The sequence below is a fragment of the Pseudomonas sp. CCI1.1 genome (assembly GCF_034348165.1).
GTDB classification, from domain to species: domain Bacteria; phylum Pseudomonadota; class Gammaproteobacteria; order Pseudomonadales; family Pseudomonadaceae; genus Aquipseudomonas; species Aquipseudomonas paracarnis.
Genome location: NZ_CP133780.1, coordinates 5,957,286 through 6,013,312, shown reverse-complemented (window position 1 = coordinate 6,013,312; position 56,027 = coordinate 5,957,286). Strand labels below are relative to the sequence as shown.

The 56,027-nt window shown below is 60.7% G+C and carries 56 protein-coding genes (1 of these 56 only partly in view); 24 read left to right on the top strand and 32 right to left on the bottom strand.

Features of this window, described 5'->3' with window-relative positions; genetic code table 11:
* From era to lptF, 6 genes are all read right to left on the bottom strand, one after another.
* A protein-coding gene (era, locus tag RHM69_RS27245; protein WP_005785147.1) for a GTPase Era crosses the window boundary here: on the bottom strand, positions 1-533 show its 5' portion. It extends 370 nt beyond the left edge of the window; the window shows 533 of its 903 coding nt (coding positions 1-533); it begins with the start codon at positions 531-533; its stop codon lies beyond the left edge, outside the window.
* Positions 526-1,215 (bottom strand): ribonuclease III, encoded by a 690-nt coding sequence (gene rnc, locus RHM69_RS27240; protein ID WP_003188856.1) that lies wholly within the window; start codon positions 1,213-1,215, stop codon positions 526-528. Before rnc ends, era begins: the two co-directional genes overlap by 8 nt.
* A 144-nt stretch (positions 1,216-1,359) precedes the next feature.
* Complete coding sequence (gene lepB / locus RHM69_RS27235) at positions 1,360-2,214, bottom strand: signal peptidase I (protein WP_003188855.1); 855 nt, start codon at positions 2,212-2,214, stop codon at positions 1,360-1,362.
* 5 nt (positions 2,215-2,219) lie between these two features.
* Positions 2,220-4,019: a translation elongation factor 4 gene (gene lepA, locus RHM69_RS27230; RefSeq protein ID WP_003188853.1), complete on the bottom strand. Its 1,800-nt coding sequence runs from the start codon at positions 4,017-4,019 to the stop codon at positions 2,220-2,222.
* A 222-nt stretch (positions 4,020-4,241) separates the two neighbouring features.
* Positions 4,242-5,321: an LPS export ABC transporter permease LptG gene (gene lptG / locus RHM69_RS27225; protein ID WP_003188851.1), complete on the bottom strand. Its 1,080-nt coding sequence runs from the start codon at positions 5,319-5,321 to the stop codon at positions 4,242-4,244.
* Positions 5,314-6,432 (bottom strand): LPS export ABC transporter permease LptF, encoded by a 1,119-nt coding sequence (gene lptF, locus RHM69_RS27220; protein WP_003188848.1) that lies wholly within the window; start codon positions 6,430-6,432, stop codon positions 5,314-5,316. The genes lptG and lptF overlap by 8 nt, the downstream gene beginning before the upstream one ends.
* Before the next feature lie 284 nt (positions 6,433-6,716).
* Here lptF and RHM69_RS27215 point away from each other — a divergent pair, with 284 nt between their 5' ends.
* The 5 genes from RHM69_RS27215 to rlmF all read left to right on the top strand — a co-directional run bounded on the left by RHM69_RS27215 (position 6,717) and on the right by rlmF (position 13,405).
* Positions 6,717-8,207, top strand: a complete 1,491-nt coding sequence (locus tag RHM69_RS27215; protein ID WP_038449029.1) for a leucyl aminopeptidase — start codon at positions 6,717-6,719, stop codon at positions 8,205-8,207.
* A 74-nt stretch (positions 8,208-8,281) separates the two neighbouring features.
* On the top strand, positions 8,282-8,710 hold the full coding sequence (locus RHM69_RS27210) for a DNA polymerase III subunit chi (protein WP_014717072.1): 429 nt from the start codon (positions 8,282-8,284) through the stop codon (positions 8,708-8,710).
* Positions 8,711-8,717: 7 nt separating this feature from the next.
* The gene (locus tag RHM69_RS27205; protein WP_003188844.1) at positions 8,718-9,092 is read left to right on the top strand and encodes a hypothetical protein; all 375 of its coding nucleotides are present in this window, start codon (positions 8,718-8,720) and stop codon (positions 9,090-9,092) included.
* Positions 9,093-9,303: 211 nt separating this feature from the next.
* Positions 9,304-12,150, top strand: a complete 2,847-nt coding sequence (locus RHM69_RS27200) for a valine--tRNA ligase (RefSeq protein WP_005785134.1) — start codon at positions 9,304-9,306, stop codon at positions 12,148-12,150.
* 238 nt (positions 12,151-12,388) lie between these two features.
* On the top strand, positions 12,389-13,405 hold the full coding sequence (gene rlmF / locus RHM69_RS27195) for a 23S rRNA (adenine(1618)-N(6))-methyltransferase RlmF (RefSeq protein WP_014717070.1): 1,017 nt from the start codon (positions 12,389-12,391) through the stop codon (positions 13,403-13,405).
* 77 nt (positions 13,406-13,482) lie between these two features.
* On the opposite strand, the gene RHM69_RS27190 is transcribed toward rlmF, so the two are convergent.
* Complete coding sequence (locus tag RHM69_RS27190) at positions 13,483-13,764, bottom strand: HU family DNA-binding protein (protein WP_003188840.1); 282 nt, start codon at positions 13,762-13,764, stop codon at positions 13,483-13,485.
* A gap of 397 nt (positions 13,765-14,161) precedes the next feature.
* Between RHM69_RS27190 and yejK the strand changes: the two genes are divergently transcribed.
* On the top strand, positions 14,162-15,166 hold the full coding sequence (gene yejK, locus RHM69_RS27185; protein ID WP_014717069.1) for a nucleoid-associated protein YejK: 1,005 nt from the start codon (positions 14,162-14,164) through the stop codon (positions 15,164-15,166).
* Entirely contained in the window at positions 15,166-15,516 is a 351-nt protein-coding gene (locus RHM69_RS27180; RefSeq protein WP_200599140.1) for a glutaredoxin family protein, read from the top strand. Before yejK ends, RHM69_RS27180 begins: the two co-directional genes overlap by 1 nt.
* A gap of 136 nt (positions 15,517-15,652) precedes the next feature.
* On the opposite strand, the gene RHM69_RS27175 is transcribed toward RHM69_RS27180, so the two are convergent.
* The 6 genes from RHM69_RS27175 to RHM69_RS27150 form a co-directional block, all read right to left on the bottom strand.
* The gene (locus RHM69_RS27175; protein ID WP_020301211.1) at positions 15,653-17,893 is read right to left on the bottom strand and encodes a TonB-dependent receptor; all 2,241 of its coding nucleotides are present in this window, start codon (positions 17,891-17,893) and stop codon (positions 15,653-15,655) included.
* A gap of 155 nt (positions 17,894-18,048) precedes the next feature.
* On the bottom strand, positions 18,049-19,026 hold the full coding sequence (locus tag RHM69_RS27170) for a FecR family protein (RefSeq protein ID WP_168223665.1): 978 nt from the start codon (positions 19,024-19,026) through the stop codon (positions 18,049-18,051).
* Positions 19,023-19,601: an RNA polymerase sigma factor gene (locus RHM69_RS27165; RefSeq protein WP_014717065.1), complete on the bottom strand. Its 579-nt coding sequence runs from the start codon at positions 19,599-19,601 to the stop codon at positions 19,023-19,025. The genes RHM69_RS27170 and RHM69_RS27165 overlap by 4 nt, the downstream gene beginning before the upstream one ends.
* A gap of 7 nt (positions 19,602-19,608) precedes the next feature.
* The gene (locus tag RHM69_RS27160; RefSeq protein ID WP_019817655.1) at positions 19,609-19,935 is read right to left on the bottom strand and encodes a DUF3325 domain-containing protein; all 327 of its coding nucleotides are present in this window, start codon (positions 19,933-19,935) and stop codon (positions 19,609-19,611) included.
* Positions 19,935-21,509 (bottom strand): PepSY-associated TM helix domain-containing protein, encoded by a 1,575-nt coding sequence (locus RHM69_RS27155; RefSeq protein ID WP_200599139.1) that lies wholly within the window; start codon positions 21,507-21,509, stop codon positions 19,935-19,937. The genes RHM69_RS27160 and RHM69_RS27155 overlap by 1 nt, the downstream gene beginning before the upstream one ends.
* The gene (locus tag RHM69_RS27150; protein WP_014717062.1) at positions 21,506-21,808 is read right to left on the bottom strand and encodes a DUF3649 domain-containing protein; all 303 of its coding nucleotides are present in this window, start codon (positions 21,806-21,808) and stop codon (positions 21,506-21,508) included. The genes RHM69_RS27155 and RHM69_RS27150 overlap by 4 nt, the downstream gene beginning before the upstream one ends.
* Before the next feature lie 171 nt (positions 21,809-21,979).
* On the opposite strand from RHM69_RS27150, the gene RHM69_RS27145 reads away from it, so the two are divergent.
* From RHM69_RS27145 to fecA, 3 genes are all read left to right on the top strand, one after another.
* A complete protein-coding gene (locus RHM69_RS27145; RefSeq protein ID WP_014717061.1) occupies positions 21,980-22,468 on the top strand; it encodes a sigma-70 family RNA polymerase sigma factor in 489 nt (162 codons plus the stop codon).
* A complete protein-coding gene (locus RHM69_RS27140; protein ID WP_014717060.1) occupies positions 22,465-23,406 on the top strand; it encodes a FecR domain-containing protein in 942 nt (313 codons plus the stop codon). The genes RHM69_RS27145 and RHM69_RS27140 overlap by 4 nt, the downstream gene beginning before the upstream one ends.
* A 91-nt stretch (positions 23,407-23,497) precedes the next feature.
* Positions 23,498-25,834 (top strand): TonB-dependent Fe(3+) dicitrate receptor FecA, encoded by a 2,337-nt coding sequence (gene fecA, locus RHM69_RS27135; protein ID WP_191949108.1) that lies wholly within the window; start codon positions 23,498-23,500, stop codon positions 25,832-25,834.
* A gap of 64 nt (positions 25,835-25,898) precedes the next feature.
* Here the strand turns inward: fecA and RHM69_RS27130 are convergent, their stop codons facing one another.
* Positions 25,899-26,771 carry a LysR family transcriptional regulator gene (locus tag RHM69_RS27130; RefSeq protein WP_014717058.1) on the bottom strand — a complete coding sequence of 291 codons (873 nt, stop codon included), beginning with the start codon at positions 26,769-26,771 and terminating at the stop codon, positions 25,899-25,901.
* Between the two features lie 104 nt (positions 26,772-26,875).
* Here RHM69_RS27130 and RHM69_RS27125 point away from each other — a divergent pair, with 104 nt between their 5' ends.
* Positions 26,876-28,387 (top strand): MFS transporter, encoded by a 1,512-nt coding sequence (locus tag RHM69_RS27125; RefSeq protein WP_014717057.1) that lies wholly within the window; start codon positions 26,876-26,878, stop codon positions 28,385-28,387.
* Between the two features lie 57 nt (positions 28,388-28,444).
* Here the strand turns inward: RHM69_RS27125 and RHM69_RS27120 are convergent, their stop codons facing one another.
* Positions 28,445-28,855 carry an HPF/RaiA family ribosome-associated protein gene (locus RHM69_RS27120; RefSeq protein WP_003188815.1) on the bottom strand — a complete coding sequence of 137 codons (411 nt, stop codon included), beginning with the start codon at positions 28,853-28,855 and terminating at the stop codon, positions 28,445-28,447.
* Between the two features lie 213 nt (positions 28,856-29,068).
* A complete protein-coding gene (locus tag RHM69_RS27115; protein WP_014717056.1) occupies positions 29,069-30,016 on the bottom strand; it encodes a LysR substrate-binding domain-containing protein in 948 nt (315 codons plus the stop codon).
* Positions 30,017-30,153: 137 nt separating this feature from the next.
* On the opposite strand from RHM69_RS27115, the gene RHM69_RS27110 reads away from it, so the two are divergent.
* The 3 genes from RHM69_RS27110 to RHM69_RS27100 all read left to right on the top strand — a co-directional run bounded on the left by RHM69_RS27110 (position 30,154) and on the right by RHM69_RS27100 (position 33,464).
* Positions 30,154-31,530: an L-serine ammonia-lyase gene (locus RHM69_RS27110; protein WP_014717055.1), complete on the top strand. Its 1,377-nt coding sequence runs from the start codon at positions 30,154-30,156 to the stop codon at positions 31,528-31,530.
* Between the two features lie 61 nt (positions 31,531-31,591).
* On the top strand, positions 31,592-32,881 hold the full coding sequence (locus RHM69_RS27105; RefSeq protein WP_014717054.1) for a serine/threonine transporter: 1,290 nt from the start codon (positions 31,592-31,594) through the stop codon (positions 32,879-32,881).
* A 265-nt stretch (positions 32,882-33,146) separates the two neighbouring features.
* On the top strand, positions 33,147-33,464 hold the full coding sequence (locus RHM69_RS27100) for a DUF3509 domain-containing protein (protein WP_014717053.1): 318 nt from the start codon (positions 33,147-33,149) through the stop codon (positions 33,462-33,464).
* On the opposite strand, the gene RHM69_RS27095 is transcribed toward RHM69_RS27100, so the two are convergent.
* From RHM69_RS27095 to RHM69_RS27080, 4 genes are all read right to left on the bottom strand, one after another.
* Complete coding sequence (locus tag RHM69_RS27095; RefSeq protein ID WP_014717052.1) at positions 33,461-33,949, bottom strand: phosphate-starvation-inducible protein PsiE; 489 nt, start codon at positions 33,947-33,949, stop codon at positions 33,461-33,463. The genes RHM69_RS27100 and RHM69_RS27095 overlap by 4 nt on opposite strands.
* Positions 33,950-34,118: 169 nt before the next feature.
* The gene (locus tag RHM69_RS27090) at positions 34,119-34,388 is read right to left on the bottom strand and encodes a type II toxin-antitoxin system RelE/ParE family toxin (protein WP_081088256.1); all 270 of its coding nucleotides are present in this window, start codon (positions 34,386-34,388) and stop codon (positions 34,119-34,121) included.
* Positions 34,378-34,566, bottom strand: coding sequence for a hypothetical protein (locus tag RHM69_RS27085; RefSeq protein ID WP_014717050.1), 189 nt, complete (start codon positions 34,564-34,566; stop codon positions 34,378-34,380). Before RHM69_RS27085 ends, RHM69_RS27090 begins: the two co-directional genes overlap by 11 nt.
* 151 nt (positions 34,567-34,717) lie before the next feature.
* On the bottom strand, positions 34,718-34,963 hold the full coding sequence (locus RHM69_RS27080) for a DUF6124 family protein (RefSeq protein WP_014717049.1): 246 nt from the start codon (positions 34,961-34,963) through the stop codon (positions 34,718-34,720).
* Positions 34,964-35,383: 420 nt separating this feature from the next.
* Between RHM69_RS27080 and RHM69_RS27075 the strand changes: the two genes are divergently transcribed.
* Entirely contained in the window at positions 35,384-35,644 is a 261-nt protein-coding gene (locus RHM69_RS27075; RefSeq protein ID WP_003188807.1) for a YebG family protein, read from the top strand.
* 55 nt (positions 35,645-35,699) lie between these two features.
* Here the strand turns inward: RHM69_RS27075 and RHM69_RS27070 are convergent, their stop codons facing one another.
* Positions 35,700-36,719 (bottom strand): Glu/Leu/Phe/Val dehydrogenase family protein, encoded by a 1,020-nt coding sequence (locus RHM69_RS27070; protein ID WP_014717048.1) that lies wholly within the window; start codon positions 36,717-36,719, stop codon positions 35,700-35,702.
* Positions 36,720-36,906: 187 nt separating this feature from the next.
* Here RHM69_RS27070 and RHM69_RS27065 point away from each other — a divergent pair, with 187 nt between their 5' ends.
* Positions 36,907-37,710 carry a SirB1 family protein gene (locus RHM69_RS27065; RefSeq protein ID WP_020301219.1) on the top strand — a complete coding sequence of 268 codons (804 nt, stop codon included), beginning with the start codon at positions 36,907-36,909 and terminating at the stop codon, positions 37,708-37,710.
* On the opposite strand, the gene RHM69_RS27060 is transcribed toward RHM69_RS27065, so the two are convergent.
* From RHM69_RS27060 to hmgA, 4 genes are all read right to left on the bottom strand, one after another.
* Positions 37,696-39,027 (bottom strand): MFS transporter, encoded by a 1,332-nt coding sequence (locus RHM69_RS27060; protein ID WP_014717046.1) that lies wholly within the window; start codon positions 39,025-39,027, stop codon positions 37,696-37,698. The two genes, RHM69_RS27065 and RHM69_RS27060, sit on opposite strands and share 15 nt — an antisense overlap.
* A 253-nt stretch (positions 39,028-39,280) precedes the next feature.
* The gene (gene maiA, locus RHM69_RS27055) at positions 39,281-39,916 is read right to left on the bottom strand and encodes a maleylacetoacetate isomerase (protein ID WP_032903326.1); all 636 of its coding nucleotides are present in this window, start codon (positions 39,914-39,916) and stop codon (positions 39,281-39,283) included.
* Positions 39,917-39,928: 12 nt separating this feature from the next.
* The gene (gene fahA, locus RHM69_RS27050; protein ID WP_102666716.1) at positions 39,929-41,215 is read right to left on the bottom strand and encodes a fumarylacetoacetase; all 1,287 of its coding nucleotides are present in this window, start codon (positions 41,213-41,215) and stop codon (positions 39,929-39,931) included.
* A 3-nt stretch (positions 41,216-41,218) separates the two neighbouring features.
* Positions 41,219-42,502 carry a homogentisate 1,2-dioxygenase gene (hmgA, locus tag RHM69_RS27045; protein WP_020301221.1) on the bottom strand — a complete coding sequence of 428 codons (1,284 nt, stop codon included), beginning with the start codon at positions 42,500-42,502 and terminating at the stop codon, positions 41,219-41,221.
* Between the two features lie 120 nt (positions 42,503-42,622).
* On the opposite strand from hmgA, the gene RHM69_RS27040 reads away from it, so the two are divergent.
* Positions 42,623-43,402: an IclR family transcriptional regulator gene (locus RHM69_RS27040; protein WP_014717042.1), complete on the top strand. Its 780-nt coding sequence runs from the start codon at positions 42,623-42,625 to the stop codon at positions 43,400-43,402.
* A 1-nt stretch (position 43,403) separates the two neighbouring features.
* Here RHM69_RS27040 and dacB read toward each other — a convergent pair whose 3' ends face one another.
* The 5 genes from dacB to RHM69_RS27015 all read right to left on the bottom strand — a co-directional run bounded on the left by dacB (position 43,404) and on the right by RHM69_RS27015 (position 49,045).
* Positions 43,404-44,861: a D-alanyl-D-alanine carboxypeptidase/D-alanyl-D-alanine-endopeptidase gene (gene dacB / locus RHM69_RS27035; RefSeq protein WP_200599138.1), complete on the bottom strand. Its 1,458-nt coding sequence runs from the start codon at positions 44,859-44,861 to the stop codon at positions 43,404-43,406.
* A gap of 169 nt (positions 44,862-45,030) precedes the next feature.
* Positions 45,031-47,445 (bottom strand): TonB-dependent siderophore receptor, encoded by a 2,415-nt coding sequence (locus RHM69_RS27030; RefSeq protein WP_200599137.1) that lies wholly within the window; start codon positions 47,443-47,445, stop codon positions 45,031-45,033.
* 126 nt (positions 47,446-47,571) lie between these two features.
* Positions 47,572-47,853, bottom strand: coding sequence for a GIY-YIG nuclease family protein (locus tag RHM69_RS27025; RefSeq protein ID WP_168426362.1), 282 nt, complete (start codon positions 47,851-47,853; stop codon positions 47,572-47,574).
* 37 nt (positions 47,854-47,890) lie between these two features.
* Positions 47,891-48,361, bottom strand: coding sequence for a nuclear transport factor 2 family protein (locus tag RHM69_RS27020; protein ID WP_014717038.1), 471 nt, complete (start codon positions 48,359-48,361; stop codon positions 47,891-47,893).
* A 99-nt stretch (positions 48,362-48,460) separates the two neighbouring features.
* Positions 48,461-49,045 carry a DUF1120 domain-containing protein gene (locus RHM69_RS27015; RefSeq protein WP_268939643.1) on the bottom strand — a complete coding sequence of 195 codons (585 nt, stop codon included), beginning with the start codon at positions 49,043-49,045 and terminating at the stop codon, positions 48,461-48,463.
* A gap of 102 nt (positions 49,046-49,147) precedes the next feature.
* Between RHM69_RS27015 and RHM69_RS27010 the strand changes: the two genes are divergently transcribed.
* Positions 49,148-50,110, top strand: coding sequence for an IS30-like element ISPpu17 family transposase (locus RHM69_RS27010; RefSeq protein WP_004577240.1), 963 nt, complete (start codon positions 49,148-49,150; stop codon positions 50,108-50,110).
* A gap of 296 nt (positions 50,111-50,406) precedes the next feature.
* On the opposite strand, the gene RHM69_RS27005 is transcribed toward RHM69_RS27010, so the two are convergent.
* Together RHM69_RS27005 and RHM69_RS27000 are read right to left on the bottom strand one after the other, a co-directional pair.
* A complete protein-coding gene (locus RHM69_RS27005; RefSeq protein ID WP_200599136.1) occupies positions 50,407-51,042 on the bottom strand; it encodes a response regulator transcription factor in 636 nt (211 codons plus the stop codon).
* A 199-nt stretch (positions 51,043-51,241) separates the two neighbouring features.
* Complete coding sequence (locus RHM69_RS27000; protein WP_200599135.1) at positions 51,242-52,060, bottom strand: response regulator; 819 nt, start codon at positions 52,058-52,060, stop codon at positions 51,242-51,244.
* Positions 52,061-52,449: 389 nt separating this feature from the next.
* Here RHM69_RS27000 and RHM69_RS26995 point away from each other — a divergent pair, with 389 nt between their 5' ends.
* The 6 genes from RHM69_RS26995 to RHM69_RS26970 are packed head-to-tail and all read left to right on the top strand — an operon-like array spanning position 52,450 to position 55,919.
* On the top strand, positions 52,450-53,070 hold the full coding sequence (locus RHM69_RS26995; protein ID WP_014717034.1) for a DUF1120 domain-containing protein: 621 nt from the start codon (positions 52,450-52,452) through the stop codon (positions 53,068-53,070).
* A gap of 13 nt (positions 53,071-53,083) precedes the next feature.
* Positions 53,084-53,206: a hypothetical protein gene (locus RHM69_RS26990; RefSeq protein WP_256203223.1), complete on the top strand. Its 123-nt coding sequence runs from the start codon at positions 53,084-53,086 to the stop codon at positions 53,204-53,206.
* 45 nt (positions 53,207-53,251) lie between these two features.
* Positions 53,252-53,866: a DUF1120 domain-containing protein gene (locus tag RHM69_RS26985; protein WP_014717033.1), complete on the top strand. Its 615-nt coding sequence runs from the start codon at positions 53,252-53,254 to the stop codon at positions 53,864-53,866.
* 12 nt (positions 53,867-53,878) lie between these two features.
* Positions 53,879-54,499 carry a DUF1120 domain-containing protein gene (locus RHM69_RS26980; protein ID WP_014717032.1) on the top strand — a complete coding sequence of 207 codons (621 nt, stop codon included), beginning with the start codon at positions 53,879-53,881 and terminating at the stop codon, positions 54,497-54,499.
* A gap of 3 nt (positions 54,500-54,502) precedes the next feature.
* Complete coding sequence (locus RHM69_RS26975; protein WP_032903334.1) at positions 54,503-55,186, top strand: DUF1120 domain-containing protein; 684 nt, start codon at positions 54,503-54,505, stop codon at positions 55,184-55,186.
* 28 nt (positions 55,187-55,214) lie between these two features.
* Complete coding sequence (locus RHM69_RS26970) at positions 55,215-55,919, top strand: fimbria/pilus chaperone family protein (RefSeq protein WP_014717030.1); 705 nt, start codon at positions 55,215-55,217, stop codon at positions 55,917-55,919.
* Positions 55,920-56,027 lie beyond the last annotated feature (108 nt).

Genomic DNA, 56,027 nt, shown 5'->3' with positions numbered 1-56,027 from the left:
TCGTTTTCTGGCAGGTAACCGGCGATCACGCGCTCCAGGGCTTCGAGGTTGTGGCCGTGCTGGGCCGAGATCGGCATGATCTGGGCGTTCGGCAGTTGCTCCTGCAACCAGGTCAGGTGCGGCATCAGCTCGGCTTTGTCTTCGATACGGTCGGTCTTGTTCAGCGCGACGATCAACGGGCCGGTCACGTATTGCACACGCTCGAGGACCATCTGGTCTTCGTCGGTCCACTTGGTGCGGTCAACCACGAAGATCACCACGTCGACGTCTTTCAACGCGGCCGAGGCGGTCTTGTTCATGTAGCGGTTCAGGGCTTTCTCGCCGCCTTTGTGCATGCCAGGGGTATCGACATACACCGCTTGCACGTTGCCTTCGGTCTTGATGCCCAGCATGTTGTGGCGGGTGGTCTGGGGCTTGCGCGAGGTGATCGCGAGCTTCTGGCCGAGGATGTGGTTGAGCAGCGTGGACTTGCCCACGTTCGGGCGGCCGACGATGGCAACATAGCCACAGCGTGTTGCGGTTGAATCAGTCATGGCCATTCTCCACGCCCAGGGCAATCAGTGCTGCAGCGGCCGCTACCTGTTCGGCAATACGACGGCTCACACCCTGACCTCGGCTTTTTTCGTTCAATAAAGTGATTTCACATTCCACGAAGAACACCCGGCAATGGGGCTCGCCCTGGATATCCACCACTTCGTAGCGTGGCAGTTCGCAACCGCGGGACTGCAGGTACTCTTGCAGGCGGGTCTTGGGATCCTTGTTGGTGTCTACCAGCGTCAGGCTTTCGATTTCCGAGGCCAGCCAGGCGACAACGCGTTCCTTGGCCGTCTCCATCCCGGCATCGAGGTAGATCGCACCGATCAAGGCTTCCAGGGCATCAGCCAGGATTGACTCGCGACGGAAACCGCCGCTTTTCAACTCACCGGAACCCAGCCGCAGGTACTCGCCCAGGCCAAAGCCTCGAGCCAGCACAGCCAGGGTCTCGCCTTTCACAAGGCGTGCGCGCAGGCGCGACAGCTGGCCTTCTCGCGCTTGGGGGAAGCGCTCGAACAGCGCCTCGCCGGCGGCGAAATTGAGGATAGCGTCACCGAGGAATTCCAGGCGCTCGTTATTGCGCCCTGCAAAGCTGCGGTGTGTGAGGGCAAGGACCATCAATTCCTGGTCCTTGAAGGTGTAGCCGAGCTGACGCTCGAGACGACTTAGAGAAACGGTCACGGTTTATCCATATCTAGTTGATGGCACCGGCGGCCATCGACGATTGACGCAGTGTTCAAATTCAAATCCTGATGGGTACCGGGCATCGGAAAATGTCCAAGCCCCAGAAAAGCATTCGGCGCTGTGTTCACAGCGCCGCTTGTATTACTTGATCAGCCCGACCCGCGAGAAGTTCGGCAGGTGGCTGAGCTTGGGTTCCGGCCAACTCATCCAGACCGCGAAGGCTTTGCCGACAATGTTCTCGTCGGGCACCATGCCCAGCAGGTCCTTGGGAATGTTGGGGTCATCCCAGTAGCGGCTGTCGTTGGAGTTATCGCGGTTGTCGCCCATCATGAAGTAATGCCCGGCAGGCACTTTCCACTGGCCATCCGGCATCGCGCGGTAGCGGCTCATTTCCTTGCGGATTTGGTGCTCCACCGCGCCGAGTTTTTCCTGGTACAGCTCGGCGCTGCCCAGGGTATTCGGCTCGGCGCCCAGCAGCTTCTCGGCCACCGACTCACCGTTGATGAACAGGCGCTTGTCGCTGGTGTAGCGCACCACGTCGCCCGGCAGGCCGACCACACGTTTGATGTAGTTGACGTTCGGGTCGCTTGGGTAGCGGAACACCATCACATCGCCGCGCTGCGGGTCACCCACGGGGATGACTTTCTTGTCGATCACCGGTAGGCGAATGCCGTAGGAAAACTTGTTCACCAGGATGAAGTCGCCCACATCCAGGGTCGGTTTCATCGACCCCGAAGGGATCTGGAACGGCTCTACCAGAAACGAGCGCAACACCAGCACGATGAACAACACCGGGAAGAACGACTTGCCGTACTCAACCAGCAAGGGCTCTTTGTTCAGCTTCTCGACCACCACCGCATCGGGCTGGCTGACGCTGCCCTGATAGGAAGCAATGGCCGCCCGACGACGCGGGGCGAAGAACACCAGATCGAGCAACGCCAGGAGACCACAGACGGCAACGGCAATGACCAGCAACAGCGGGAAATTTAGTGACATAGGACCTAACTATCCAACCTGAGCACCGCAAGGAAGGCTTCTTGTGGAACTTCCACGTTGCCTACTTGCTTCATGCGTTTTTTACCGGCCTTTTGCTTCTCAAGCAGTTTGCGCTTACGGCTTACGTCACCGCCGTAGCATTTGGCCAGTACGTTCTTTCTGAGAGCCTTGACGGAAGTCCGTGCAATGATCTGCCCGCCGATGGCGGCCTGGATCGCGACGTCGAACATCTGGCGCGGAATCAGTTCTTTCATCTTCTCGGTCAGTTGGCGACCTTTGTAATGCGCGTTGTCCTTGTGCACGATCAGTGCCAGGGCATCTACCTTGTCGCCGTTGATCAGCACATCCAGTTTCACCAGATTAGCCGATTGGTAACGATCGAAATGGTAGTCCAGCGAAGCATAGCCGCGACTGGTGGACTTGAGACGGTCGAAGAAGTCCAGGACCACTTCGTTCATCGGCATATCGTAGGTCACTTGTACCTGAGTACCGAGGAACAGCATGTCGCGCTGCACGCCACGCTTTTCGATACACAGTGTAATGACGTTGCCCAAGTGTTCCTGCGGTACCAGGATATTGGCCCGCACGATCGGCTCGCGCATGTCTTCGATGGCCGACAGGTCCGGAAGCTTGGAGGGGTTGTCGACGTAAATCGTTTCACCGGTTTTGAGCAGCAACTCAAAAATAACGGTTGGCGCGGTGGTGATCAGGTCCAGGTCGTATTCGCGCTCAAGGCGCTCCTGGATGATCTCCATGTGCAGCATGCCCAGGAACCCGCAACGGAAGCCGAAGCCCAGGGCGTCGGAGCTTTCCGGGGTGTACTGCAACGACGAGTCGTTGAGGGTCAGTTTTTGCAGGGCTTCGCGGAAATCTTCGAAGTCATCGGAGCTGACCGGGAACAGGCCGGCGTAGACCTGTGGCTGGATGCGCTTGAAGCCGGGCAGCACGTCGACGTCTGGCGTGGAGCTCAAGGTCAGGGTGTCACCTACTGGCGCACCATGAATGTCCTTGATGCCGGCGATAATGAAGCCTACTTCACCGGCTTTCAGATCAACGGTAGCGGTGTGCTTGGGGTTGAATACACCGACGCTGTCCACCAGGTGGATCTTGCCGGTGGACTTGACCAGGATCTTGTCGCCCTTCTTCACACGGCCATGGCGCACGCGCACCAGGGACACAACGCCCAGGTAGTTGTCGAACCAGGAGTCGATGATCAACGCTTGCAGCGGATCTTCGTAGTTGCCGGTCGGCGCGGGAATGGTGTGCACCAGGCGTTCGAGCACTTCGTCGACACCCAGGCCGGTCTTGGCGCTGCAGGTGACGGCGTCGGTGGCATCGATGCCGATGATCTTCTCGATCTCTTCCTTGACGCGCTCAGGCTCGGCCTGGGGCAGGTCGATCTTGTTGAGCACGGGCATGACTTCCAGGCCCTGCTCGATCGCGGTGTAGCAGTTGGCAACCGACTGCGCCTCGACGCCCTGGCCGGCATCGACCACCAGCAACGCACCTTCACAGGCCGCCAGCGAACGGCTGACTTCGTAGGTGAAGTCAACGTGGCCAGGGGTGTCAATGAAGTTCAGTTGGTAAGTGATGCCGTCTTTGGCCTTGTAGTACAGCGTGACGCTGTGGGCCTTGATGGTGATCCCGCGCTCGCGTTCGAGGTCCATGGAGTCCAGTACCTGGGCTTCCATTTCACGCTCGGCAAGGCCGCCGCACATCTGGATAAATCGATCGGCCAGCGTCGACTTGCCATGGTCAATGTGGGCGATGATGGAGAAATTGCGGATATGACTCAAATCACTCACGGATCAACACTCAAAAAGGCTGCAGGCAGATTGCCCGCTGAAAAATAGCCGGGAATTGTACCTGATGCTCAGGCCAGACGTCATCTTTGCTGACCAATACAAAAAAGCCCCACTTTAATGGGGCTTAAAACTGTAGGAGCGAGCTTGCTCGCGAAAATCGCCAACGATAACGCGCTTATTCTGGATAAACGCGGCGTTTCGCAGACTTTCGCGAGCGCGGCTTCAACCCGCCCGGCGCAGCAGCCAGAACCCAGCCACGGCACAGATGGCCGTAGGCACCAGCACCGCAAACAGCGGCGAGAAGCCGAATACCAGGCTCGACGGCCCAAGCAAATCCTGGGCGATGCGGAAGGTGAAGCCCACCAGCACGCCGGTAAATACCCGTTGGCCCAGGGTCACGGAGCGTAATGGCCCGAAAATGAAGGAAATCGCCATCAACACCAAGGCGGCGGTAACCACCGGCTGCAAGACTTTCACCCAGAACGCCAGCCAGTAGCGGCCATTGTTCAAACCCTGCTCCTTGAGGTAGTGGATATAGCTCCACAAACCGGAGATCGGCAGGGCTTCCGGCACCATGACCACGGTATTGAGCAATTCCGGCTTGAGGGCGATATCCCACTGTTCGGTCGGCACGTTGACCACTTCGGTGCTGGACTGGGTGCCCTGGCCCACGTTACGGAAGTGCGTGGTGGTGACGTCGCTCAGTTGCCATTGCTCGCCACTGTACTGCGCGCGCTTGGCGAAGCTGGACGACAGCATGTGCCGTTCTTTGTCGAAGGTGTAGCGGGTCACCCCGATCAACAGGCCACCCGGCTGCACGGCATTGATGTGGATGAACTCGTCACCTTGGCGGTGCCACAGGCCATGCTTGGCGCTTTGCGCATCGCCCGAACCCTGGGCCAGGGCGCGATTGGCCTGGGCGGTGGCTTCGGCCGGTGGCGCGACGTACTCACCGATCAGCACGCTGCACGCCATCAGCAGCAGCATCGGCTTCATCACCGCCCAGACGATACGGCCGATAGACACCCCGGCGGCGCGCATGATGGTCAGCTCGCTGTTGCTGGCCAGGGTACCCAGGCCGATCAGGCAACCAATCAGCGCGGCCATTGGCATCATGTCGTAGAGACGACGCGGCGCGGTCAGTGCGACGTAGCTCAGCACGTCCGTGACTGTGTAAGTGTCAGTAACGTTGCCCACTTCATCAATGAAGGCGAACAACAAGGCCAGGCCGAGGATGATGCCCAGTACCGCGAGGATGGCGATCAGTACGCTAATGCCGATGTAGCGATCAAGCTTAGCCACGGGCCAACTCCTTCAGGCCACGACGGCTCTTCATTTTCAAACGGATAGGTTCCCAGTAGAGCAGCCCCAGGCCGATCATCAGGAAAACCCCGTGCACCCACCACAGGCCCAGCGCTGGCGGCAACTTGCCCTTTTCCAGGGAACCACGGGCAGAAATCAGGATGGTCAGGTAGGCCATATACAGCAGGATCGCCGGCAGCAACTTGAGGAAACGCCCTTGGCGCGGGTTGACGCGCGACAGCGGCACGGCCATCAAGGTCACGATAAACACCAGCAGCGGCAGGGACAGGCGCCATTGCAACTCGGCGATGGAGCGCAACTCCGGGCTGCCGAACAGCGATGAGGTGGGCAGTGCGTCGCGGTCGGTGACCTCGTCACTGATCTCGGCCTTGGGCAGCATGACGCCGTAGGTGTCGTACTTGATCGCCCGATAATCCGCCAGGCCAGGGCTGCCGTCGTAGCGGTAGCCGTTTTCCAGGATCAGGTAGCGGTTGCCATCGGGGCGGATTTCCTGGCGACCGCTGTCGGCCACCAGGATGGTAATGCCACGGTCTTTCTGGTTCTGGCCGAGGTTCTTCTGGGAAATGAACACGCCGCCGAGGTTGGAACGGTCGTCGGTCATGGTTTCGGTGTAGGTCACCCGCGAGCCGTCGCTGAGCGCCTGGAAGCGACCGGGCTCGAGGGTGTCGAACTCCGTCATCGCATCCTGCTTGTTCAGCAGCAGCTGGAATTGCATGGCCCCCTGGGGCGCCAGGCTCATGCTCAACCAGGCCACCACCAGGGCAACACCGGCGGCAGGCACCATGGTCATGGCCAGCAGGCGCTGCTGGCTCATGCCGGTGGCCGACAGCACGGTCATCTCGCTTTCCAGGTACAGCCGGCCATAGGCCAGCAATATGCCGAGAAACAGGCCAAGCGGCAGGATCAACTGCAGCATGCCGGGCATCCGGTAGCCCATGATCAGGAACAGTGAGCCCGGATCCAGGGCGCCAGCGGCGGCTTGGGCCAGGAACTTGACGAAACGACCACTCATGATGATGACCAGCAACACCGCACTCACGGCACTCAGGGTCAACAGGACTTCGCGGGACAGATAACGGAAGACAATCAAACCAGACACTCCAGGGTTGTCAGGCTAAGGCGGCCAAACAAGCAAGCATACCGAGTCGACCCGTTTACCACGGGCCGGCTAAAAAGATGGCGCATTATCCTGTGATTGACCGCGCCTGTCACGGAGCTTACTCATGCGCACGCACAAAGCGTGCGCCAAGGGTTGTCAGGCTCCGCTGGCGAGGTTCAAACTGCGGCCTTTGTCGCTGGCGGTTTACAACGCTGCCGAGCTTTAAAGCCGGAGTACAAGCTCCCGGCTCACAGACCTTGATAAGGGACCCGAAAATGGAATTGGTTGTAAAAAGCGTTAGCCCCGAAACGTTGAAAACCGCCACCCTCGTGGTCGCTGTCGGCGAAGGCCGCACACTCGGCGTCGCCGCCAAGCAACTGGACGAACTGAGCGGCGGCGCTATCAGCGCAGTGCTCAAGCGCGGTGACCTGGCCGGCAAGGTCGGCCAGAGCCTGCTGCTGCAGAGCCTGCCCAACCTTAAAGCCGAGCGCGTTTTGCTGGTGGGCGTGGGCAAGGATGCCGAACTGGGCGACCGTCCGTTTCGCAAGATCGTCAGCGGTCTCCTCACCACCCTCAAGGGCCTGGGCGGCAGCGATGCGGTGCTGGCACTCGATGAAATCGTGGTCAAGGGCCGCGACAGCTACGGCAAGACCCGACTGCTGGCTGAGTCGCTGGTGGACGGCGGCTATATTTTCGACCAGTTCAAGAGCCAGAAAGCCGAACCCCGCGCCCTGAAGAAAATCACCCTGCTGACCATCAAGGCTGCCCAGGCTGAAGTCCAGCGCGCCGTCACCCACGCCCAGGCCATCGCCAACGGCATGTCGTTCACTCGCGACCTGGGCAACCTGCCGCCGAACATCTGCCACCCGACGTTCCTGGGCGAACAGGCCAAGGCACTGGGCAAAGAGTTCAAGGGCTTGAAGGTTGACGTGCTGGACGAGAAGAAGATCAAGGACCTGGGCATGGGCTCGTTCTATGCCGTGGGCCAGGGCAGCGACCAGCCGCCACGCCTGATCGTGATGCAATACAACGGCGGCAAGAAGTCCGAGAAACCTTACGCCCTGGTAGGTAAAGGCATCACCTTCGATACCGGCGGCATCAGCCTCAAGCCGGGCGCCGGCATGGACGAGATGAAGTACGACATGGGCGGCGCCGCCAGCGTGTTCGGCACCCTGCGTGCCGTGCTGGAACTCAAGCTGCCGATCAACCTGGTGTGCATCCTGGCCTGCGCCGAGAACATGCCGAGCGGCGGCGCGGCTCGCCCGGGCGATATCGTCACCACCATGAGCGGCCAGACCGTGGAGATCCTCAACACCGACGCCGAAGGCCGTCTGGTGCTGTGCGACGCCCTGACCTACGCCGAGCGCTTCAAGCCCCAGGCCGTGATCGACATCGCTACCTTGACCGGTGCCTGCGTGGTTGCCCTGGGCGCCCACACTTCGGGCCTGCTGGGCAACAACGACGAACTGATCGAGCAACTGCTCAGCGCCGGCAAGGCCGCCGACGACCGCGCCTGGCAACTGCCGCTATTCGATGAGTACCAGGAACAGCTCGACAGCCCGTTCGCCGACATCGCCAACATCGGTGGCCCGAAAGCCGGCACCATCACGGCGGCCTGCTTCCTGTCGCGCTTTGCCAAGAACTTCAACTGGGCTCACCTGGACATCGCCGGCACGGCCTGGACCAGCGGCGGCAAGGACAAGGGCGCCACTGGCCGTCCGGTGCCCCTGTTGACCCAATACCTGCTGGATCGCGCCAAGGCTTAAGCGGCCCCTGCGCCTCTTTGTAGGAGCGAGCTTGCTCCTACAGAGGGGCCATCAGGCCAACCCCAGGATTTTCAATGCCCCAAGTCGACTTCTATATATTGCCCAGCGCCGATCCCCTCGCGCGCCTGGACTTTGCCTGCAAACTCACCGAAAAAGCCTGGCGTATGGGCCATCGCATCTACCTGCACTGCAGCGATGCCGCCCAACGTGACGAACTTGATGCCCGTCTGTGGCGCTTCAAGGGCGAAAGCTTCGTGCCCCACGGCCACGCCGAGTCCGAACCTGAAAGCCTGGTTGTGCTGGGCTTGGGAGACAACTGCGGCGATCACCATGACTTGCTGGTCAACCTCGACCTGAAAGTACCGGCCTTTGCCCAAGCGTTCGCCCGTGTGGCGGAAGTGGTGGTGGAAGACCCGGCTATTCGTCAGGCTGCGCGGGAGAGTTTCCGTTTCTACCGTGAACAGGGCTATCCTCTGCAAGATCACCGGCTACAACGACTTTGAGTACATGATGGACACTCCAAACCCGCTGAAAAAAGACGACCACCTGCTGGATGACCTGGAGTCGATCCGTCAGTTGCTGGGTGATGACAACCTGCAACCGCCGCTGCTGACCGAGACGGCCGATGGCGAGGTACAGATCCCGCTGCTGTTCGACATGGTCGGCGGCAAGCCTGCCGCGCCGGCACCTGTGGTTGCTGAACCCGCCCCAGCCGCCGAAAAAGCCCCCGATGCCCTGCTGCTGCACCTGGACAACGAACTGCGCGCCGCCGCGCAATTGATCATGCAGGATGTGATCGACGACTTTGCGCCGCATATCGAAGCCGAGATCAAGCGTCGGATGGATGCGCGGATGGAGCGGTTGCTCAGCCAATACCAGAACTGAAAGTCCCCCCCATCCTTGTGGGAGCTGGCTTGCCTGCGATGGCGGCGCATCAGTCGCCGACGATGCTGACTGAAACACCGCCATCGCAGGCAAGCCAGCTCCCACATTAATTCTGCATCGGTCTTAAACCGTCTTCACCTCGCCCTCGCCCCTATCCCCCGTTATACTTGCCGGCTTTCCTGAATAAATGCCAACTAGGGTCCCGCCGCGCATGGATAAGACCTACCAGCCCCACGCTATCGAAACTTCCTGGTACAACACCTGGGAGTCCGAGAACTATTTCGCCCCACAAGGTGCGGGCGACTCGTACACCATCATGATTCCGCCACCGAACGTCACTGGCAGCCTGCACATGGGCCACGGCTTCAACAATGCGATCATGGATGCGTTGATCCGCTTCCGCCGCATGCAGGGTCGCGACACCCTGTGGCAACCGGGCACCGACCACGCCGGCATCGCCACCCAGATGCTGGTGGAACGCCAACTGGAAGCCACCGGCCAGAACCGTCACGACCTGGGTCGCGAGAAATTCCTGGAGAAAGTCTGGGAATGGAAAGACCAGTCCGGCGGCAATATCAGCCGTCAGATCCGTCGCCTGGGTTCGTCCGTAGACTGGAGCCGCGAGCGCTTCACCATGGACGACGGCCTGTCCGAAGCCGTAAAGGAAGCCTTCGTGCGCCTGCACGAAGACGGCCTGATCTACCGCGGCAAGCGCCTGGTCAACTGGGACACCAAGTTGCACACGGCGATTTCCGACCTTGAAGTGGAAAACCACGACGAGAAAGGCTTCCTGTGGAACCTCAAGTACCCGCTGGCCGACGGCGCCAAGACCGCTGAAGGCAATGATTACCTGATCGTCGCCACTACCCGTCCGGAAACCATGCTCGGCGATGCCGCCGTCGCTGTTAACCCGAACGACGAGCGCTACCAGGCGCTGATCGGCAAGTTTGTCGAACTGCCGCTGGTTGGCCGCCGCATCCCGATCATCGCGGATGACTATTGCGACCCTGAGTTCGGCACCGGCTGCGTGAAAATCACCCCGGCCCACGATTTCAACGACTACGAAGTCGGCAAGCGCCACAACCTGCCGCTGCTGAACATCTTCGACAAAAATGCCGCCGTATTGCCGGCCTGCCAGGTGTTCAACCTGGACGGCTCGCTGAACGACAGCATCGACGGCAAGATCCCCGCCGAATACGCAGGTCTGGACCGTTTTGAAGCGCGCAAGCAGATCGTAGCTGCCTTCGACGCCGCCGGTTTGCTGGTCAGCGTCGACGACCACGGCCTGAAAGTGCCGAAGGGCGACCGCTCCGGCACCGTGATCGAGCCGTGGCTGACCGACCAGTGGTACGTGTCCACCAAGCCGCTGGCAGAACCTGCGATTGCCGCCGTGGAAGATGGCCGCATCCAGTTCGTGCCCAAACAGTACGAAAACATGTACTTCTCGTGGATGCGCGACATCCAGGACTGGTGCATCAGCCGTCAGCTGTGGTGGGGCCACCGTATTCCGGCCTGGTATGACGAATCGGGCAAGGTTTATGTAGGCCGCGACGAAGCCGAAGTGCGTGCCAAGCACAACCTCGGCGCCGACATCGCGCTGCAACAGGACAACGACGTACTGGACACCTGGTTCAGTTCGGGCCTGTGGACCTTCTCTACCCTGGGCTGGCCGCAGCAGACCGAGTTCCTGAAGAAATTCCACTCCACCGACGTGCTGGTCACCGGCTTCGACATCATTTTCTTCTGGGTTGCCCGGATGATCATGCTCACCATGCACCTGGTGAAGAACGAAGACGGCACCCCGCAGGTACCGTTCAAGACCGTGTACGTACACGGCCTGGTACGCGACGGCCAGGGCCAGAAGATGTCCAAGTCCAAGGGCAACGTCCTGGACCCGCTGGACATCATCGACGGCATCGACCTGGAAACCCTGGTGCAGAAACGCACCTCGGGCCTGATGCAGCCGAAACTGGCGAAAAAGATCGAGAAGCAGACCCGCGACGAATTCGCCGACGGCATCGCCAGCTACGGCACCGACGCCCTGCGCTTCACCTTCTGCTCGCTGGCCTCCACCGGTCGCGACATCAAGTTCGACATGGGCCGCGTCGAAGGCTATCGCAACTTCTGCAACAAGATCTGGAACGCGGCGCGCTACGTGCTGGACAAAGGCGAAGACTGCGGCCAGAACGGCGAAGCCTATGAGCTGAGCCTGGCGGATCGCTGGATCATCTCGCAGCTGCAGCGCACCGAAGCCGAAGTGACCCGCCAGCTCGACCAGTTCCGTTTCGACCTGGCCGCACAGGCCCTGTACGAGTTCATCTGGAACCAGTATTGCGACTGGTACCTGGAACTGTCCAAGCCGGTACTGTGGGACGAGAACGCCCCGGTCGAACGCCAGCGCGGCACCCGTCGCACCCTGGTGCGCGTGCTCGAAGTGGCGCTGCGCCTGGCGCATCCGTTCATGCCGTTCATCACCGAAGAAATCTGGCAGCGCCTGGCGCCGCTGGCCGGTATCGAAGGCAAGACCATCATGCTGCAACCTTGGCCGGTGGCCAACGAAGCGCGCATCGATGAGGCCGCCGAAAGCGATATCGAATGGCTCAAGACCCTGATGCTCGGCACACGCAACATCCGCGCCGAGATGAACATCGGGCCGGGCAAGCCGCTGGCCGTGTTCGTCAAGAACGCCAGTGCCGAAGACCAGCGTCGCCTCAGCGAGAACGATGCGCTGCTCAAGAAACTGGCCAAGCTGGAGTCGATCACCGTATTGGCTGCCGATGCCGAAGCACCGTTGTCTGCCACCGCGTTGGTCGGTGATATGGAAGTGCTGGTGCCGATGGCCGGCCTGATCGACAAGGGCGCGGAACTTGCCCGCCTCGACAAGGAAATTGCGCGCCTGCAAGGCGAAGTGCAGCGAGTGGGCGGCAAGCTGTCCAACGCGGCGTTCGTTGACAAAGCGCCAGCTGAAGTGATCGAGAAAGAACGCGCCAAGTTGGCCGAGGCTGAACAGGCCTTGGGCAAGCTGGCGGAGCAACACGCGCGGATTTCCAGCCTGTAAGGGGAAACCATGTAGAGAAAGAGGCCTTCGGGCCTCTTTTTTTGTCCAGGAAAACGACACCATTTCCCAATCAAAACCCTATCCCTGTGGGAGCTGGCTTGCCAGCGATAGCATCACCTCAGTCTGCCTGATACACCCAGTCGCCTGCATCGCAGGCAAGCCAGCTCCCACATTTGACCGAGTTGTCCCCGGGAATGTGTGACAATGACCGCCACTTTGAGCCAAACCCAGAATCATCATGACCGCCCCCACTACGCCCAAACCTCCGCGCAAGAAGCCTAAAACCGCCGCCACGGCCAAACCCGTCGCGCCACGCAAAGAGGCCACCCTGCACCCGCGCAACCGCCACACGGGCCGTTACGACTTCCCGGCGCTGATCAAGACCACGCCTGAACTGGCCAAATTCGTGATCATCAACCCCTACGGCAAAGAGAGCATCGACTTCGCCAGCCCGGATGCAGTGCGGGTGTTCAACCGGGCGCTGCTCAAGTCGTTCTATGGCATCCAGCATTGGGATATCCCGGCGGACTACCTGTGCCCGCCAGTGCCGGGGCGTGCTGACTATGTGCATTTCCTCGCCGACCTGCTGGCCAGCGTCAACGACGGCAAGATCCCGCGAGGCTCGATCGTCAAGGTGCTGGACATCGGTATGGGCGCCAACTGCGTGTACCCGCTGATTGGCTATATGGAGTACCGCTGGAACTTCCTGGGCTCGGAGGTCGACCCGACCGCCGTGGCCGCCGCCAAGGCCATCGTGCAGTCCAACGACCTGAGCAAGGTCATCCAGCTGCGCCAGCAACCCAACCCCAAGCAGATCCTGTTGGGCCTGCTGGAGCCGGGTGAGCGCTTTGACCTTACGATGTGCAATCCGCCCTTCCATGCATCCATGGACGAAGCCACCAAAGGCAGCGAGCGTAAATGGCGCGCCTTGGGCAAGGCCGACCCGAAACGCAAGTTGCCGGTGCTTAACTTCGGTGGTCAATCGGCCGAACTGTGGTGTGAAGGTGGCGAAGCGCGGTTTGTGACGCAGTTGATCGCCGAAAGCGCTCACTTTGCGCATAAAGTGCTGTGGTTCAGCACCCTGGTGTCCAAAGCCTCCAACTTGCCGGCGATCGAAACGGCGCTGAAAAAAGCTGGCGTGCTGGAAAGCCAGGTAGTAGAGATGTCCCAGGGGCAGAAGCAGAGCCGCTTTGTGGCCTGGACGTTCCAGACCAAGAACGAGCAGCAGATCTGGCGCCAGCGCTGGGTTCGATAAGCCCGCCACACAATAAAAACGCAGGCAATAAAAAACCGTGCCCGGATCACTCCGAAGCACGGTTTTTTTGCTGCGTCTTACTTGTTAACAGCGTCGGTCAGGCCTTTAGCCACAACCAGCTTGATAACTTTCTTGGCAGCGATTTCGATGGCAGCGCCAGTCGAAGGGTTACGGCCAGTACGGGCAGGACGCTCGGTCACTTTCAGTTTGCCAACGCCTGGCAGAGTGATTTCGCCGCCATTTTCCAGCTGATCAGCAACAACTTGGCTCAGTTGGTCCAGCAGAGCACGCACGGTAGTTTTCGGTGCGTCTACTGCTTCAGCCAGGTCAGCGATCAGTTGGTCTTTAGTAATAGCCATTGTGGTGTTCCTTCCCTATCAAATTCATATGGATTGCAGAGTGCAGTGTCAGCCGTCGAGCCCGACCGTCATGGCCTGGCATCCCCGGCCATAACCACGGAGATCGGGGTTATAGATGCTTGAAACGGGGATTGGTTCGACCTGACAAATGCTGAATGCACGCTTAACGCCGAGACTTGGCGTAAGACGGGGCAAAACTAGCACAGAGACGGGGAAATATCCGCCTCAACATACCCATTTGGTCAGCTTTATCGCTCTAAACCGTGAAAAAAAGGCATATGGCCAGTCACAGGGCGTGCAAAATGCCGTTCGGGGCACGTCTTGACCAATGGGTGCGGTACACTGGGCGACTTTTCGGGGAGGCCAACCGCTCCCCCTTCAACCAGCCGAGAAGCCTATGCCGATCCGTCATTGCATCGTCCACCTGATCGACAAAAAACCCGACGGCACACCCGCAGTTCTTCACGCCCGCGACACGGAACTGGCCGAGTCCGCCGCCATCGAGAACATGCTTGCCGACCTCAACGAGAGCTACAACGCCAAACAAGGCAAGGCCTGGGGTTTCTTCCATGCCGAGTCCGGCGCGCACCCGTTCAGCGGTTGGTTGAAGGAGTACTTTGACGGTGGCCAGGACTTCACCAGCTTCAGCCGCACGGCGGTAGAGCACCTGCAGAAGCTGATGGAGGAATCCAACCTCTCCACCGGCGGCCATGTGCTGTTTGCCCATTACCAGCAAGGCATGACCGACTACCTGGCCATTGCCCTGCTGCACCACAGCGAAGGCGTGGCGGTGACCGACGAGCTGGACGTGACGCCCTCGCGCCACCTGGACCTGGGCCAGTTGCACCTGGCGGCGCGTATCAACGTCTCCGAGTGGCAGAACAACAAGCAGTCCAAGCAGTACATCTCGTTCATCAAAGGCAAGAACGGCAAGAAGGTCTCGGAGTACTTCCGCGACTTTATCGGCTGCCAGGAAGGCGTGGATGGCCCGGGCGAAACCCGCACCCTGCTCAAGGCGTTCAGTGACTTCGTCGAAAGCGAAGACTTGCCCGACGAGTCCGCCCGCGAGAAAACCAAGACCCTGGTGGACTACGCCAGCAGCCAGGCGAAGCTCGGCGAACCCATGGGCCTGGAAGAGCTCTCGGGCCTGATCGATGAAGACCGGCCAAAAGCCTTCTACGACCACATCCGCAACAAGGATTACGGCCTGTCGCCGGAAATTCCGGCCGACAAACGCACCCTCAACCAGTTCCGCCGCTTCACCGGGCGCGCCGAGGGCCTGTCCATCAGCTTTGAAGCGCACCTGCTGGGCGACAAGATCGAGTACGACGAAGCCGCCGGCACCTTGATCATCAAGGGCCTGCCGACCCAACTGACCGACCAGCTCAAGCGCCGTAACTGATGCTGGGCGGGGTACTCAAGAAAGTCCTGCTGGTGTTGCTGGTGGTGGTTGCGATCCAGAACTGGGGCAAGGTGGAACGGCTGTTCAACCCGTCCCAGGTGGCGCCCGAGCACGTACGCGCCTCTGCGCGGGTGGTGCTCTATGCCACCGAGTGGTGTGGGTACTGCAAGCAGATCCGGCGTTTTCTCGACCAGAAGGGTATCCCGTACCGGGCCGTCGATATAGAGAAGGATGCCGAGGCGCGCAAGGCGTACGAGGCACTGGGCGGTGGCGGGATTCCGTTTGTGGATGTAAACGGGACCTTGATTCGCGACTACAACCCTGAAGCGATCATGGCCGCCCTGAAGTAACACCCAATCAAATGTGGGAGCTGGCTTGCCTGCGATGGCGGTGTAATAGGTTCAATACCTGTGACTGACACACCGCTATCGCAGGCAAGCCAGCTCCCACACAAGTCAGCTCTGCACATTGGGCTTGCGGGTGGGCTTAGAAGTTGGCTTCCAGCGACACCATCGCCGTGCGCTCCTCACCCACGTTGTAATACGCCGTGCTCGCCCCCAACCCGTTCACCGGCGCCGAGTTGAACGCCACCGTACGCGCCGAACTCAAGTACTCCTTGTCGAACACGTTGAGCATCGAAAACCGCAGTGCCGCCGACTTGATGACCTTCTTATCCACCGGCAAATAAATACCCGCGTTCAGGTCAAACACCGTACGGCCTTCAATCTTCTCCTTGTTGGTCAAATCGCCATAGAAACTGCCGACATATTTGCCTGCAATGTTGCCGTAGAACCGCGAATCGTCATACCCGAACACCAGGTTGAACATGTTTTCCGGCACGTTGGCCAATTGCTTGCCCGAGGTTGGTAGCAGCACGTTCTTGCTGAGCAGGTCGTCCTTCTGCTCAGACTGGGTGTAGGTATAGGACGCGTAGTAATTGAAGTTGTGCGGCAACAGGCCGCTCCATTCCAGCTCCAGGCCTTTGTTATCGACAGTGCCGACGTTGAGCACCATGTAGTCACCGCTGGCGTCGGTGGTCGAGACCTGGCGATCCTTGAAGCTGATGTAGAACAGGGTCGCACTCAAGGCCATGTCGTCTTCGGTGTAGCGCCAGCCCAGTTCCTGGTTCCAGCTCAATTCGGACTTGAGGCTGACGGAGTCGCCCTTGTTGTACAGCACGTAGTTGGGCGGCGTGCGCATATTGCGGGTGACGTTGTAGAACGCCTGGTTGCTTTCATCGACCTGGTACTTGGCGCTGAAGTTGGGCAGGAACTGGTGGTAGCGGGTGTTACGCTTCTCCGGTGTGTCGTACAGGCTGCCGAGGTTGTTGCCGTCACGCTCGACATATTGGTAGGCCACGCCGCCAACAAAACTCAGGTCCGGTGTGGCTTGCCAGTTGTCCTGTACCCAGAGCTTCTGCGCGGGAGTGACGGTGTAGTAGTGACGGCCCTGGACCGTAGCGCCGTTTTTGTCGACCACCTGGCCGCCGCTGTTGTAGTCGCCCCACACATCGTCGGGGGCACCTTCGTTGTTAATGCCGATAAAGGGCTGGGTCTGGCGCTGGCGTGCGCGTTCGTACCAGTAGCCATAGTCCAGGCTGTGTTCTTCGTTGATGTCCCACTTCATTTTCGCCGTGAAGCCAGGGCGCCAGGTTTCGGTCCACGAAGGGCGGTAATAGTTGGCCGATTGCAGGTTACTCAGGTCGTAGTTGCCGGCCTTGTCGGACTTTGGCCCCAGGTTGGAAGCCGTCTGGCCGCTGAAGCTGCCACCGTTGGCCCAGTAGTAATACGGCGTGAGCGTCAGCGACAAATTGTCCTGCAGTTGCCAGCGCTGGGTCAGCGTAGCGTTGACGCTTTCGAACGGGTTGCGGTTGAGCTTGTAGGACGCCGACAGCAAACCAGCCTTGTACACCGGGCTTTGCGCGTAATCCTTACGCCGTCCTTCGGTGTCGAACTGCGCCTTGCTAAGGCTGTTGTAGTTGTAGTTTTCCTGCTTGTTGTACTTGATCGTGGCCAATGTGGAGTTGCCGTTATCCCCTTCGAACAGGCTGCTCCACTCGATCTTGTCGCTGCGCAGAGTGCCCTTGCCGCGCCATTTGTCACCTTCCAGGTGGGATGCCGACACCCAGGTTTTCAGGCCACCCACATCCCCGGTGTTCGCTCGCACGAAGGTCTTGCGCAGGGCGTTGGCACCGACGATCTGTTTGGCGAAAACCCCGGCGTCCTTGGTCGGGCGAATGGTGATCATGCCAATGTTGCCGCCGCTGGAGCCGATGTGCGGGCCGTCGGCCTCGGAGGAACCTTGGGTGGCGAACACTTCGGCCAGGTTTTCCGGGTCGCCCAACTGGTTGGAGTACACACTGTAGTTGCCCGAATCGTTGATCGGCACGCCGTCCACCGAGACGCCGACCTGGTCGGAACTCATGCCCCGCATGGTAAAACTGGTGCCACTGGTGCCGCTGGCGTCATCACTGGAAACGTTGATGCCCGGCGTGTACTTGAGCTTGTCGATGGCGTTGGCGGTGGCCGACATTTCGTCCATGGCTTGCTTGGTCACCGTCGAGCGTGCCTTGGCACTTTCTTCGAGAATCATGTGGCCGCTGCCAAGGGTTTGCTTGCCGGCGATGTTCACCGAGCCTACATCCTGGGCATCATCGGCCAAAACCAGCGGCGCAAAGCCGCCCAGGCCCGATGCGAGGAGCAGGGCATAAAGAGTGTTGTGGTTCACGTGTAGATCCCTTACTGACATTGTTGTGTTGTATGGGGCAGATGCGAGCTTCCTGACCACTTGTTCAGGAACCCAGGGATGATCCACGGCACGTGTAACCGTTTGGTGACAGGTTGTGGCGATTGCGATGAAGGTTCGATGAAGGCGCTGCGGGCCTAGCGCACCACAATCATGCGGCCCAACAGGCTGTGCTGTTCAAAGCCCAACACCGCTTGCAAGGCGTTCAAGACCGCTACGGGGTCCTGGCTCGGAAAGCTGCCGCTGACGCGTTTGGCGGCCATGTTTTCGTTAAGCAGAAGAATTCGGCCGGGGTAATAACGCCTCAGGTCCTGGACCACATCGGCCAGGGGTGCCCTGTAGTAGTTGAGCCAACCTTCGCGCCAGGCCAGGCGTGAGGCGCTGTCGACCCCATGCAAAGGGTCGGCAATACCGTCGGCATAGGCCACTTGCTGGCCCGCTGTCAGCACCTGTTGCTGGCCCTGTTTGGAGGGCGTCACGCCCACACGGCCGGACAGCACAGTGACCTCGGCGCCGTCAGGTTGCAGGCGCACTTCAAACTGCGTTCCCAGTACTCGCGTTTCACCGCCGTTCGCCTCCACCACGAAGGGTTGGCCGGTGTGGGTCACATTGAAAAAACCTGCACCACGGCGCAGTTGGATGTGCCGTTCGCCCTGGCTGAAATCTACAGAGATGGCGCTGTCGGCGTCGAGGGTGACCTTGGATTGATCGGCCAGGGTGAAGGTCTTTACCTCACCCGGCGCCGTCACATAATCGGCGCCCCACTCATCGACCCAGCGTGACGGCTGCCAACCGGCGCCCATCGACACCATCAGCAGCAGGCAGGCGGCGACGGCCAAGGCACCAGACCAACGCGCTACCCGGGAGCGTTTGGAGGCGTTGATCGTATTGAGGTAGCGCTGCAAGGCGAGCGCGTCCTCATCGGCCAGTTGGCGCGCCGGTACTTCGCTTAATTCCCAGAGCACCTGGGCTTGGGAGTAGGCCTCGACGTGTGCGGGATCTGCACGTAACCAGCGGCTGAACGTGGCCTGGTCGCCGCTGCTGGGCTGGTCATGCAGCAGGCACAACCAATCGAGTGCGGCCTGTTCCTGGGCGGGCGTGGGCGTGACGTTCACGGGGCTTTCCCTGGCATGCGTGGAGGCGGTGGTTCGCGAAGGCTGGCCTTGCAGGCTTCGAGGGCGCGCATCATATGTTTTTCCACGGCGCTTTGGGACAGGCCCATGGCCTTGGCGATTTCGGCGTACTTGCGGCCGTGGATGCGGTTAAGCAGGAAAATCTGGCGGGTGCGCTCGGGCAAGCTGCGCAAGGCGGCTTCCACATGGCGCAGATCATTGCCCGCCTCCAACGCTGCCTGGGGTTCGCAGCCTTGGTGGTCAGATTGTTCCGGCAGCCAGCCTTCGCTGCTGCGTGCTCGCGCGCCTTCGCTGCGCAGGTGGTCGATGGCGATGTTGCCGGCGCAGCGCAGCAGGTAGGTGCTCAATTCTTCGACCTGCACCAGCGGGCGACGCCAGAAGCGCAGGAACAAATCCTGCACCAGGTCGGCTGCCGTGGCGCGGCAACCCACACGGCGGCTGACCAACGCCTCCATTTGCGAGCGCTGGGACAAAAACACCTGCAGGAAATGCGCGCGTCCCCCCGCTGCATCCGCGTGCGGAGTGTCCTGAGGAGATTGCGGTCGATGGCTCCTCATGGCCGGCTCAAGAGAGGGCGAACGCCGCAACAGGGCTGGCCAACAGGGCGAGCCCCGCCAGGATCAAGGCCAGCCTTGGCCGATACGGCAACAGCAACACCAGCAGCAAGGCGCTGAGCATCAACACTGCGCACCACTCCACCAGGCCCTGACTCCAACCGGCGCCCAGCACCGACGGCCAGATCGACACGCCCAGCAACAACCAACCGCCCACCCGCAACCCCAGGCGCCGAATGGCTGTGGGTTTGCTGTGCAGCAATTCGCCGTGGTGACGGTCGGTGGACAAGCACAGTGCCATGAACCCGGCGTAGCACATCAAAAGCGCCAGAAGCATCAGTTGGCCTGCTGCTTGAGTGTTAACCCGCGGGCACGCTCAGCCTTGGGTAGCGGCGCGCTGCGGTGGTGCATCTTCCAGGCTGCCCAGGCGAGGAACGCGCCACTGGCCAGGCAGGTGAGGTCGAAGCCGGCCATCGCCCAGTCGCCGCTTGGCACAGAGACACCCAAGTGATGCGAGGTGGTGATGGCGTTGAGCAATGGAATGGCGGCAAACAACAGCGCGCCGAAGCTCAGTTGCTCGACCCAGCCCTGGCGACCGCGCCGCAGCAAGGCGTGCAACAGGCTCAGGGCCCAGGCGATAAAGAACGCCTGCACTTCCCAGTCGGAACGCGCGGTGAAGCTCACCGGCAGCAGGCGGTTAGCCCAGAAAAACGCCGCGATGGCGATCATCAAGCCAGACATGCTGGCAATATTCAGCACTTCCACCAACCGCAGTTCAAAGGGCATCACCGAGGCCTTGGCATGCTTGAGCTGGCGCTTGCCCAGCCAGATCACCAAGCCTGTGCCGATCATCGCCGTACCCGCCAAGCCGCAGATAAAGTAAAGCCAGCGCAGCACCGGGCCGGCGAAATGGCCCATGTGCAAACCATAGAAACTGCCACCGATGGCCGTCGCCAATGACGGCTCGGCACTGCCTCGCAACAGCTCGCCGGTGGTGCCGTTGAACGACAACGTACTGCCGGAGGCATGCACCACGCTGTCGGAGCCAGCGCGCGACACGTTGACCGACGCGCTGACATCGCCGGGGTTGTTGACCGCCACACGCCCCACATGCCCGCCCTCCCACTGTTCCCGCGCCTGCTGGTACATCGGCATCAACGGCAGCAGTTTGCCCGGCTGGCCGAGGGCCGGCGCATTGTCGGTAGCGGGGAACAGCTCACTGAAAAACGCCCGGCTGTCGTCGCCGTAGGACGCCACGATGGGCGCAGGCATGACCATGCTCATGAAAATCACCAGGCTGCTGTAGGTGATCATCAGGTGAAACGGCAGCACCAACACACCCACCGCGTTGTGCCCGTCCAGCCAGGAGCGCTGGCCTTTGCGCGGGCGGAAGGTGAAGAAGTCCTTGAAGATTTTCTTGTGGGTGATGATGCCGGTGATCAGCGCGACGAACATCACCATGGCGGCGATGGTCGACAGCCAGCGGCCCCACGGGTAAGGCATTTGCAGTTGGAAGTGGAAACGATAGAAGAACTCGCCGCCCTTGCTTTCGCGGGCCTGCACCGGTTGGCCGGTGACGGGGTCGAGGACTTTCTGGATGAAGGTACCGCGCTTGCCGGGTTCGAGCTTGTCTTGCCACATCACCGACAAACCGGGGTCGCGGCGGTTCGGCAAGGTAATGAACCAGCGTGCGGCGGTAGGCGCCTGCTGTTGCAGGTAGTTTTGCGCGACGGCGAGGCTGCGCCCATCGTCCAGGGGATGGGCCTGCACTTCTGGCTGCATCCAATGGGTTATTTCATCTTTGAAATAGGCCAGGGTGCCGGTCAGGAAAATCGCGAACAGCAGCCAGCCGAAGATCAAGCCTGCCCAGGTGTGCAGCCAGGCCATGGCCTGGCGAAAGCCCTCTTTCATGTGCGAGCCATCCAGAAACCAATGCCGGCCAGGGTGGCCAAGAGTGCGCTCGGCACCATCACCCCTGCCCAGGCGCGCCATGCCGTGCGGCAGGCAAAACACCAGAGCACCGCCAGCAGGTAGAACACAAAGGAACTCATCATGCCGGTGACCACCGCATCGGCACGGGAGGTGGGCAGCCAGAGCGCCAGGCAGATGGCGGCCAGGGAGGCCATCAGATAACCGCCAATCACCGCCGCCAGCACGCGCGAGGTGACGGCGAGGCGGTAGGAAACGGGCAATGAGGTTTTGCTTTTCATGCGGCAGGCGCCTGGTTCATCAGCGCGCAATATTAATGATAAATATTCTCATAAGCAAAAGAGAACGGATGAATCACCTGCCTTGGCCGATTGCCGAACCTTGTCATGCGCCCTACAATGCGAACAATTCTTGTTCTCTAAAGCATGTCGAATGCTTGCGGAGTGATCGCGTTGCAGCCGTCCAACCCCGTCGAAGTGTTGTACAACGACCATCACCACTGGCTCACCGGCTGGTTGCGACGCAAGCTCGGCTGCCCGGAAAACGCCGCCGACCTGGCTCAGGACACCTTTATCCGCGTGCTCAGTGCCCGGGAAGCGCCAACGCTGATCGAGCCGCGCGCCTTCCTCACCACCGTGGCCAAGCGCGTGCTGTTCAACTTCTACCGCCGCCAGGACCTGGAGCGCGCCTACCTCGAGGCCTTGGCTCAGATGCCCGAACACGTGGCACCGTCGGAAGAAGACCGCGCAATCATCCTGCAAACCCTGCTGGAACTGGACCAACTGCTCGACGGCTTGCCCAAGCAGGTCAAACGCGCTTTCCTGCTGGCCCAACTCGACGGCCTGACCTACGCGCAAATCGGCGCGCAACTGGGCATCTCCATCGCCACCGTCAAACGCCACCTGACCAAAGCGGCCATGCGCTGCTACTTCGCCCTATGAATGTCTCCAGCCAAGTCGCCGAACAAGCCGTGCACTGGTTGCTGGAAATGCAGCAAGGCACGCTCAACCCACGCCAGCAGGCGGCCTGGCAGCAATGGTTGAATGCCCACAGCGAACACCAACGCGCGTGGGAGCAGATCCAGAGCGTCAACCAACGCCTGCGCGGCGTGCCCCCCCCCCTGGCCCACGCGGCGTTGAACGCGCCTACCTCCCGCAGCCGGCGTCAGGCGCTTAAATTACTGTTGATTGTGGGTGCCGGTTCGGCCGCCGCCTGGAGCCTGCGCCAGCAACATATCCTGCCGCCGCTGACGGCTGACTATCGCAGCCCGGTGGGCCAGCGCCGCACAGTACAACTGGCCGACGGCAGCCAGTTGCAGCTCAACACCGGCAGCGCGGTGGATGTGCATTTCGACGGCCAACAGCGCCTGGTGCGCTTGCTTGAAGGTGAAATCCTGCTCACCGCCCGTGCAGGCCAGACGCCGTTGCACGTGCTGACCGGCCAGGGCCTGCTCAGCAGCCAGGCGGCGCGCTTGACTGTGCGCCAGTTCAACGACCACACCCAACTGGCGGTACTGGCCGGCCAGGTCGAGGTGATGCCCAACCGCTACAACGGCTTGGCGCTGAGGGTCGATGCCGCGCAGCAGGTCAATTTCACCCGCAAAGGCTGGGACACCCCACGCCCCACCGACGCCAACAGCGGCGCCTGGGCCGACGGCATGCTGGTGGCCGCACACATGCGCCTCGAAGACTTCCTCAATGAACTGGGACGCTACCGTCGCGGCCAGCTCCAGTGCGATCCACACGTCGCCAACCTGCTGCTGTCCGGCAGCTACCCGCTGGACGACAGCGAACGCATCCTCGACCTACTGGAAATCAGCCTGCCGGTGAAAGTGCGGCGCTTTACGCGTTATTGGGTGACCGTGCAGGCACGGGTCTGAATTTATTTTACTTTTGTGTGAGCCGTTTTCCGCACCTGGCGTGACAGAGAAGGAAAGCCACCTTGATCCTTCCTTCTCAGGACCGCCCTTCATGCCCCAGCACCCGACGCTTCTCGCCCGTACACTGCGCCAACTCCTGCTCGGTGCCAGCCTCAGCCTGACCACACTGCCGGCGGTGATGGCAGCCGACGCCAAGGCGTACCACATCGCACCTACTACCCTGGAAGCGGCCCTGAATCAATTCGGTCGCGAAGCCGGCGTGTTGGTGTCCTTCGGTTCCGCCGTGACGGCCGGGATGCAAAGCGCTGGGTTGTCGGGCAGCTACAGCGCTGCCGAGGGCTTGCAAAAACTACTGGAAGGCACCGGCCTGCAAGCCCGCGCCGAGGGTGACAACGCCTACAGCCTGCAACCGGCTGGCGCCCCTGCGACCCTGGAGCTGCAGACCTCCAACGTGGTCGGCGACTGGCTCGGTGACGCGGCGCAAACCAACGTGTTCGAGCACCCCGGCGCCCGTGATGTGATCCGCCGCGAAGAATTCGAACGCCAGGGCGCCACTCAGGCTCGCGATGTGCTCAACCGCATCCCCGGCGTCAACGCCCCGGACAACAACGGCACCGGTAGCCACGACATGGCGCTGAACTTCGGCATTCGCGGGCTCAACCCGCGCCTGGCGTCGCGCTCCACCGTGCTGATGGATGGCATCCCGGTGCCCTTCGCGCCTTACGGCCAGCCGCAACTCTCCTTTGCGCCGATCAGCATGGGCAATATGGACGCGGTGGATGTGGTACGCGGCGGCGGTGCGGTGCGCTATGGCCCGCAAAACGTCGGTGGCATCGTCAACTTCGTCACCCGTGCCATCCCGGATGCGCCGACGGTCAAGGGCGGTTTGCAGACCGAGACCAGCCCCTCCTCCAGCCACGACGGCTTCAAGACCACCGGCAACTTGCTGGCCGGCGGCACTGCCGACAATGGCTTGGGGGGCGCGCTGCTGTACTCCGGCACCCGCGGCGGCGACTGGCGCGAAAACAGCAACACGCGCATCGATGACCTGATCCTCAAGGGCAAATACCAACTGGACGACGCCAACAGCTTCAACGCCATGGCACAGTACTACGAAGGCCAGGCCGACATGCCGGGCGGTTTGAACGTCAAGGACTACAAGGCTGATCCGTACCAGTCCACCCGCCCGTATGACAAGTTCTGGGGCCGCCGCACGATGTTCAACGTCGGCTACCGCTACGAGCAGGACCGCCGCGAATTCACGGTCAACAGTTTCTTCACCAAGACCCTGCGCAGCGGCTACCTGGACCAAGGCAGCTTCCTGTCGCTGTCGCCACGGGAATATTGGGTACGCGGCCTGGAAACGCGCTTCGCCCAGGGCTTCGATCTCGGCCCCACCAGCCATGAAGTGGGTGTGGGCTACCGCTACATCAATGAAGCCGGCCACGAACTGCGCTACCGCACGCCGATTGCCGCCAACCAGCAAATCCCCACCACCAACAGCCGCAACGACCGCGATACGCGCGGCGGCACCGAAGCCAATGCGTTCTTCATCGACGACCGCATCGACATCGGCAAGTGGACCCTCACCCCTGGCATTCGCTACGAGATGATCGAGTCCCAGCAGACCAACAACCTGAGCAACGTCAAATACAAGGGCGACTACAACACTGCCCTGCCGGCGCTGAATGTGCTTTACCACCTCACCGACGACTGGAACCTGTACGCCAACACCGAAGGCTCGTTCGGCAGCGTGCAGTACAGCCAGATGCCAAACCGTGTGAACAGTGGCGAAGTGAAACCGGAAAAAGCCCGCACCTGGGAACTCGGCACGCGCTATGACAATGGCAACCTGCGCGCGGAAATCGGTGCGTTCCTGATTAACTTCGACAACCAGTACGACAGCAACCAGACCAACGACACCGTGATCGCCCGCGGTGAAACTCGCCACCAAGGCATCGAGTCGAGCATCAACTACGCCCTCGACGGCCTGAGCCCGGCGCTGGCAGGGTTTGATGTGTACGCCACCTACGCCTATGTGGATGCGACCATCCGCGAAGACGGCCCGAACAAAGGCAACCGCGTGCCCTTCTCCTCCAAGCACAAAGGCACCCTGGGCGTGGGTTACACCGAAGGCCCGTGGAAGCTGAATGTGGACAGCAACTACCAGAGCAGCCAGTTCGCCGACAACGCCAACACCCAGGCCGAAAGCGCCGACGGTGCCAATGGACGCATCCCCGGCTACATGCTGTTCAGCAGCCGCGCAGCCTATGACTTCGGCCCGCAGTTGTCGGATCTGAATGTGGCGGTGGGGGTGAAGAACATCTTCAACAAGCAGTACTACACCCGCTCGTTCGACGACAACAACAAGGGCAAGTACGTGGGTGAGCCGCGCACGGTGTATGTGCAAACCTCTATCGCGTTCTGACTGCAATCTGCAGACTGCAACGCCTCCCACAGTTGATTGTCGGTGTGTTTAGGATTGAATGGGGCTAGCTACCCGCCAGGCAACTCGGGGTGGCGGCCACCAGCGCGTCAATGGCACACCGCGTCTTGGCCGGCATATGCGCCGCCGTCGGCCAGATCACATGGATCGGCGCAGGTTGCTCACGGTAGCTGGGCAGCACGGCCTGCAACTGCCCGCGCAGCGCATAGTGGGCAATCAACCAACTCGGCAACCAGGCCAGGCCTACGCCCGCGATAGCGGCATCGGCTACCGCCTGGAGGTCGTCCACGATCAAGGGCGAAGCCAGGCGCGAGCGCTGCGCGGTGTTGCTGCGGTAGGCAATGCCACGATGAGCGGCCAGGTCGTCGATACTGTCAATGGCACCCTTGCGCTGCAAATACGCCGGTGACGCCGCCAGCCCCATGGCCTGCTGACCCAGGCGGCGGGCACTCAGGCGGTCGGTGTCCGGCAACGGGCCGATGCGCACGGCCATATCGAAGCCTTCCTGCACCAAGTCGATCATGCGGTCGGAAAAACAAAGGTCGATTTCCAGTTCCGGATAACGATCCAGCAAAGCCCACAACGCTGGCGCGGCATAGTGATGACCAAACGCCAGGGGCACGCTCACTCGCAAACGCCCGCGGGGTTGCTGGCGGCCGCTTTCCAGCACGGACTCGGCGGCCTCCAGCTCTGCCAATGCGCGCAGGCAATGCTCGTAGTACGCCTGCCCGTCCTCGGTCAACCGCTGGCGCCGGGTAGAACGCTGTAACAGGCAAGTGCCCAGGCGTGCTTCCAGGCGCGCCAGGCCCTTGCCCACCGCTGAACGCGTGAGGTTCAGGCGCTCGGCGGCTTCGGTGAGGTTGCCGCGTTCAACAATCTGCAGAAAGAGTTCGACACCATCAAAACGTGGGGTAGCCATGCTTAATTGTCGCCTTGTATTCCCTTGTCTAAGGAAAAGTTATCGCCAATAAAGAACCTGATTCCCGAGAGAATAGCCCCTCCCGCTTTCGAAAGGAATGTCGTATGTCCCGCGCCGCCGCACTCTCGGCCCTCACTCCCCCGCGCACCGCCAGGAACGGCCTGGCCCTCACCGCCGTCTGCCTGGTGGCCCTGATGTTCGGCCTGGAAATCTCCAGCGTGCCGGTCATCCTGCCGACGCTGGAACAGGAACTGGGCACGGGCTTTCAAGACGCCCAATGGATCATGAATGCCTACACCCTGGCCTGCACCAGCGTGCTGATGGCGGCGGGGACCCTGGCGGATCGCTTCGGTCGTCGGCGTGTGCTGGTGGTGTGTCTGTGGGTATTCGCCCTGGCCTCACTGGCCTGTGGCTTGGCCAACGATGCGCCGACACTGATCGCGGCGCGGTTCGTCCAGGGCATTGGGGCCGGGGCTATGATGATTTGCCAGTTCGCGATCTTGTCCCATCAGTTCCGCGAACCGGCAACGCGTGCGCGGGCCTTTGCGATATGGGGCGTGATCGCTGGCGTGGGCCTGGGTTTCGGACCGATGGTGGGAGCCTTGATCCTGGCCGTGGCGGACTGGCGCTGGGTGTTCCTGGTGCATGTACCGCTGACCCTGTTCACCTTGGCGTTGTTGCACATCAGCGTGCAGGAATCCCGCGACCCGGCCAACCATCGCCTCGACATCGCCGGCATGCTGACCATGACACTCACGGTGTTTGCGCTGGTTTATTTCATCACCCAGGGCAGCGAAATCGGCTTTGGCGCGCCGGCGATGCTCGGCTGGGCCGGCCTGGCGGTCTTCGGGCTGCTGCTGTTTATCTTGATTGAGCGGCGCAGCGCCCATCCGATGTTCGACTTCTCGGTGTTCCGCATCCAACGCTTCAATGGCGCGTTGATGGGCTCGATCGGCATGAACTTCAGCTTCTGGCCGTTCATGATTTACCTGCCGTTGTACTTCCAGGCAGGCCTGGGTTACGACACGCTGACCACCGGCGCCGCCTTGCTCGCCTACACCTTGCCCACTTTGCTGGTGCCGCCGCTGGCCGAACGCCTGGCCCTGCGCTTTGGCGCCGAACGCATCATTCCCCTGGGCCTGGGGACAATGGGCGCAGGATTCATGGGGATGGCCGCCGTTAATTACGCCGGACAACCCAGCACCGCGCTGGTGCTGCTCAGTTGCGTGATCGCCGGTATCGGGCTGGCGTTGACCAATTCGCCGACCACCAACACCACCACCGGCTCCGTCTCGAATGACCGCGCAGGCATGGCCTCGGGCATCGACTTCAGCGCACGGCTGATCACCCTCGCGCTCAATATCGCGCTGATGGGCCTGGTGCTGTTATTGGGGATCAGCCACAACCTGGCCCACGTGCTGCCTGACAGCACAACACTGGAGTGGACAAGACTCAGCCAGCATATTGCCGCCGGCAAGCTGGATGCGCCGGGGCTGACCGTTCAGGATGCGCAAACAGCGCTGCGCAGCGGCGCCGGCTGGGCCATGTTGTTTGCGGGGTTGGGCGCCTGCGGGCTGGCGATGCTGAGCCGGCATTTCTTCCGGCGTGAGCGCTGAACGAAAAACGGGCCTGCATGTGCAGGCCCGTTTTCAGTGGGGGGAATAAAAAAACAATCAGCCGTTAATAGCAGCGTTTTCGTTTTCCAGGAATTCCTCTTCCAAAGCGTCTTCGTTCACTTTGTTGATTGGCTGGTTTTTACCGGCAGCGCGCGGCTTGCCTTGCAGTTTGCCAAACAGATGTTCCAGTGCGTGGTCGAGCTTGACTGCGGCGCCATCGATCGCTTGCTCCAGCGTATCGGCTTTATGGCACACGGAAACTGGTTGATGGCCCTTTGGCCGTGCTTCCAGACGGCAACTCAAATCGTGAGGGCCGGGCTTGTCGCCGTTCTCGTCTCGCAGGTAGACCTCTACACGGGTCAGGTCTTCTTCGTAGCGTTCGAGCGTGCTCTCAATGGTAGTACGTACCCACTCCTCCAGTCGGATGCTGCTTTCAATATGGTTATCGCTATTGACTTGGATTTGCATAGTTCTTCCCTTATTTCAGCTAGCTCGCCAGAGGTCACAAACTGCAACACCGGGGTGGTGAAACCATGACCTCTTGATTACACAATTGAGCACCTGCTGAAACATTTCAACCCCTTTGCAAAGATAAATCCTACATTACAAATTAACCCTGACGACGAGCAAAAACGCTGGTAGGGTGGGGAGTTAGTTACAACTTCTTACGTCCTGTTTTCCTCACAATTGCTCCTCTCCCAACGGGTGCAAGCTGCGAAAAATCCCCGCTTCCTCCACCAGCCAATCATGCACCGCACGCACGCCCGGATGGTTCAACGCGCCCGGCGCATACAGCAGTACATAGCGTTTATGGTTGGGCACCGCCAGGCCGAACGGCACGATCAGGGTGCCGCGCTCCAGCTCATCGTTCAGCAAGGTGCGCCGCGCAATCGCTACGCCCATGCCGGCAATGGCGGCTTCGATGGTCAAGTGGTTGCGGTTGAAGGTGTGCCCGCGCCGTACGTCGGCACCGTGGTAGCCGATGGCATTGAGGTAAAACTCCCACTCGGCATATTCATAACTCCCACGCCAGGCCGTGATGTCGTGCAGCAGCGGGAAATGCGCCAAATCCGCCGGGCCATGCAAGGGCGGGCGGCCACGCAACAGGCTGGGGGCGCACACCGGGAATATCTGTTCATCCAACAGGGCTGTGGATAACAACCCAGGGTAGCTGCCGTCGTTCAGGTCGATGGCCAGGTCGAAGTCGCCTTCATGCAGGGCGATGCTGCTGTCTTCGGCGACCATGCGCAGTTGAATGTCCGGAAAACGCTGCTGAAAACGTGGCAGACGCGGGGTCAGCCACTTGCCCAGAAACGAGGGGATCGAACGCAGGCGCAAGGTGCCGCTGATCATCCCGGCGTCCAGGCGCTGCAGTTCGGCATCAATGCTGCCATAAGCCTCCCCCACCACGGCCGCCAGGCGCTGCCCCTCGGCGCTGAGTTCAACGCCTCGCGCACGCCGATGAAACAGTCGAAAGCCCAGGCGCTCCTCCAGTTGGCGAATTTGCTGGCTCACCGCTCCGGGCGTGATGTGCAGTTCTTCGGCGCAGCGGGTGAACGACAGATGCCGTGCGGCGCAGGAAAACACATGCAACCAGACATAGGTCTGGCCGTGGAGGGGGCGAGTCATAGCGTTTAGTCCTGCTAAAGGGTGTCTTAGGATAATTCGTTGGTCAGTGCCGAGCCAGAGGCTCAGTATCGCGCCAATTCCGCCTGCTCTACAAAACATGGCAGCGATTTCTACTCCATTGCTTGTAAGGCTTTAGCATGGCTATCAGTGTTTTCGATCTATTCAAGGTGGGCATCGGCCCATCCAGTTCCCACACCGTCGGCCCGATGCGCGCTGCCGCGACGTTCGCCCAAGCCCTGACCGACCAGCATGTGCTCAGCCAAACCCGTCGCGTCGAAGTGCGCCTGTATGGCTCGCTGTCCGCTACCGGTGTCGGCCATGCCACCGACCGCGCCTGTGTCATGGGCTTGATGGGTGAATGGCCAGACCGCGTCGACCCCACCTCGATCAATGCGCGTATCCAGCAACTGCGCGAGTCCGGCCAATTGCTGCTGGCGGGCTCTCAGGCAATTGCTTTCAACTGGCACACCGACTTGCTGCTGCTGGACGAAAGCCTGCCGTACCACCCCAACGCCATGTCCTTGCACGCCTATGGCGACAGCGGCCTGCTGAGCGAACAAACCTATTACTCGGTGGGCGGTGGTTTCATCATCGAAGCCGCCGAAGCTGCATCAGGCATTGCGCCGACCAGCGACGTGCAATTGCCCTACGACTTTTCCAGTGCCGTAGAACTGTTGGCCTTGTGCAACAAGCACGGCCTGCGGGTATCCGAACTGATGATGGCCAACGAACGGGCGTGGCGCAGCGACGAAGAAATCCGCAGCGGCCTGCTGCATATCTGGTCGGTGATGCGCGAGTGCGTGGAACAGGGCCTGCGCGATGAAGGCATCCTGCCCGGTGGCCTGGATGTACCCCGTCGCGCCGCGAAGCTGCACCGCAGCCTGTTGGAAATCGGCAAGCCCAACGTGATCACCTCGACCTTGTCGGCGATGGAATGGGTCAACCTGTTCGCCCTCGCCGTCAACGAAGAAAACGCCGCCGGCGGACGCATGGTCACCGCCCCGACCAATGGCGCGGCCGGAATTATCCCGGCAGTGCTGCATTACTACATGAAATTCAACGCCGACGCGTCTGACGACGACGTGGTCAATTTCTTCCTGGCCGCCGCTGCCATCGGCATCCTCTGCAAGAAAAACGCTTCCATCTCCGGCGCCGAAGTCGGCTGCCAGGGCGAAGTGGGTTCGGCCTGTGCCATGGCCGCTGCCGGCCTGGCCGATATCCTCGGTGCCACCCCGGAGCAACTGGAAAACGCCGCCGAAATCGGCCTGGAACACAACCTCGGCCTGACCTGCGACCCGGTCGGTGGCCTGGTACAGGTGCCCTGCATCGAGCGCAATGCCATTGCGGCGGTCAAGGCGATCAACGCCACGCAGATGGCCCTGCGCGGCGACGGCAAACACTTCATCTCCCTCGACCGGGTCATCCGCACCATGCGCGATACCGGCGCCGATATGCATGACAAATACAAAGAAACTTCACGGGGCGGCCTGGCGGTCAGCTGGGTGGAGTGCTGATCGGAGCACTGCTACCCGCCCCAACGTGAGCCCGCGCAAAAATAATAACGAGGCAATACCGATGACTGATGTACGTACACCTGCTGCCGAAAATCCCGATGTCAGAGAAAGCACAGTAACCACCGGCTGGACCAAACACGACACCACCTGGATGCTCGGCCTCTATGGCACCGCCATCGGCGCGGGCACCCTGTTCCTGCCGATCAATGCCGGCGTCGGCGGCTTCTGGCCGCTGATCGTGCTGGCATTGCTGGCATTTCCGATGACCTTCTTCGCCCACCGTGGGCTGACGCGCTTTGTGCTGTCGGGCAAATCCGGCGACATCACCGAAGTGGTCGAGGAACACTTTGGTGTCGGCGCCGGCAAGCTGATCACCCTGCTGTATTTCTTTGCGATCTTCCCGATCCTGCTGGTGTACAGCGTGGCGCTGACCAACACCCTCGGCAGTTTCATGGAGCACCAATTGCACATGGCGCCGCCGCCACGGGCGATTCTGTCGCTGGTGCTGATCCTCGGCCTGATGGCCATCGTGCGTTGCGGCCAGGGCGTGATCGTCAAGGCCATGAGCGTGCTGGTGTACCCCTTCGTGGCCGCCTTGCTGCTGCTGGCGTTCAGCCTGATTCCCAACTGGAACGGCGCGTTCTTCGCCTCGGCCAGCGAAGGCATGCCGTTGCCGCTGTTCTTCAAGACGCTGTGGCTGGCGATCCCGGTAATGGTGTTCTCGTTCAACCATTCGCCGATCATCTCCGCCTTTGCCGTGGACCAGAAACGCGTCTATGGCGCCCAGGCCGAGCGCAAAAGCAGCGGCATCCTGGCCACCGCCCACGGCATGATGGTGCTGACCGTGATGTTCTTCTGCTTCAGCTGCGTGCTGGCGCTGTCACCGGCTGACCTGGCCGCTGCCAAGGCGCAGAACATCTCGATCCTGTCGTACCTGGCCAACCACTTCCAGACGCCGGTGATTGCCTACGCCGCACCGTTGATCGCGCTGGTGGCGATCACCAAATCCTTCCTGGGCCACTACATTGGTGCCAGCGAAGGCTTCCAAGGCTTGATCGTCAAATCCCTGCGCGGGCGCAACCGTTCGATGTCGGCGAAATGGCTGGAACGCTGCACCGCGTTGTTCATGGTGCTGACGTGCTGGGCCGTGGCCACCTTCAACCCGAGCATCCTGGGCATGATCGAAACCATGGGCGGACCGATCATCGCGTGCCTGCTGTTCCTGATGCCGATGTACGCGATTCGCCGCGTGCCATCTTTGCGCCAGTATTCAGGTCAGGTATCGAATGTATTTGTGGTGGTCATCGGCCTGATTGCGCTGTCTGCGATCGTTTTTTCCGTAATGCCCTGAATTAGCTCACGACATACATCCAATGTGGGAGCGGGCTTGCCCGCGATAGCGATCATTCAGCCAACTATTGATTGGCTGATACACCGCAATCGCAGGCAAGCCCGCTCCCACATTTGGATTTCTGTGCCGGGTAAATCGCTGTACGGCACGGCCTTTGCTGTAGAGCTTTTGAGGAAAACGGAATTTGGCCAGTGGTCAGGCAATGCGAACTAATCCCGACACCGGCCGTCAATGACTGCATGTTCTTATCAGGCGGTAACGCACCATGGACAATCCTTTTCAGATCATCACCGACACGTTCAGCCCCCAATACCGCGTCAACCTGAGCATTCAACGGCTGGACGGCAGCATCATGCTCACCCTCTCGAACGAGACCGGCGTAGTGGCCAAGCGCATGATCAGCGCCGAACAACGCAACGACCCGCAGCGCCTCAGGCGCCTGGTGCAAAGCATCCAGTTCGGCATCGCCATCGAACAGGGCCACAGCGCCGTGGAAATCCTGGAGCTGATGACGGACGGCGACAGCCACAAACTCCTGCAGCGACCGCCCGCCCGCACCCTGCCCTTCAGCGTGGGGCTTTAAAGCTCGCCTTTCTCGGTCTCAAGGCTCGCCTCGCCCTTGCGACGCGGGCTTTCGACCTTCACCGAAGGAAAGGCAGACGACGCGTAGCGCACCACCAGGATCGCAAACGCCAACAGTAGAATCCCGCCGCACAGGTAGATGATGCCCAGATCCGGCGGGTTGTGATGAGACACGTTGGAGATCAGCAAACGCGTGAGCGCGGTAATCGCCACGTAGATCAGGAAGCGCACCGGCATGTGGTTGGTCTTGAAGTAAATCCCGACCATGGCGCCCAATTCCAGGTAGATGAACAGCAGCAAGATGTCATCGATCTTGATGTGCCCATTCTCCAGCATCCCCAAGAACTCCATCACCGCTGCCCAGGCGGTCACCGCACCAATGGCGAACAGCGCCAGGTAATGGAACGACTCGACAAACAGATTACCCAACGACTCGGCCAGCCCATGTACTTGCTGACGCAGCCTTTCGGCCCAATTGATTTTCACGATGATGCTTCCTTAGGTCGGCTCGACCGGATAATGCGGGGTGGACGTGACGGTTGTTCTGTATGCAGAAACAAGGCCAGAGGGCAGGCATGAGATGATGACTGGCTAGCATGAGGCACGCAGGAGGATGAGCAGAGTAGATCTTTTGCTCATCCGAAAAACGAAAACTTCAAGGATATCGCTGGCGTGCGTGTAAAACCGAGAGAATCCGAATATTGTCTGTCACTTTGTATACAACCAGATAATTCGGATGTACCACCATCTCTCGTGTTCCGCCGATTCTGCCGGGGCGGTAAAGATGGGGTCTGCGCGAGAGGGCAAGCACTGAAGCTTCGATTGATCGCTTAAGCTCAAGCGCTGCTACAGGATTACGATGACTGAGGTACTCAATAATTTGCCGGAGTTCTACCCGCGCTGCGGGCGACCACTCAATCAGCATCGCCTTTCTTGAGTTTAGATTCGATCAGCGCTTGCATCTCGGCCATCACCTCGTCGTGAGGAATGCCAGGGCTTGGGTCATCAAGAGCGGCCTGCACTCTCGCGCGAAACCAGCGGTCGTAGCTGTCAGCCTGCTCTTCGATATCTGCTTGGATACCTGAGGAAAAGGAAGTGTCCATAAAAGCCTCCGTTGTTGATGTAAAAGGAGTCTAGTCGCTAGCGTTTTCGCTGTCGTGCTCCCGGCGATGAAGTGAGTAACAGAAAAAATCCGTGTTCACCAATCACTTTTTAGACCGTCCCCACAGGCGTGGGAACGATCAGATCATGGCATCAAGCTGGTGCAATTTGCTCCAGCGCTCGATCGACCAGCAGACCGCCCATTTCAATCAGTTGATGAATCGCCAGGACCAAGCTTCGCTGTGGACCATCAAGGTCGAATGCCAGGGTACTGGCCATCTCACGGGCGCTGTTCAAGGTTTCGCTGGCGTTTGCCAGCAAGGTTTCTGTATCAGCTTCAGGAGTGACACTGAAAAGCACTGACTCGGTAGACGGGGGGGTGGGTGTGTGTTTCTTCATCGACTAGTTCCTTAGTTAAGAAACCATCACCGTCTGCCGCCAAGCAGATTGGGTGACGGATTGCACAAGGTTGGCGGACCGGTAAGGAACAACCCGGCACCCCGAAGGGTCCATGCGCAACCCGCCATAAAAACAAGAGTGCCGTGTAAAAACCCAGCAATCTCATAGGGGGTCGTTGCGCTTCCTTGGTGGGCCGCCAAGCCCGCTCGCTGCAAATGCAGCGCCCGAAGAAGGTAAGCCACCGGACAATTCCAGCGCAACCCCGGCAAGTTGTCAGAAATTTCCGGTGTAGCAAACCCCAATTTCCCAACTACATTAAAAACCTACTACCCAAACCCCAGCGTTTGGCTTATCCTTTTCGCTGTATATAAATACAGTATTCGCAAAAGACAACTATCGTGAAGGCATGTGAGGTGGTGAATGGCCGTCGAAGTGGTATACCGCAGCAGCCGAGATCTGGAGCGTTTGTTCATGGATAAAGCCGAAGCTGACCGTCATGACAAGATGCTTGAACTCGCTGAGTTGCTGGCAGAGGTGTTGCAAAAAGCCGTGCCGTCGTTGAGCGAGCAGCAGGTGGAGGAAGCCGGGATTTACATGGCGAAGAACCGTGATGTATTTGCCAAGGCGTTCAAGAGCCAACCGGACGCGCTGTCCGAGTTGCTGAACCCGGCAGCAGAGTAAAGCCCGAATTGAACAGGCCCTGAATCATGGATTCAAGGCCTTTTTAATGCCTGGCCTATTTGTACAGCAAGCGTTCGGCCAGTTCATCGGCCACCCGCGCGGGGGAGCGTTTTTCGGCTTGGGCGTGGGCAAAGATTTCGGTCAGGCGGCTGCCGATGTTCGACAGGTGTGCGGTGATGCCAGGCAGGTCGGTGCCGGCGTGTTTGAGGGCGACGTAGATCAGCCCGCCAGAGTTGATCACGTAGTCTGGCGCGTAGAGGATGCCGCGGCCTTCCAATTGGTCGGCGATGTCCAGGTTGGTCAGTTGTGCGCTGGCCGCACCCGCCACGGCGGCGCAACGCAACTGGCCGACGCTGTTACGGTTGAACACGGCGCCGACGCCGCACGGTGCGAGGATATCGCAGGGGGTGCTGAGCAAGGCGTCGTTGGCAATCGGGTGGGCGCCCAGTTGCTCCATGGCCAGTTGCACCTTGCCGTGGTCGATATCGCTGACCAGCAGTTCGGCACCGGCTGCGTGCAATTGTTCGGCCAGGGCATAACCGACATTCCCCAGGCCTTGCACCGCGACGCGCAGGCCCTCGAGGTTGTCGCTGCCCAGGCGCGCCATGGCGGTAGTGCGGATACCGGCAAACACCCCCATGGCAGCATGAGGGGCAGGGTCTCCGGCGGCGGTGGTGCTGGTGACAAAGCGAGTGTTCTGGGCGATGCAGTCCATGTCGGCAACCGAGGTACCGCTGTCGATCGAGGTGATGAAGCGGCCGTCGAGTTTTTCCACACAACGGCCAAACGCCTCGAACAGCGCCGCACGGCTTTCCACGTGCACGGGGCGGATGATCACCGCCGTGCCGCCGCCCACCGGCAGCCCGGCCAGTGCCGCTTTGTAGCTCATGCCTTGCGCCAGGCGCGCGGCATCGGCCACGGCGGTTTCATCATTAGGGTAAGCCAGGTAACGACAGCCACCCAACGCTGGGCCCAGGCGACTGTTGTGGATGGCGATGATCGCCTTCAAGCCGGTCACCGGATCAACGCTCAGGTGCAGCGATTCAAGGCGGGTGCTGTGCATGAGCGCAAACATCAATGAGCTCCCGAATCACTTCTGGTAGTGGGCCAAGTATAGGCTTGCGGCAGAAAACTGCTGGATTGCGCTGGAATAAGCCGCGCGTTTTCGTGGGATCTACGACATAAGAGTTTGGGATATCTCTCAAGATGCTGGACGAAAATTCGCAGCAAGGCTAAAACGGGGGCATACGCCGGAGAACTCAATGAATCCCCGCACAGCCTTTTTCGCCTGCCTGGACCGTTCACCCCCCGCGCTGTTTGAAGCCGCGTTGTGGATTGCTGCCGAGCATGACGCCAGCGTGCAGCCCGCGTTGATCCTGCACGACCTTGGTGCGCTACAACAACAGGTGAGCCTGGGCATGCCCTTGCTACCGGCGGATGAACTCGGCCAGCCGCTACTGCGGCGCATGAATGACCTGGGGTTTGCCCAGGATGACCATACGCCGTTGCGCCCCGCCGCCGCGCTGCTGGACAAAGTGCTGCAACGCAAACGCGGGCAACCCTTGGCCATGGGCCTGATCGCACTGGAGATGGCACGGCGCCTGGATATCCCCATGGTCGGCGTGAACTTCCCTGGGCACTTCCTGCTGCGGGTACCGGGAGCCGATCACCTGTTGGACCCTTGCGGCGGCCGGCGCCTGTACCCCAACGACTGCCGGGAGTTGCTGGCGCGCCAATATGGGTCGAAGCTGAAATTGCAGGCCGACCACCTGCTGACCGCCGAGCCACGGGCCATCCTGCAACGGCTGTCGCGCAACCTGCGCCAACTCTACCTTGCCAACGACGAACCGTTGGCCGCCCTGGTGGACGCCGAGCGCGTACTGGAACTGGGCAACGCCAGCGCCTCCGACTACCTGGCGCGGGCCAGCCTGTATCAACGCCTGGACTGCCCCAGCGCCGAACGCTTCGACCTGGAACACGCGCTGCTGCTCAGCGACGACCCGATCCAGCGCTTGCGCCTGACCGAGCGGCTGGGGCATCTGCCGCCCAACTCAGTGGTGCACTGACCCCACTGTAGGAGCCCGCACTTGAATAATCAGCAACGCTGCAATCACCGCCGGAATCGCGCAAAAAAAGAAAATCTGCTCGACCGGTATATGCATCGCCAACAACAGGCTGCCAAACAGTGGCCCTAGAATCGACCCGAATCGCCCCACACCCAACGCCCAGCCTGTGCCGGTGGCGCGCACGTGCGCCGGGTAGAAGTTGCTCGCGAAGGCATTGAGGGTCAGTTGCCCGCCGATGATGCAGAACCCGGCAGCGAACACGCAGGCCACCAGGTAGCGTGGGTTGTCATGGTTCAAGCCCAGCAGGACGGTGCACAACGCTGCCGCCGCCAGCACGCCGGACAGCAACCGTACTTTGCTTTTCAGGCGGTCGGCAAACCAGGCCATGAGAATGGCGCCCAAGGTGCCGGCGAACAGGAACATGGAGGTGACCAGGTTGGCTTCGTTCAACGCCAGGCCGCTTTCGAGCAATAGCGACGGCAACCAACTGATCATGAAATACAGCAGGATCAGGCTGACGAAAAAAGTCGCCCAGATCAGCAGCGTCGGGCGCGCGTAGCCGTTGCGAAACAGCTCCACTACCGTCAGTTTGCTGCCTTGCTCCTTCAAGTTTTCCGCTTCGGTCGCGGGCGGTGGCTGCCAGTCGGGCAGCATCCGCGCCGTGACTCTGCGCAAACGCAGATAGGGCGGCGCATCGCGCAACAGGCGCGGCAAGGATTCGGGCAACAGCCACACCAGGAACGGGAACAGCAGCAACGGCGTCACACCGCCGGCCAGGAACACCGCCTGCCAGCCAAAGCTGTCGATAAACCCCGCCGCCACGAAGCCACCCGCCGCGCCGCCGAACGAAAAGCCACAGGCGGCCAGGGTCACCATCAAGGTGCGCAGGCGTGGCGGCGAATACTCTGACATCAACGCCATGGCACTGGGCATCGCACCGCCCATGCCGATGCCGCAGATAAAACGCGCCGCCATCAACGTGGTCAGGGAATTGGCGAACACCATCAATACCGTGAGGCTGGCGTAGATCAGCACGCATGCCAGCAGGATACGTCGCACGCCAAACCGATCCGCCAGCGGCGTCACCAACAGCGAGCCGAGGGTGAGGCCCAGCAGGTTGGCGCTGAACACGGGGCCAAACGCGGATTTTTCCAGGCCCCAGTCCTGAGCCAGCGCCGGCACTACATAGCCCAACACCTGGGCGTCGTAGCCATCGGTGACCAGTAGCAGTGCCAGCAGCAGGAGAATCAACCATTGGTAGCGCGACACCGGACGGGCGTCGAGTGCCGCACGAAAGCTGGCAATCTGATTGTGCATCGCAAGGTACCTTTATTTTTTATTAGGTTGGTGCGATCAAATGTGGGAGGGGTTTACCCCAATGCCAGTCAGTTAAGCGCGAATCCCCTGTGGGAGCGGGCTTGCCCGCGAAGGCGGTGTGACAGTCACCGCATCTGCCACTGCACTAACGCTTTCGCAGGCAAGCCAGCTCCCACATTTGATCTTCATGGCTGTGAGCATTGCGCTCGCTTAACTGAACGGCATTGGGGCTTCCCCCCCTCCCACAGGGGGCCTAGGGTGTGTCAGGCTGACTGGCGGGGTGGGCCTGCACGAAGGCCGGATGTTGGGCCGCCAATGCCGCCACCCGCCCAATGCGTGGGTACGCCGCCAAGGGCACCTTGAAACGCTCGGCCGCGTACAGCTGTGGAATTAGAAACGCATCGGCCAAGCCCGGCTGCTCGCCAAAGCAAAACCCGGTGTCGCCAATCAACTGCTCCACCGCGCCCAGGCCCTGGCTGATCCAGTGTCCGATCCACTCCAGCAATTGCGCCTCATCGTGCCCCCACTTGCGCAGCAAGTTCTGGGTGCTGGAGTTATGCAACGGGTGGATATCACAGGCGATGATCGACGCCACCGCCCGCTCATGAGCGCGCGCTACCAGGTCTTTGGAGAGCAACGGCACCTGGGGATAACGCTCCTCCAGGTACTCAATGATCGCCTGTGACTGGATCAGCAACGCCCCTTCATCAGTACGCAGTGCCGGCACCCGCCCTTGGGGGTTGATCGCCAGGTATTCAGGCTGGCGGTTGGCGCCGCCTGCCGGCACCAGCAGGTTGACCGGCAGCGCCGTGAAATCCAGGCCTTTGAGGGCCAGGGCAATACGTACTCGATACGACGCGGTAGAACGGTAGTAAGTATAGAGTTCCATGGCCCTGCCCTCTCAGCGCGCCGCGACCACGGTACCGCGGCATTCGCCGAAGCCGATGGAGGCAAAACCCTCGCGGCTGCAACGGGCACGCAGAATGATTTCGTCGCCATCCTCGAGGAATTTGCGCACCTCGCCGGAAGCCAGTTCAATCGGCTTTTTACCGCCTTCGGTAATCTCCAACAGGCTGCCAAATTGCCCCGGCTGCGGGCCAGACAACGTGCCCGAACCAAACAGGTCGCCGGCCTGCAACTGGCAGCCATTGACGCTGTGGTGCGCCACCATTTGCGCCACGGTCCAGTACATATGCTCGGTGTTGCTCAGGGTCAAGCGATGGGCGGGCAGGTTTTGCTCACGCATCGAGGCCGTGGTGAGCAGCACTTCCAGTTCGATATCAAAGGCGCCCGCGTTCTGATCACGCTTATCCAACAGGTAAGGCAGCGGTTGCGGATCACCTTCAGGGCGCGGCGGCTGGGCTTTGCGGAAGGGCTCCAGGGCTTCGGCAGTCACCACCCACGGCGAGATGCTGGTGATAAAGCTTTTCGACAAGAACGGCCCCAGCGGCTGGTACTCCCAGGCCTGGATATCCCGCGCCGACCAGTCGTTGAGCAGGCAGAAACCGGCGATATGCTCGGCGGCATCGCCAATGGCAATCGCATCGCCCATGGCATTGCCCTGGCCGATCCAGATGCCCAGCTCCAACTCATAGTCCAGGCGCGCGCAGGGGCCAAAGGTCGGTTCGGACTGGCCGGCCGGCAGGGTCTGGCCTTTAGGGCGTCGCACCTCTGTACCCGAGGGACGAATGGTCGAGGCACGGCCATGGTAACCAATCGGCACGTATTTGTAGTTCGGCAACAGCGGGTTATCGGGGCGGAACAACTTGCCGACGTTTTGCGCGTGCTCGATGCCGACGTAGAAGTCGGTGTAGTCATTGATCTTGGCCGGCAGGTGCATCTGGCAATCGGCGGCACGGTGCAGCACGTGCGCTTCGCGGTTTTGCAGCTCGCTGCCTTCGGCCAGTAGTTCCAGCAGGCGCTCGCGCAGGGCAACGCGAGGGCCACGGCCCAGTTCGAAAAACGCGTTCAACTGCCCGCCCGCAGTGGCTTCGACGGCGCGTCGGGCTTCGCCCTCAAACGCGTCCAGTGCGGCATGCAGGTCGAGAATCGCATCGCCAATCGCCACGCCACTGCGCGGTGCCGAGCCGTTGATACTGAACACGCCCAGGGGCAGGTTTTGCAGGGGGAAATCCGCGTGACCGTTGGCCGAGGCCACCCAGCTGCGAGTCTGCGTTGGTTGCGTCATGGGTTATCTCCGATTCGGGTTGAAGGTGGCGGGCAGCGCAGCCCAGCACGCGTCGTAAGCAGGTTGCAGTTGTGGGCACTCCAGGGCGAACTGGGTCGGGCGCAGCACTTGGCTGGTCTCGAACATGAACGCCATGGTGTTATCGATCTTGTGCGGCGCAAGGTCCGCGTTGATGGCCTTGGTGCAGGTCTCGCCATCCGGGCCGTGGGCGCTCATGCAACTGTGCAGCGATGCGCCGCCCGGCAGGAAGCCTTCGGCCTTGGCGTCGTAGGCGCCCTGGATCAGGCCCATGTATTCGTTCATCAGGTTGCGATGGAACCACGGCGGCCGGAAGGTGTTCTCGGCCACCATCCAGCGCGGCGGGAAGATCACGAAGTCGAGGTTGGCCAGGCCATGCACGCTGGTGGGCGAGGTCAGCACGGTGAAGATCGACGGGTCCGGATGATCGAAACTCACCGTGCCAATGGTGTTGAAGCGACGCAGGTCGTATTTGTACGGCACATTGTTGCCGTGCCAGGCGACCACGTTGAGCGGTGAATGGTCCAGCTCGCAGGCCCACAGTTCGCCGAGGAACTTCTGTACCAGCGTAGTCGGTTGCTTGAGGTCTTCGTAGCGGGCCACCGGCGTAAGAAAGTCGCGGGGGTTGGCCAGGCCGTTGCTACCAATCGGCCCCAGGTCAGGCAGACGCAGCGGGGCGCCGTGGTTCTCGGCGACGTAACCGCGTGCTTGCGCATCCAGCAGCTCGATACGGAACTTGAGACCACGGGGCAGCACGACAATTTCCAGCGGCTCGACATCCAGCACGCCCAGTTCGGTGGCGATGCGCAGGCGGCCCTGCTCGGGGACGATCAGCAGTTCGCCGTCGGCATTGAAGAACACGCGCTCCATGGAGCGGTTGGCGCGGTAATTATAGATGCTGATGCCCGCTGGTTTTTCCGCCCCCGAATTGGCGACCATGCCCACCAGGCCGTCGATAAAGTCCGTCGGCTCACTCGGGATATCCAACGGGTTCCAACGCAAGCGATTCGGCGTGACCGCGCCCAACGGGCCACCGGCCAATTGCCGCGCAAGCTTGACGAATGCCGGGTGGTTGGCCGACGGCTGGATGCGGTAAAGCCAGGTGCGACGGGCTTCGCTGCGGGCCATGGTGAAGGCGGTGCCGGAAAACAGTTCGGTGTAGAGGCCGTAAGGGGCTTTCTGCGGCGAGTTCTGGCCAACCGGCAGCGCGCCGGGCAAGGCTTCGCTGGCGAATTCATTGCCGAAGCCCGACAGGTATTCGAGGTTCATGGATCGTCCTCTGAGGGTCAGTTGTATTTATCGTAATCCAGTTACGCATAACGTAATTTGATCACTATCGACCGTCAAGCTATAAAGACGCCCATTCATCTCTCGGATTCTCGCCCTTCCATGGAAAAGCCTCGCGACACCGGTAAACAGAAAGTCCGCTCGGCGGAAGTCGGCACCGATATCCTCAAGGCCCTGGCCGAACTGTCCCCGGCCACCTCGTTGTCACGCCTGGCCGAACATGTGCAGATGCCGGCGAGCAAGGTGCACCGCTATTTGCAGGCCCTGATCGCGTCGGGTTTTGCCGAACAGAACGCAGCCACCAACCATTACGGCCTGGGCCGAGAGGCATTGCGAGTGGGGCTGGCGGCGCTGGGCAGCATGGATGTGTTGAAAGTCGGCGCCATGCCCCTGGCAGAGCTGCGCGATGAATTGAATGAAACCTGCTTTCTGGCGGTGTGGGGCAACCAGGGCGCGACCGTGGTGCAGATCGAGCCGGCAGTGCGCGCCGTTACCGTGGTGACGCAACTGGGCTCAGTGTTGCCGCTGCTCAGCTCTTCCACCGGGCTGGTGTTCAGCGCTTATCTGCCGTCACGGGAAACTGTAGAACTGCGCGAACGCGAGGTTCAGGCCGGCACCGCCCACAGCTTGGCGGACGATCAGGCCTATGCCAGCGTGTGCGAGCAAATCCGCCGCCGTGGCCTGCACTTTGTGCATGGCTTGCTGATGCCCGGCGTGGATGCATTGTCGGCGCCGGTGTTCAATGCGGTCGGGCACGTGGCGGCGGTGATGACCGTGGTCGGCCCAACCTCGCTGTTCCATGCCGATGAAGATGGCCCGGCGGCGCAGCACTTGCTGGCGGCGACCCGGGCCGTGAGTTGGCGCATGGGCTATCAGCCCTGAATCACTCGTCGCTGCGCGCCAGCGCCACTGCCACGTGATCCTCGAGCGCCTTGACCTGGGCGCCGGCCACCACGTAGTTGTTGGTCAGCATCGAAAACACCAGCTTGCGCCCGCCGGCGTCGGTGATGTAACCACTCAATGACGACACGCCGCCCATGGAGCCGGTCTTGGCGTGCAGGTTGTTTTGCGCCTGCGTGTCGCGCAGACGATAGCGCAGGCTGCCGCCGGTCATGCGGTCGGTGTTGCCGGCAATCGGCAGCGCGTTGTACCAGGCGTCGAACCACGGCTGTTTGCTGGCGGCCAGCAACAGGTCGGTGAGGGTTTGCGACGACACCAGGTTGCGCCGTGACAGGCCGGAGCCGTCGACCTGGTTGAACGTGGCGGTGTCCAGCCCCTGACGCTTAAGGAACCCGGCCACCGCCACGGCGCCCGCTGCTGCCGTGCCGCTATTGGCGGTCTGGCGCCCCATGGCCTTGAGCAAGGCTTCGGACATGTTGTTGTTCGAAAGCTTGAGCAACGGCGTGATCAAACCCTGTAACGGCGCCGATTGGTGCTCGGCCAGCACCGTTACCGCCGTCGGGCTTGCCCCGCCCATCACCCGACGCCCCAGTACGGTGATGCCCTGTTGCGCCAAGGCTTGTTCAAACAGATTCGCGACCAGTTGCGTTGGCTCCCAGACGCTGACCAATTGCTGGCTCTGCTTTCCCGGCGCCACTGCGCCACTGAGTTGCAACAGGTTGGTGCCATGGCGACGGTTGATCCCATAACTGTTGCCCGGACCGCTCATGGCACGGTTGCTCAGTTGCAGGTAATCAGTAGGCGGGAAAATATCGACACTCACCGGGGTGCCGGCCCGTAACGGCGCCTTGGCCGTGACCAGCACACTGCCTGCATCAAAGTCCGCATTGGGTGCCACAGTCAGCGCCGAAATCTGCGCGCCGTAGTAGGTGGTTTCATCGTCATGGGACCAATCCACCCCCAATCGCTCAGCATCGAACCAGGTGTCGTCGAACACCAGATCGCCCTGTACCTGGCGTACGCCCTGGCTGGCCAACTGCGCGGCCAGCGCCTGGTAGTCGGCAAACTGAATGCTCGGGTCGCCCAGGCCACGCAGGTACAGGTTGCCGGTCAGGCGGTCGCCCTGGCGTATGCCGTTGCTCAGCAGTTGGGTGGCGAAGCGGTATTGCGGCCCCAGCACATCCATGGCCGCCGCCGTGGTCAACAACTTGAGGTTGGACGCGGGCACCAACCGGGTGCGTGGGTTGTGCTGATACAGCGTGGAGCCCGTGCGGGCGTCACGTACCATCAGCGAGACCGTAGCACCTTGCAGCGCCGGATCGCTCAGCAGTTTATCCAGGGTTGCCGGCGTGGAAGTTTGGGAGACGCTGGCGCAGCCGCCCAGTAAAAAACTCAAACCGACCAGCAGGGTGCCGGTGCGTAACCATTTTCCAAAGTACATCAGTAGCGTTTTCCATAAGCATGCAATGGCGGCAACGCTAACAGCTCGCTATCAATGTGGCGACCGCTTTCCTGTGGGAGCTGGCTTGCCTGCGATGCAGACAACTGGGTGTACCAAGCAAACCCAGTCGATGCCATCGCAGGCAAGCCAGCTCCCACAGATAAATGAATCAGAAGGTCAAGGTGCTGGACACCGACACCTGCCGCGCATCGCCCATGGACACAAACTGCGTATTCACCGAGGACGTGTAGTAGGTACGGTCGAACAGGTTTTTCACGTTGAGCTGGAACTTGACCTTCTGCCCCTCAAGCCTGGTGTCATAGCTGGCGAACACATCGGCCACGGTGTAGCTGGGCAGTTCGAAACTGTTGGCCGCGCCCCCTGCCCGCTCGCCGACATAACGCGCCCCGGCGCCGACGCGCAGTTGATCACCGCCCAGGATGCTGCCGAAGTCATACACCGCCGACAACGAGCCGGTGCTTTTTGCCACATTCTGCAGGCGATTGCCTTTGAGCTTAGGGTCTTCGGTGACCTCGGCATCGGTGTAGGCATAGCTGCCGATCAGGCTCCACTTATCCGTCAGCTGGCCGCTGGCATCCAGCTCCAGGCCGCGAGAGCGCACCTTGCCGGCCACGCTGTACTCCGAGGTCAGGCCCTCGCCTACCTGCACCAACACGTTGCGTTTATCGATGGTGAACAGCGCCGCACTGGCAGTGATGCGCCCCGGCAGGTCGAACTTGGTACCCAATTCCCAGGCCTTGGATTCTTCCGGCTGCAAACTGCCGTTCAACACGGTTTTATTGGCCAGTGGCGCGATGGTGGAGTTGGGCTTGAACGACTCGGTATAGCTGCCATAAAACGACAGTTCATCGCTATAGCGATACACCAGCCCAGCCCGCGGCACCCACTTCTGGCCATTGCCGTCGGTGTTGGCGGTGAACGGCACGCCTTTGCCGGCGTATTGGTCGTACATCTGGTAACGCGCACCGCCGACCAGAATCCATTGCTCGTTGAGATGGATGGCATCCTGGAAGAACAACGAATCGCTGCGCAGCAGATCGGTCTGGTTGCTGTCCGGCGCGCTGACTTTGGAACCGGCGACTTCGTTGCCGTACACCGGGTTGTTGTAATCGAAGCTGCCTCGCGGTGCCTGGCGGATCAGGTCGGCGCGGTAGATCTTGCGGTATTCATCGTCCAGGCCGAACACCAGGTCGTGCTGCATACCCGCGACATCGACCTTGCCTTCGAGGCTGGCGGTGGCGAAGCGGTCGGTGGTCAGCGCGCCCTGAGTGCCGTCCATGCTGCGGGTCAGGGTGCCGTTGGGGTTGACCTTGACCACGCGCACCTGGCTGGCGTCGTAGGTTTCGCGGTTCCAGCTGTAGCCGAAGTGGGCTTTCCAGTCGTCGTTGAGATCATGATCGACAGTCAAGCGGTACAGATCGGAGCGGCCTTCCATGTTGTTGAAAGGCTCATCCAGACGGCGGGTGGCGGGGATGTTCAACGGATGGTTGGTCTTGGGGTCGATGGCGGTGCCCCGGTCGAACGGCGCGAGAAATTCGCGATGCTCATAGGCTAGCACCACTTGGGTGGTGTCGCCGTACCAGGCCAGGGACGGCGCCACCAGGGTCTCGCGGTGGGTGCCGTAGTTGCGCCAGTAGTCTTCGTCTTCATGGTCGACGATCAGGCGATAGGCCAAGCCACTGTCACCGAGGGGGCCGGTGGTATCGAGGTTGCCGCCGCTGCCATTCTTGCCGCTGCCGAAGGTCGAGCCGCGCGCTGTCAGGGAGGTGGACTGCACCCGTTCAGGCTTTTTGCTGACGATATTGACCACACCGCCCGGGTCCTGGATGCCATACAACAGCGATGACGGGCCCTTGAGCACTTCGACACGCTCGGCGGTAGCGTTCAATGCCCGGCCCTGCACCACTGGCATACCGTCCTTCATGATCGAGCCATTACGGTTGTCGCCGAAGCCGCGCAACATCACCGCATCCTGGGTGCTGCCCAGGGTATTGGACTGAGTGATGCCACTGATATTGCCCAGCGCATCATCCAGGTTGCGCGGTTGTTGGTCGCGCAGCACTTGAGCCGGGACTACGTTGACGGTCTGCGGGGCTTCCAGCAGCAACCCATGGGAGCGCATCACCGAACTGGTCGGCGGCGGTTGGTAGCTGGTGCTGTCCTGAGCGAGGTTGGTGCCGCTGATGGTAGTAGCGCCGAGGTTGACCGCGCCATCGGTAGGCACCGGCTCCAGCGCCAGGGTTCGGGCGTCGATCTGGCGGAAGGTGAAGCCGGACTGGCTCAACAGACGTTGCAGCGCCTGGCTTGCAGTCATCGGCCCGCTGACCGCCGGGGCATTGAGGCCGTAGGGCGCTTCATCGGTGTAGATCACGCTGATACCGGTGATCCGGCTGAACTCGCTCAGCGCCTGAGGCAATGGCTTGGCCGCCAGGGCAAACTTGAATTGAGTGCTTTGCTGCTCCTGCGCCTGGGCAATGCCAAGCGGCAACAACGCCAGCCCCGATACCGCTAATGCCGAGGCTCCCAGCCACTGTTTGATCCAACCGCCCGCCGTCGACTTCATGCTGTGAGAATCCGTGTAAAAAACGCTGTTAATGCGAATTGATCGCAGTTTCAAGCATTACACGGATGGGCCGAGTGTTTACCTCACCTTTTTATGCAAATAACTTTTTTAGCCGCCCTCGCGTACTCAGGAGGCGTTGGTGGGGGAGCCACTTGCCGCCAGGCACTCCTTGGCGCTCTTTTTCAACTTCTTGATCAAGCGTTCCTGACGCAACGCTTCGCCTTTGCTCGCGCATTGCTCGGTGTACACCAGCGCCACCGCAGGGCTGGAGAGGAAAAAACGCGCCCCCTTACCGCTCTGGTGCTTGGCAAACCGGCGCAAAGGATCGTTGCTGATGCCGCAATACAACGAACCATTGGAGGCGCGCACCAGATAGACAAACCAGGGTTTTGGTTCAGGAGTATTCACAAGTTGATTCGGTTAACGCAAGGGAGCGCCCAGTCTATCAACGCCCGCTCTGAAATACCTTCAGGCCTTTATTGGCCTGCGCGCGCACGGCGTTTTTCACCAGCGGCGTCCACCCCAGCAACAGGCCCTTGGCACCCAAGGCCTGGCGCGCCCAACGCCACAGGTCAAAATGGTCGTGATGCTCGCAGATCTTGCCGTCGCGAAACACGAACCGCGCCTGGATATCGTTGACCACCGTATTGCCCGTCGCACTGAACAGATACGTCGCCACCCAGTGGGCACTGCCACCCGTGTCATCGCTGCGCACTTGATCGAACACCAGGGAAAAGTCCTTGGCTCGCGTGGTGAGCATGCGCCACATGTCGCCGGCATCCCGACCACGCAATTCGCCAAATGCCGGGTCGCTGAACAGCACATCGTCGGTGTAGCAGGCCGCCATGGCTTCGGCATCCAGCCGCTGGAAAGCGCTATAGAACTGGGTGATCAGGGCGTTGTGGGCATCACTCATGGGCAGGTTCCGCACAATGAACAGGGGGCTGAACAATAGTCCGCGTTGCAGCATAAAGCTATGGCTTTACCCGTAAGGAATGCGTGATGCCCCACAGCGTTAAAGGTAGACGACGTCGAGCGTAGCGCTACCGTCTATGTAAACTTCCTCGGCAATCGGCAAATCCCTCTTGCCCGTCAGGGTCGTGGCAACGCCCACTTGCGCACTGAATCTGGTCATTGGAAAAGGCGCACTACTGCTGTCGTGGGCGGTACGCATCCAGCCTGGCTGCCACGTCGAACGGTCGGGTGCATTCACCCAGGTATTACCAGTCGGGGACTCGATTAAACCAACAGGGTTATCGTCGGCGGTAGCGTTAGACGTTGACAGTTCGTACCAACCGATTTTCTTCCCGGCGCTGGTCAGGCCCAGACCAAAACGTGAAAGGTCTTGCGGCTGAGTTGGATACGTGGGAATTGCAGTGCCCGGGCGATTATCCGTGCTCTTGACGGCCATCAGCACCGGCGCATCACAGGCCACCTCGAGCTGCAGCGTGGCCTTTGGAAGTACTTTATAGCCAAACTCCGGGAAGTCCTGAATCGAGATTTTGCCATGGTCCACTACCCCATCACCGGACAATGTGGGTGTACAGGCGGAGGGCGTGATCACACCGACGACACTGAGGTCCACACTGGAGGCGGCCATTGCATTCCTGAATTCATAGAATAAGCGCAACGCTTGAAACGAGAGGCAGAGAGCCAGCCACCGGTAGAATCCAGGCTCTCACACCGAAGGATTCAAGCGCAGATGACTACGCATTACCGGCAGCTGACTCAGGGACAACGTTACCAGATTGAGGCTGGCTTGAGCGCCGCAGAGAGCCAGGCGAGCATTGCAAAGCGGGTCGGCGTGCATCCCTCGACGATCAGTCGCGAGGTTCGCCGCAACAGCACCCAGAATATCTACAAGGCTGTTTCTGCGGCCCATGAAAGTGATGCTCGTCGAGCGGGTGCGCGCAAGTTTTGCAAGCCGGCGACATGGCTCAGCCATCATCTCCCGGTGTGGCTCAAGCATGGCATGAGTCCGGAGCAGATCGCCCAGCGGTTGAAGCAGGAGCAGCCAAGCCGGGCGGTCAGCCATGAGTGGATTTATCGGTTCATTGCCGCCGAACAGCGCGCCGGTGGTGAGCTTTATACCTATCTGCGACATCGCCGAAAGCGCTACCGGAAACGCTATGGAAGCCACGATCGGCGCGGGCAGCTGCGTAATCGCGTGTCAATCAGTGAACGCCCAGCCGAGGTCGAAAGCCGCGAGCGCCTGGGGGACTGGGAGGGCGATACGGTACATGGACTGGGCGGTAACCTGGTGACCCTGGTTGATCGCAAAAGCGGCTATCTGAGCGCCTATCCGGTCAAGCGCAGAACGCGCCGGCAGGTAACGCGGGCGATCAATCTGATGCTTCAGGGCCATGCCGCTCACACGCTGACGCTGGATAACGGAAGGGAGTTTGCCGGGCATGAACGCATCGCGCTACGGAGCCAGTGCCAGGTCTTTTTTGCAGACCCCTATTCATCCTGGCAACGTGGCACCAATGAAAACACCAACGGTCTGCTCCGCCAGTATTTCCCCAAGGGCAGCGACTTCAGCAAGCTGACCGTCGAAGCCGTCAATCGGACAGTAGCGAGGATCAATCTACGCCCGCGCAAGCGCTTGGGCTGGAAGACGCCGTACGAAGTGCATACAGGGGTGAGCGTTGCACTTATGTGTTGAATTCAGGATTGGAAACACCGGCCAGCACAAACGCGGCGGTAATAAGTACACGAGAGGGATGCATATAAGCGCTCACTTGCGGTCGTTCAACTACACAGGACAAAAGGCACCTGCACGTGCGCCATCAACCTGCATGTTCGACTCATCTAATAGACTAGGGATTTGGGGACGGCCATCGCACATATTGCAAAGGCACCGTGGCTACTTTAAAGACCGCCTCTTTCAAACCCCATACAACTAATACGAATTGAAAAAAACACCGGTTAGTTTCAGCCTCGTCATAAAACTGTAACTTTCTAAGGCACCATTCCCGCATCTCGGGCGTAAGCAAACAAGTCAACGTCGGTAGAAATACTCAACCGTTGCATGGCGGTGCTTTTCTGCTTGCTGATAGTTGAAATACTGCGATTGACCTGTGCTGCGATCTGGCTGACGGTCATGCCGCTGGCCAGCATCCGCACCACCTCGCGTTCCTTGCCCGACAACTGCGGCTCTTGGGATTGATCGCCCGTTCCCGCCTCAACCAGTTGCACTCGCAGGCATTCGCTGGCAAAGGTCTGCCCGGCGCACACCGCCTTTATGACCAGGGGCAACTCCCTGGCCGAAGCGCTTTTGGCGACAACCGCCTTGGCACCATGAGCGAAAGACGCGCGCAAGGTGGCGACGTTGGCGAACATGGTCACCAGAATCACCGGCAACTTCGGATACTGGCGATGCAGCAGCCCCAACAAACCATAACCGTCAGCGTGCTGGCCGCCCGGCATGGCGAAGTCCGTGACGAGCACATCGCACGGGGTGGTGCTCAATACCCCAAGCAACTGATCAGGACCGTCGGCCTCACCCACCACTTTGCACTTGCCATTCGCCTCAATCACGACTTTCTGCCCGACTCGGACAATAGGATGATCGTCAGCAATAATTACTCGAAGCATAGATACCCACGCATGATGGCAACTTGGACCCGCGCAAAATACCTCCGCCAGCGCCCATCAACAACTGCTAACAAAGAGCTGCTTGCAGCCGCGCCCAATATTCAGTAGTGGGTATTTTTTGGACTACAACACAATAGGAAAGTACCTACAACCAAAACTAGGCAGTCAGCAGCACTTACAACCCCGGCGGGTTCTTGCCTCAAATGCTGGACAGGTATTCAAGACAGACACACAAGCGTGTCTGGAACACGTCCAAATCCCTGCAGTGTGCTGCAACTCCATCGGTCTGCACTTGCTTGATCAACTGTGTAGCGGTGATTTCAAGGTCGCAACTCCCCAAAAACACCAGGCTGCCAACCAAGCGATGGAGGCGCTCCGCAGCCAGTGACGCATTCAGTGTCGCACAGGCATGACGCAAGACACGGTGGTCCTCCCATGCTTCGATCAACAGGCTTTCGAGCAGCGAGTCAACAATCAGGTCGCTGCCAAACGTCGCAACCAGCGTGGCACGTGTTGGCCAAACGGCGCACGGCAATGTGTCCTGCCGGTCGGGTTGGCCAGCATCACCGCCTGGCAACCAGCGCACCAACAGGGCATGCAGTTGTTCCAGGGTCAGCGGTTTGAGCAGCCAGGCATCCATTCCGGCGTCAAGACATCGCTGAGGGCTGTCGTTCTGCAGGTTGGCGGTCAAAGCAATGATCGGTACCCGTTTCAAACCGTGGTCGCGCTCATGCTGGCGAATGGCACGGACCATACTGTAGCCATCCATGAACGGCATCTGGCAATCGCTGATCACCAAGTCAAAGGGCCGGCTGGTGAACGCGACCAGGCCCATGAACCCATCGGCGACCAACTCGTGCCCCAGCCCCAGCTTCTGTAACAGCCATCCCAACAACAGGCGGTAGGCGGAGTGATCCTCTACGACCAGGATATTCAACTGTTGCCAATGACGCGGTACGGCAACAGGCGGCTTGAGTGTCTGGCTCGCTCCTGCGGTTGAACCTGAAAGCGAACCCATCAGTACCTCTTCGTGACTATTGATCCGGCGGCAACCCGCAGCACTGGTGCAATAGCCAAAAAGGCCTATTCGGCAGCAACGATCGCCACATCCATTTGAATGTTATCGACCTGAAACAAATAACCTTTTGAGCAATTAAAAGCCGATACAACAACTACGAAAAAATCCACCGGCTCATGGCCGCCGCGCATCAGGCCAATGTCGTATTAGTTGTATTTCCAACGCGCCACCCCCTGGCTAAATTGGGCCCACCCCAAAAGAGGGACGGTTTGCCACTCGGCAGCCGCGAAAAAATCGAGAGCGCCACTCGGCAAACCGCCCGTCCATGTCGGGTCGGACGCTGCCCTGCACGCGCCTCCATCTGCCAGCCTGCAATGGAAAAAATTGAAATGAAGATCCGTATATCTCTGCTGAGCAGCGCCCTGCTGCTGGCAATGACTTCGTCTGCGTTCGCCGCCAGCAGCGTGGACCTGACCGTCAAAGGGGTGATCACCCCCAGCGCCTGCACCCCCAACCTGCCAGGCGACATTGATTACGGAAAAATCGCAGCGAAGGATCTGAGCCCCGACAGCCATACCTGGCTTGAGCATCGGACACTGAAACTGAGCGTCAACTGCGATGCGGCGACGCTGTTCGCCATCCGCACCGTCGACAATCGGGCCGGCTCGTCAACCACCGGCACCTTTGGCCTGGGCTTGACCGACGAAAACGAAAAGCTCGGTGGGTTTGAGCTGTCGCTGCTCAGTCATACCTCTGAAACGCCCTCCACAGCATTGATCCAGTACCCCTGGAGCCCGACATGGACTGTGCTTTACCCGGATGACGGGGTCACCCCCAACACATTGGTAGGTTTTGGCGGTCGCAGTGATAGCGGTTGGGCCCCGCAACCACTTCAGGACGTGGTCATGGACATCTCCGTACGTGGCGCCATTGCACCTACCAATACCCTGACACTGGACAGCGAGGTGGCAATGGACGGTTCCGCGACCTTCGAAGTCAACTATCTGTAAGGGGGCTTCTTCGATGAAGCTCTGCCTAGCCCTACTCGGCAGCGTCCTGTCGCTGGCGGCGAGCGCCCGCCTATTGGCCGCCAGCGCTGTAGATAAGCGTCCAGGCCCGGGCACTGCAGAACGCTTGTATCTGTAACTCCCTCTAGAAGATTCAAACCACCCCCAGGAGATCCATTCGACCATGAAGGTACTCACGTTCAGCCTGACAGGCGTGTTGCTGCTCTGCCCGCCAGCATTCGCCAACAGCAACACCGAGTTGCTGGTCCAAGGCGTCATCACCCCCAGCGCCTGCGCCCCGGTGGTCTCCGGCGGTGGCATTGTCGACTTCGGCAAGGTGTCGGTCAAAGACCTCAATACCCACACCTATACCGATTTGCCTAGGGAAACCATGCTCTTGAGCGTGCGTTGCGACGGGCCGACTTTTTTTACCCTCAACACCATCGATAACCGCCCGGGTACGGCTGCCAGCCACTTCAGCTGGCACGGCCTGGGCACCACGGCCAACGATGAAAAAGTCGGCGACGCCGGGCTTGGCCTCTATAACCCGGTGGCCGACAACGTATCGGTGCGCACCATCACTTCAAGGGATGGCGGCACGACCTGGATGCCCTCCGTGATGCTCAGTCACACCTTGCTGACGGCGGTCGCCAACAGCGACGACGTGACCCCCATTGCGATCCAGGAACTGGACGCCGAGATACGCCTGATCACCCACATTGCACCCGCCAACGACCTGACGCTTACCGACGAAGTCCCCATCGACGGTCACGCCACTGTGCAAGTCAATTACCTCTAAGGAGCCCGCACCATGAAAACCCGCTTGACCACCCTGGCCGCCAGCCTGTTGCTGCTCAACTCGGCCGCCACCTTCGCCGCGTCCACCGTTGACCTGACCGTCAAAGGCCTGATCGTGCCCAGTGCCTGTACACCGAGCCTGTCCGGTGGTGGCGTGATCGACCACGGCAAGATTTCCGCCAAGGACCTGAACCCGGACAAAAATACGGTCATCGGCAACAACACACTGAGCATGGTGGTCAATTGCGACGCGCCGATCCAGTTTGCTCTGCACTCGATCGATAACCGCGCAGCGTCCGGCAGCTCGATACGTTACGGTCTTGGATTTATCAATGAGACCCAGGTGCTTGGCGGGTACATCCTGACGTTCGCCAATCCGGTTGCCGAAGGTGGCGTCGTGGTGCAGCCGATTGCGTCGGGCGACCAAGGTAATACCTGGTACAGGGAAAAGTTCTGGGACCCAGGCCTGTACATGTCAGTCGCCGCGATGGATGACGACACCCAGCCACTGGCGGTCAAGGACCTGAGCCTCGACCTGGAAGTGCAAACCATCATTAATCGCGCCGATGGCCTGGACCTGAGCAATGAGGTCACCATCGACGGCTCCGCCACCCTTGAAGTGAAGTACCTTTAACCCATGGCGGCCCATCCCTTGAACATTGACAGGCATGGGCTGCGCCTGCCGATGCCTGTGTTGGCTGCACCCGCCCGTCTCTGTGCCGCCGTACTGTGCCTGCTCATCGCGTTCCAGGCACACGCGGGCTCGTTCGTCGACCTCACGGTAACCGGCCGGGTCACACCGGACGCCTGTCATATCGAGCTGACGGACGAGGGCATTGTCGATCACGGCAAGATCCCGTCCCACAGCCTCAACGTCGACGAGTTCACCGTGCTGCCCAGCCAGATGCTTGATCTGCACGTGCTGTGCGCCCGGCCCATGCTGTTTGCACTGGTGGGCATCGACAATCGTGCCGAGTCGTCACTGGCGCCCGACTACTTCTATGGGCTGGGAAGAAACATACACGCCCCTGAGGAGCGTCTCGGTTCCGTAGCGTTGTCCTATCGCGACGCCCTGGGCGACTCACAGCCGCTGCAGGTACTGGCCTCCATCAACAGCGGCGAGACCTGGTCACAAGACCCCAATGCCTATCCACGCTCCTACATGGCCTTCGCGCCGCCCGGTGACCGTCAGCCCGAGTTCATCAGCCAGTTGCTGGTCAGGCTGCAGGTGGACACGGCCATCAACTTTTCGCAGTACCTGACACTGGACCAGGAAGTCCCTCTGGACGGCTCCATCGTCCTGGATTTGCGCTACCTCTGACCCAACTATCGCCTAATGGAAAACCGTCATGACCATGACACGCTCAAACACCGCCGTCGGCGCCCTGGCCCTGCTACTGGTGCTGGGTAATCCAGTAAAAGCCGATGGCATGGTACCCGATACCTCCGTGGTGATCGTGCACGAAGCCGAGGGCGAAGCCGCCGTGTCGGTGACCAACACCGACAGCCAGCTCGCGCTGCTGCATGTGACCTTGCTGGATATTCCAGAAGACACCGAGCCGCTGCTGGTGGTGACACCGCCGTTGTCACGGGTTGAGGCGTCCAAATCCCAGCTGGTGCGGTTCATCCTGCAGAACCAGCAGCCGCTGCTCACTCAGCGACTCAAACGCGCCGTGTTCGAAGGCATGCCGCAAGGTCGCGCCGCCACTGCCGCCGGGCATGCCCGCGTGGGCGTGACTGTGCGCCAGAACCTGCCGGTAATCGTGCACCCCAAGGGCCTGGCGCCGAACCGCACACCGTGGACCGACCTGACCTGGACCCTGCGCGACGGCCAGTTGCAGGTGCGCAATGACACGCCTTATGTGGTGCGCCTGGCGCAGGAGCTGCTGCTGTTGCCAGGTAACGGCAAAGCCATGCTGCCGCGCACCTACGTGCTGCCGGGCGAAGCCATCAGCGTACCGGCCAGCGGTGGCCAGGCCAGCACAGTCAGGCTGCAGCCGGCCACGGTGTATGGCTTTGCGGTCAAGGCCTACGACGCACCGATCACCCTCTGACGGAAAACCACAGGCGTCGCACCATCGACCGACGCCTGGATAACGAAGTGACGGCATATCGACCGTCACCAGAACGCCGGGCGCACACGGCCTGAGTGTTCACTACAA

Bases quoted from the DNA above. Each gene is read 5' to 3' on its own strand.
- RHM69_RS27180 (WP_200599140.1), top strand. From the start codon at position 15,166: ATGCTGGGCGGGGTACTCAAGAAAGTCCTGCTGGTGTTGCTGGTGGTG.
- lepB (WP_003188855.1), bottom strand. From the start codon at position 2,214: ATGTCACTAAATTTCCCGCTGTTGCTGGTCATTGCCGTTGCCGTCTGT.
- RHM69_RS27080 (WP_014717049.1), bottom strand. From the start codon at position 34,963: ATGAAGAAACACACACCCACCCCCCCGTCTACCGAGTCAGTGCTTTTC.
- RHM69_RS27110 (WP_014717055.1), top strand. From the start codon at position 30,154: ATGGCTATCAGTGTTTTCGATCTATTCAAGGTGGGCATCGGCCCATCC.
- RHM69_RS27200 (WP_005785134.1), top strand. From the start codon at position 9,304: ATGGATAAGACCTACCAGCCCCACGCTATCGAAACTTCCTGGTACAAC.
- RHM69_RS27100 (WP_014717053.1), top strand. From the start codon at position 33,147: ATGGACAATCCTTTTCAGATCATCACCGACACGTTCAGCCCCCAATAC.
- RHM69_RS27205 (WP_003188844.1), top strand. From the start codon at position 8,718: ATGGACACTCCAAACCCGCTGAAAAAAGACGACCACCTGCTGGATGAC.
- RHM69_RS27115 (WP_014717056.1), bottom strand. From the start codon at position 30,016: ATGACTCGCCCCCTCCACGGCCAGACCTATGTCTGGTTGCATGTGTTT.
- RHM69_RS27090 (WP_081088256.1), bottom strand. From the start codon at position 34,388: ATGCTGATTGAGTGGTCGCCCGCAGCGCGGGTAGAACTCCGGCAAATT.
- RHM69_RS27155 (WP_200599139.1), bottom strand. From the start codon at position 21,509: ATGAAAGAGGGCTTTCGCCAGGCCATGGCCTGGCTGCACACCTGGGCA.
- RHM69_RS27005 (WP_200599136.1), bottom strand. From the start codon at position 51,042: ATGCTTCGAGTAATTATTGCTGACGATCATCCTATTGTCCGAGTCGGG.
- RHM69_RS27085 (WP_014717050.1), bottom strand. From the start codon at position 34,566: ATGGACACTTCCTTTTCCTCAGGTATCCAAGCAGATATCGAAGAGCAG.
- dacB (WP_200599138.1), bottom strand. From the start codon at position 44,861: ATGTACTTTGGAAAATGGTTACGCACCGGCACCCTGCTGGTCGGTTTG.
- fecA (WP_191949108.1), top strand. From the start codon at position 23,498: ATGCCCCAGCACCCGACGCTTCTCGCCCGTACACTGCGCCAACTCCTG.
- fahA (WP_102666716.1), bottom strand. From the start codon at position 41,215: ATGACGCAACCAACGCAGACTCGCAGCTGGGTGGCCTCGGCCAACGGT.
- maiA (WP_032903326.1), bottom strand. From the start codon at position 39,916: ATGGAACTCTATACTTACTACCGTTCTACCGCGTCGTATCGAGTACGT.
- hmgA (WP_020301221.1), bottom strand. From the start codon at position 42,502: ATGAACCTCGAATACCTGTCGGGCTTCGGCAATGAATTCGCCAGCGAA.
- RHM69_RS27125 (WP_014717057.1), top strand. From the start codon at position 26,876: ATGTCCCGCGCCGCCGCACTCTCGGCCCTCACTCCCCCGCGCACCGCC.
- RHM69_RS26995 (WP_014717034.1), top strand. From the start codon at position 52,450: ATGAAGATCCGTATATCTCTGCTGAGCAGCGCCCTGCTGCTGGCAATG.
- RHM69_RS27150 (WP_014717062.1), bottom strand. From the start codon at position 21,808: ATGAAAAGCAAAACCTCATTGCCCGTTTCCTACCGCCTCGCCGTCACC.
- RHM69_RS27075 (WP_003188807.1), top strand. From the start codon at position 35,384: ATGGCCGTCGAAGTGGTATACCGCAGCAGCCGAGATCTGGAGCGTTTG.
- RHM69_RS26990 (WP_256203223.1), top strand. From the start codon at position 53,084: ATGAAGCTCTGCCTAGCCCTACTCGGCAGCGTCCTGTCGCTGGCGGCG.
- RHM69_RS27210 (WP_014717072.1), top strand. From the start codon at position 8,282: ATGCCCCAAGTCGACTTCTATATATTGCCCAGCGCCGATCCCCTCGCG.
- RHM69_RS27160 (WP_019817655.1), bottom strand. From the start codon at position 19,935: ATGCTTCTGGCGCTTTTGATGTGCTACGCCGGGTTCATGGCACTGTGC.
- RHM69_RS27040 (WP_014717042.1), top strand. From the start codon at position 42,623: ATGGAAAAGCCTCGCGACACCGGTAAACAGAAAGTCCGCTCGGCGGAA.
- RHM69_RS27140 (WP_014717060.1), top strand. From the start codon at position 22,465: ATGAATGTCTCCAGCCAAGTCGCCGAACAAGCCGTGCACTGGTTGCTG.
- RHM69_RS27215 (WP_038449029.1), top strand. From the start codon at position 6,717: ATGGAATTGGTTGTAAAAAGCGTTAGCCCCGAAACGTTGAAAACCGCC.
- RHM69_RS27120 (WP_003188815.1), bottom strand. From the start codon at position 28,855: ATGCAAATCCAAGTCAATAGCGATAACCATATTGAAAGCAGCATCCGA.
- RHM69_RS26975 (WP_032903334.1), top strand. From the start codon at position 54,503: ATGGCGGCCCATCCCTTGAACATTGACAGGCATGGGCTGCGCCTGCCG.
- RHM69_RS27020 (WP_014717038.1), bottom strand. From the start codon at position 48,361: ATGAGTGATGCCCACAACGCCCTGATCACCCAGTTCTATAGCGCTTTC.
- RHM69_RS26980 (WP_014717032.1), top strand. From the start codon at position 53,879: ATGAAAACCCGCTTGACCACCCTGGCCGCCAGCCTGTTGCTGCTCAAC.
- RHM69_RS26985 (WP_014717033.1), top strand. From the start codon at position 53,252: ATGAAGGTACTCACGTTCAGCCTGACAGGCGTGTTGCTGCTCTGCCCG.
- RHM69_RS27030 (WP_200599137.1), bottom strand. From the start codon at position 47,445: ATGAAGTCGACGGCGGGCGGTTGGATCAAACAGTGGCTGGGAGCCTCG.
- RHM69_RS27000 (WP_200599135.1), bottom strand. From the start codon at position 52,060: ATGGGTTCGCTTTCAGGTTCAACCGCAGGAGCGAGCCAGACACTCAAG.
- yejK (WP_014717069.1), top strand. From the start codon at position 14,162: ATGCCGATCCGTCATTGCATCGTCCACCTGATCGACAAAAAACCCGAC.
- RHM69_RS27105 (WP_014717054.1), top strand. From the start codon at position 31,592: ATGACTGATGTACGTACACCTGCTGCCGAAAATCCCGATGTCAGAGAA.
- RHM69_RS27070 (WP_014717048.1), bottom strand. From the start codon at position 36,719: ATGTTTGCGCTCATGCACAGCACCCGCCTTGAATCGCTGCACCTGAGC.
- rlmF (WP_014717070.1), top strand. From the start codon at position 12,389: ATGACCGCCCCCACTACGCCCAAACCTCCGCGCAAGAAGCCTAAAACC.
- RHM69_RS27015 (WP_268939643.1), bottom strand. From the start codon at position 49,045: ATGGCCGCCTCCAGTGTGGACCTCAGTGTCGTCGGTGTGATCACGCCC.
- RHM69_RS27165 (WP_014717065.1), bottom strand. From the start codon at position 19,601: ATGAGGAGCCATCGACCGCAATCTCCTCAGGACACTCCGCACGCGGAT.
- RHM69_RS27190 (WP_003188840.1), bottom strand. From the start codon at position 13,764: ATGGCTATTACTAAAGACCAACTGATCGCTGACCTGGCTGAAGCAGTA.
- RHM69_RS27060 (WP_014717046.1), bottom strand. From the start codon at position 39,027: ATGCACAATCAGATTGCCAGCTTTCGTGCGGCACTCGACGCCCGTCCG.
- RHM69_RS27010 (WP_004577240.1), top strand. From the start codon at position 49,148: ATGACTACGCATTACCGGCAGCTGACTCAGGGACAACGTTACCAGATT.
- RHM69_RS26970 (WP_014717030.1), top strand. From the start codon at position 55,215: ATGACCATGACACGCTCAAACACCGCCGTCGGCGCCCTGGCCCTGCTA.
- RHM69_RS27065 (WP_020301219.1), top strand. From the start codon at position 36,907: ATGAATCCCCGCACAGCCTTTTTCGCCTGCCTGGACCGTTCACCCCCC.
- RHM69_RS27130 (WP_014717058.1), bottom strand. From the start codon at position 26,771: ATGGCTACCCCACGTTTTGATGGTGTCGAACTCTTTCTGCAGATTGTT.